This window comes from Micromonospora sp. NPDC051543 (assembly GCF_044454415.1).
Taxonomy (GTDB): domain Bacteria; phylum Actinomycetota; class Actinomycetes; order Mycobacteriales; family Micromonosporaceae; genus Micromonospora.
On sequence record NZ_JBITDT010000020.1, the window covers coordinates 1 to 46,968 of the forward strand.

51 protein-coding genes, 4 tRNA genes and 2 pseudogenes are annotated in these 46,968 nt (G+C 68.5%); 44 read left to right on the forward strand and 13 right to left on the reverse strand.

What is annotated here, in order from left to right; translation table 11 throughout:
• Window positions 1-124: 124 nt before the first annotated feature.
• Window positions 125-1,141: a glutathione S-transferase family protein gene (locus ACIA3K_RS27685; RefSeq protein WP_396804582.1), complete on the reverse strand. Its 1,017-nt coding sequence runs from the start codon at window positions 1,139-1,141 to the stop codon at window positions 125-127.
• Window positions 1,142-1,260: 119 nt separating this feature from the next.
• Here ACIA3K_RS27685 and ACIA3K_RS27690 point away from each other — a divergent pair, with 119 nt between their 5' ends.
• Window positions 1,261-1,692, forward strand: coding sequence for an ester cyclase (locus tag ACIA3K_RS27690; RefSeq protein ID WP_396804583.1), 432 nt, complete (start codon window positions 1,261-1,263; stop codon window positions 1,690-1,692).
• Here ACIA3K_RS27690 and ACIA3K_RS27695 read toward each other — a convergent pair.
• Window positions 1,673-2,248 carry a Uma2 family endonuclease gene (locus tag ACIA3K_RS27695; RefSeq protein ID WP_396804584.1) on the reverse strand — a complete coding sequence of 192 codons (576 nt, stop codon included), beginning with the start codon at window positions 2,246-2,248 and terminating at the stop codon, window positions 1,673-1,675. The genes ACIA3K_RS27690 and ACIA3K_RS27695 overlap by 20 nt on opposite strands.
• Before the next feature lie 95 nt (window positions 2,249-2,343).
• On the opposite strand from ACIA3K_RS27695, the gene ACIA3K_RS27700 reads away from it, so the two are divergent.
• The 7 genes from ACIA3K_RS27700 (at window position 2,344) to htpX (ending at window position 9,919) form a co-directional block, all read left to right on the forward strand.
• Entirely contained in the window at window positions 2,344-2,952 is a 609-nt protein-coding gene (locus ACIA3K_RS27700; protein ID WP_396804585.1) for a NuoI/complex I 23 kDa subunit family protein, read from the forward strand.
• A 25-nt stretch (window positions 2,953-2,977) separates the two neighbouring features.
• A complete protein-coding gene (locus ACIA3K_RS27705) occupies window positions 2,978-3,529 on the forward strand; it encodes an NADH-quinone oxidoreductase subunit J (RefSeq protein WP_396804586.1) in 552 nt (183 codons plus the stop codon).
• Window positions 3,526-3,870, forward strand: a complete 345-nt coding sequence (gene nuoK / locus ACIA3K_RS27710; RefSeq protein ID WP_396804587.1) for an NADH-quinone oxidoreductase subunit NuoK — start codon at window positions 3,526-3,528, stop codon at window positions 3,868-3,870. The genes ACIA3K_RS27705 and nuoK overlap by 4 nt, the downstream gene beginning before the upstream one ends.
• The gene (locus ACIA3K_RS27715) at window positions 3,867-5,801 is read left to right on the forward strand and encodes an NADH-quinone oxidoreductase subunit L (protein WP_396804588.1); all 1,935 of its coding nucleotides are present in this window, start codon (window positions 3,867-3,869) and stop codon (window positions 5,799-5,801) included. Before nuoK ends, ACIA3K_RS27715 begins: the two co-directional genes overlap by 4 nt.
• A 114-nt stretch (window positions 5,802-5,915) precedes the next feature.
• Complete coding sequence (locus tag ACIA3K_RS27720) at window positions 5,916-7,424, forward strand: NuoM family protein (RefSeq protein WP_396804589.1); 1,509 nt, start codon at window positions 5,916-5,918, stop codon at window positions 7,422-7,424.
• A gap of 34 nt (window positions 7,425-7,458) precedes the next feature.
• Complete coding sequence (locus ACIA3K_RS27725; RefSeq protein WP_396804590.1) at window positions 7,459-8,940, forward strand: NADH-quinone oxidoreductase subunit N; 1,482 nt, start codon at window positions 7,459-7,461, stop codon at window positions 8,938-8,940.
• A 103-nt stretch (window positions 8,941-9,043) separates the two neighbouring features.
• The gene (gene htpX / locus ACIA3K_RS27730; protein ID WP_396804591.1) at window positions 9,044-9,919 is read left to right on the forward strand and encodes a zinc metalloprotease HtpX; all 876 of its coding nucleotides are present in this window, start codon (window positions 9,044-9,046) and stop codon (window positions 9,917-9,919) included.
• 61 nt (window positions 9,920-9,980) lie between these two features.
• Here the strand turns inward: htpX and ACIA3K_RS27735 are convergent, their stop codons facing one another.
• The gene (locus ACIA3K_RS27735; RefSeq protein WP_396804592.1) at window positions 9,981-11,174 is read right to left on the reverse strand and encodes an MFS transporter; all 1,194 of its coding nucleotides are present in this window, start codon (window positions 11,172-11,174) and stop codon (window positions 9,981-9,983) included.
• Window positions 11,174-12,016, reverse strand: coding sequence for a DUF6065 family protein (locus tag ACIA3K_RS27740; RefSeq protein ID WP_396804593.1), 843 nt, complete (start codon window positions 12,014-12,016; stop codon window positions 11,174-11,176). The genes ACIA3K_RS27735 and ACIA3K_RS27740 overlap by 1 nt, the downstream gene beginning before the upstream one ends.
• A gap of 191 nt (window positions 12,017-12,207) precedes the next feature.
• Here ACIA3K_RS27740 and ACIA3K_RS27745 point away from each other — a divergent pair, with 191 nt between their 5' ends.
• Complete coding sequence (locus ACIA3K_RS27745; protein ID WP_396804594.1) at window positions 12,208-13,467, forward strand: MFS transporter; 1,260 nt, start codon at window positions 12,208-12,210, stop codon at window positions 13,465-13,467.
• Window positions 13,468-13,652: 185 nt separating this feature from the next.
• Complete coding sequence (locus tag ACIA3K_RS27750; protein WP_396804595.1) at window positions 13,653-14,180, forward strand: dihydrofolate reductase family protein; 528 nt, start codon at window positions 13,653-13,655, stop codon at window positions 14,178-14,180.
• A 63-nt stretch (window positions 14,181-14,243) separates the two neighbouring features.
• Here ACIA3K_RS27750 and ACIA3K_RS27755 read toward each other — a convergent pair whose 3' ends face one another.
• The 3 genes from ACIA3K_RS27755 to ACIA3K_RS27765 form a co-directional block, all read right to left on the reverse strand.
• Window positions 14,244-14,438 carry a hypothetical protein gene (locus tag ACIA3K_RS27755; RefSeq protein ID WP_396804596.1) on the reverse strand — a complete coding sequence of 65 codons (195 nt, stop codon included), beginning with the start codon at window positions 14,436-14,438 and terminating at the stop codon, window positions 14,244-14,246.
• A gap of 141 nt (window positions 14,439-14,579) precedes the next feature.
• Complete coding sequence (locus ACIA3K_RS27760; RefSeq protein WP_396804597.1) at window positions 14,580-15,299, reverse strand: VOC family protein; 720 nt, start codon at window positions 15,297-15,299, stop codon at window positions 14,580-14,582.
• Window positions 15,300-16,154: 855 nt separating this feature from the next.
• Window positions 16,155-16,649 (reverse strand): YajQ family cyclic di-GMP-binding protein, encoded by a 495-nt coding sequence (locus ACIA3K_RS27765; RefSeq protein ID WP_355053333.1) that lies wholly within the window; start codon window positions 16,647-16,649, stop codon window positions 16,155-16,157.
• 148 nt (window positions 16,650-16,797) lie between these two features.
• Here ACIA3K_RS27765 and ACIA3K_RS27770 point away from each other — a divergent pair.
• From ACIA3K_RS27770 to ACIA3K_RS27780, 3 genes are all read left to right on the forward strand, one after another.
• A tRNA-Tyr gene (locus ACIA3K_RS27770) sits at window positions 16,798-16,881 on the forward strand.
• A 705-nt stretch (window positions 16,882-17,586) separates the two neighbouring features.
• Window positions 17,587-19,983, forward strand: a complete 2,397-nt coding sequence (locus tag ACIA3K_RS27775; protein ID WP_396804598.1) for a class I SAM-dependent DNA methyltransferase — start codon at window positions 17,587-17,589, stop codon at window positions 19,981-19,983.
• Window positions 19,984-20,432: 449 nt separating this feature from the next.
• The gene (locus ACIA3K_RS27780; RefSeq protein WP_396804599.1) at window positions 20,433-21,512 is read left to right on the forward strand and encodes a hypothetical protein; all 1,080 of its coding nucleotides are present in this window, start codon (window positions 20,433-20,435) and stop codon (window positions 21,510-21,512) included.
• Window positions 21,513-21,638: 126 nt separating this feature from the next.
• Here the strand turns inward: ACIA3K_RS27780 and ACIA3K_RS27785 are convergent, their stop codons facing one another.
• Window positions 21,639-22,058, reverse strand: coding sequence for a GntR family transcriptional regulator (locus ACIA3K_RS27785; protein WP_396804600.1), 420 nt, complete (start codon window positions 22,056-22,058; stop codon window positions 21,639-21,641).
• A gap of 350 nt (window positions 22,059-22,408) precedes the next feature.
• Here ACIA3K_RS27785 and ACIA3K_RS27790 point away from each other — a divergent pair, with 350 nt between their 5' ends.
• The 5 genes from ACIA3K_RS27790 to ACIA3K_RS27810 all read left to right on the forward strand — a co-directional run bounded on the left by ACIA3K_RS27790 (window position 22,409) and on the right by ACIA3K_RS27810 (window position 25,017).
• Window positions 22,409-22,534, forward strand: a complete 126-nt coding sequence (locus tag ACIA3K_RS27790; RefSeq protein ID WP_396804601.1) for a hypothetical protein — start codon at window positions 22,409-22,411, stop codon at window positions 22,532-22,534.
• 75 nt (window positions 22,535-22,609) lie between these two features.
• Window positions 22,610-22,945, forward strand: coding sequence for a hypothetical protein (locus tag ACIA3K_RS27795; RefSeq protein ID WP_396804602.1), 336 nt, complete (start codon window positions 22,610-22,612; stop codon window positions 22,943-22,945).
• Window positions 22,946-23,036: 91 nt separating this feature from the next.
• Entirely contained in the window at window positions 23,037-23,282 is a 246-nt protein-coding gene (locus ACIA3K_RS27800) for a precorrin-4 C11-methyltransferase (protein ID WP_203149201.1), read from the forward strand.
• A gap of 149 nt (window positions 23,283-23,431) precedes the next feature.
• Window positions 23,432-24,253 (forward strand): GntR family transcriptional regulator, encoded by an 822-nt coding sequence (locus ACIA3K_RS27805; RefSeq protein ID WP_396804603.1) that lies wholly within the window; start codon window positions 23,432-23,434, stop codon window positions 24,251-24,253.
• The gene (locus ACIA3K_RS27810; RefSeq protein WP_396804604.1) at window positions 24,241-25,017 is read left to right on the forward strand and encodes a glycosyltransferase family 2 protein; all 777 of its coding nucleotides are present in this window, start codon (window positions 24,241-24,243) and stop codon (window positions 25,015-25,017) included. Before ACIA3K_RS27805 ends, ACIA3K_RS27810 begins: the two co-directional genes overlap by 13 nt.
• Here the strand turns inward: ACIA3K_RS27810 and ACIA3K_RS27815 are convergent.
• Window positions 25,007-25,450 (reverse strand): hypothetical protein, encoded by a 444-nt coding sequence (locus ACIA3K_RS27815; RefSeq protein ID WP_396804605.1) that lies wholly within the window; start codon window positions 25,448-25,450, stop codon window positions 25,007-25,009. The genes ACIA3K_RS27810 and ACIA3K_RS27815 overlap by 11 nt on opposite strands.
• Before the next feature lie 981 nt (window positions 25,451-26,431).
• On the opposite strand from ACIA3K_RS27815, the gene ACIA3K_RS27820 reads away from it, so the two are divergent.
• The 8 genes from ACIA3K_RS27820 to ACIA3K_RS27855 all read left to right on the forward strand — a co-directional run bounded on the left by ACIA3K_RS27820 (window position 26,432) and on the right by ACIA3K_RS27855 (window position 32,949).
• Window positions 26,432-26,827, forward strand: coding sequence for a transcriptional regulator (locus ACIA3K_RS27820; protein WP_396804606.1), 396 nt, complete (start codon window positions 26,432-26,434; stop codon window positions 26,825-26,827).
• 148 nt (window positions 26,828-26,975) lie between these two features.
• On the forward strand, window positions 26,976-28,598 hold the full coding sequence (locus ACIA3K_RS27825; protein ID WP_396804607.1) for an FtsK/SpoIIIE domain-containing protein: 1,623 nt from the start codon (window positions 26,976-26,978) through the stop codon (window positions 28,596-28,598).
• The gene (locus tag ACIA3K_RS27830) at window positions 28,595-28,849 is read left to right on the forward strand and encodes a hypothetical protein (protein WP_396804608.1); all 255 of its coding nucleotides are present in this window, start codon (window positions 28,595-28,597) and stop codon (window positions 28,847-28,849) included. The genes ACIA3K_RS27825 and ACIA3K_RS27830 overlap by 4 nt, the downstream gene beginning before the upstream one ends.
• Window positions 28,850-28,852: 3 nt before the next feature.
• On the forward strand, window positions 28,853-29,044 hold the full coding sequence (locus ACIA3K_RS27835; RefSeq protein ID WP_396804609.1) for a hypothetical protein: 192 nt from the start codon (window positions 28,853-28,855) through the stop codon (window positions 29,042-29,044).
• Complete coding sequence (locus ACIA3K_RS27840; protein ID WP_396804610.1) at window positions 29,041-29,583, forward strand: DUF2637 domain-containing protein; 543 nt, start codon at window positions 29,041-29,043, stop codon at window positions 29,581-29,583. The genes ACIA3K_RS27835 and ACIA3K_RS27840 overlap by 4 nt, the downstream gene beginning before the upstream one ends.
• Complete coding sequence (locus ACIA3K_RS27845; protein WP_396804611.1) at window positions 29,580-31,334, forward strand: replication initiator; 1,755 nt, start codon at window positions 29,580-29,582, stop codon at window positions 31,332-31,334. The genes ACIA3K_RS27840 and ACIA3K_RS27845 overlap by 4 nt, the downstream gene beginning before the upstream one ends.
• Window positions 31,331-31,516 (forward strand): AlpA family transcriptional regulator, encoded by a 186-nt coding sequence (locus tag ACIA3K_RS27850; RefSeq protein ID WP_018784531.1) that lies wholly within the window; start codon window positions 31,331-31,333, stop codon window positions 31,514-31,516. Before ACIA3K_RS27845 ends, ACIA3K_RS27850 begins: the two co-directional genes overlap by 4 nt.
• On the forward strand, window positions 31,513-32,949 hold the full coding sequence (locus ACIA3K_RS27855) for a tyrosine-type recombinase/integrase (protein WP_396804612.1): 1,437 nt from the start codon (window positions 31,513-31,515) through the stop codon (window positions 32,947-32,949). The genes ACIA3K_RS27850 and ACIA3K_RS27855 overlap by 4 nt, the downstream gene beginning before the upstream one ends.
• Window positions 32,950-32,960: 11 nt before the next feature.
• Here the strand turns inward: ACIA3K_RS27855 and ACIA3K_RS27860 are convergent, their stop codons facing one another.
• Entirely contained in the window at window positions 32,961-33,482 is a 522-nt protein-coding gene (locus ACIA3K_RS27860) for a hypothetical protein (protein ID WP_396804613.1), read from the reverse strand.
• 230 nt (window positions 33,483-33,712) lie between these two features.
• Between ACIA3K_RS27860 and ACIA3K_RS27865 the strand changes: the two genes are divergently transcribed.
• Together ACIA3K_RS27865 and ACIA3K_RS27870 are read left to right on the forward strand one after the other, a co-directional pair.
• Entirely contained in the window at window positions 33,713-34,054 is a 342-nt protein-coding gene (locus ACIA3K_RS27865; RefSeq protein WP_396804614.1) for a hypothetical protein, read from the forward strand.
• Window positions 34,055-34,372: 318 nt separating this feature from the next.
• On the forward strand, window positions 34,373-34,855 hold the full coding sequence (locus ACIA3K_RS27870) for a hypothetical protein (protein WP_396804615.1): 483 nt from the start codon (window positions 34,373-34,375) through the stop codon (window positions 34,853-34,855).
• Between the two features lie 9 nt (window positions 34,856-34,864).
• On the opposite strand, the pseudogene ACIA3K_RS27875 reads toward ACIA3K_RS27870, so the two are convergent.
• Window positions 34,865-35,281, reverse strand: a pseudogene (locus ACIA3K_RS27875) (integrase); the annotation flags it as partial.
• Here ACIA3K_RS27875 and ACIA3K_RS27880 point away from each other — a divergent pair.
• Window positions 35,268-35,739, forward strand: a pseudogene (locus ACIA3K_RS27880) (HAD family hydrolase); the annotation flags it as partial. The pseudogenes ACIA3K_RS27875 and ACIA3K_RS27880 overlap by 14 nt on opposite strands.
• A 16-nt stretch (window positions 35,740-35,755) precedes the next feature.
• Here the strand turns inward: ACIA3K_RS27880 and ACIA3K_RS27885 are convergent.
• Complete coding sequence (locus ACIA3K_RS27885; RefSeq protein WP_396804616.1) at window positions 35,756-36,256, reverse strand: DUF4145 domain-containing protein; 501 nt, start codon at window positions 36,254-36,256, stop codon at window positions 35,756-35,758.
• A gap of 810 nt (window positions 36,257-37,066) precedes the next feature.
• Between ACIA3K_RS27885 and ACIA3K_RS27890 the strand changes: the two genes are divergently transcribed.
• Entirely contained in the window at window positions 37,067-37,600 is a 534-nt protein-coding gene (locus ACIA3K_RS27890) for a GNAT family N-acetyltransferase (protein WP_396804617.1), read from the forward strand.
• A gap of 30 nt (window positions 37,601-37,630) precedes the next feature.
• Here ACIA3K_RS27890 and ACIA3K_RS27895 read toward each other — a convergent pair whose 3' ends face one another.
• On the reverse strand, window positions 37,631-38,155 hold the full coding sequence (locus ACIA3K_RS27895; RefSeq protein ID WP_396804618.1) for a hypothetical protein: 525 nt from the start codon (window positions 38,153-38,155) through the stop codon (window positions 37,631-37,633).
• Window positions 38,156-38,162: 7 nt separating this feature from the next.
• Here ACIA3K_RS27895 and ACIA3K_RS27900 point away from each other — a divergent pair, with 7 nt between their 5' ends.
• From ACIA3K_RS27900 to rplA, 14 genes are all read left to right on the forward strand, one after another.
• On the forward strand, window positions 38,163-38,330 hold the full coding sequence (locus ACIA3K_RS27900) for a hypothetical protein (protein ID WP_396804619.1): 168 nt from the start codon (window positions 38,163-38,165) through the stop codon (window positions 38,328-38,330).
• Complete coding sequence (locus ACIA3K_RS27905) at window positions 38,317-38,853, forward strand: S1 RNA-binding domain-containing protein (protein WP_396804620.1); 537 nt, start codon at window positions 38,317-38,319, stop codon at window positions 38,851-38,853. Before ACIA3K_RS27900 ends, ACIA3K_RS27905 begins: the two co-directional genes overlap by 14 nt.
• Window positions 38,854-39,513: 660 nt before the next feature.
• Entirely contained in the window at window positions 39,514-39,687 is a 174-nt protein-coding gene (locus ACIA3K_RS27910; RefSeq protein WP_396804621.1) for a hypothetical protein, read from the forward strand.
• A 58-nt stretch (window positions 39,688-39,745) separates the two neighbouring features.
• Window positions 39,746-42,271, forward strand: a complete 2,526-nt coding sequence (locus ACIA3K_RS27915; protein WP_396804622.1) for a putative bifunctional diguanylate cyclase/phosphodiesterase — start codon at window positions 39,746-39,748, stop codon at window positions 42,269-42,271.
• 92 nt (window positions 42,272-42,363) lie between these two features.
• A tRNA-Thr gene (locus ACIA3K_RS27920) sits at window positions 42,364-42,436 on the forward strand.
• A 24-nt stretch (window positions 42,437-42,460) separates the two neighbouring features.
• Window positions 42,461-42,533, forward strand: a tRNA-Met gene (locus tag ACIA3K_RS27925).
• Window positions 42,534-42,665: 132 nt separating this feature from the next.
• Window positions 42,666-42,833, forward strand: a complete 168-nt coding sequence (rpmG, locus tag ACIA3K_RS27930; RefSeq protein ID WP_341717669.1) for a 50S ribosomal protein L33 — start codon at window positions 42,666-42,668, stop codon at window positions 42,831-42,833.
• A gap of 125 nt (window positions 42,834-42,958) precedes the next feature.
• Complete coding sequence (locus ACIA3K_RS27935) at window positions 42,959-43,405, forward strand: MaoC family dehydratase N-terminal domain-containing protein (protein WP_396804623.1); 447 nt, start codon at window positions 42,959-42,961, stop codon at window positions 43,403-43,405.
• A gap of 1 nt (window position 43,406) precedes the next feature.
• Window positions 43,407-43,799 carry a MaoC family dehydratase gene (locus tag ACIA3K_RS27940; protein WP_396804624.1) on the forward strand — a complete coding sequence of 131 codons (393 nt, stop codon included), beginning with the start codon at window positions 43,407-43,409 and terminating at the stop codon, window positions 43,797-43,799.
• A 197-nt stretch (window positions 43,800-43,996) separates the two neighbouring features.
• A tRNA-Trp gene (locus tag ACIA3K_RS27945) sits at window positions 43,997-44,069 on the forward strand.
• A 214-nt stretch (window positions 44,070-44,283) separates the two neighbouring features.
• Window positions 44,284-44,676 carry a preprotein translocase subunit SecE gene (secE, locus tag ACIA3K_RS27950; protein ID WP_396804625.1) on the forward strand — a complete coding sequence of 131 codons (393 nt, stop codon included), beginning with the start codon at window positions 44,284-44,286 and terminating at the stop codon, window positions 44,674-44,676.
• 39 nt (window positions 44,677-44,715) lie between these two features.
• The gene (gene nusG / locus ACIA3K_RS27955) at window positions 44,716-45,438 is read left to right on the forward strand and encodes a transcription termination/antitermination protein NusG (protein WP_355053308.1); all 723 of its coding nucleotides are present in this window, start codon (window positions 44,716-44,718) and stop codon (window positions 45,436-45,438) included.
• Window positions 45,439-45,625: 187 nt separating this feature from the next.
• Entirely contained in the window at window positions 45,626-46,057 is a 432-nt protein-coding gene (gene rplK / locus ACIA3K_RS27960; protein WP_355053307.1) for a 50S ribosomal protein L11, read from the forward strand.
• Between the two features lie 78 nt (window positions 46,058-46,135).
• On the forward strand, window positions 46,136-46,852 hold the full coding sequence (gene rplA / locus ACIA3K_RS27965) for a 50S ribosomal protein L1 (RefSeq protein WP_355053306.1): 717 nt from the start codon (window positions 46,136-46,138) through the stop codon (window positions 46,850-46,852).
• The last annotated feature ends 116 nt before the right edge of the window (window positions 46,853-46,968 follow it).

The following is a 46,968-nucleotide window of genomic DNA, read 5'->3' on the forward strand; positions in this document are numbered from 1 at the left end:
ATAAGGGGCGTCTCGCTCATGTCGACGACAGAAAGTGCAAGATCGGCGGGGCGGGGCGGGGCGCGGGCGGGCGCGCGGGCGCGCGGGCGGGGCGCGGGCGGGGCGCGGGCGCGAGGGCGGGGGGTTAGTGGAGCGGGGTGTGGGTGGGGTCTACCGGTTCGGCGGGGGGTGGGGGTGGGGTGCCGTCGCCGAAGGGGCGGCCGCCCAGGGCGTCCCGGCCGTGCGGGGTGAGCCAGTTCGACAGGTCGGGGCCGAGCGGAACGATCCCCGTCGGGTTGATGTCGCGGTGCACCTCGTAGTAGTGCCGCTTGATGTGGTCGAAGTCGATGGTGTCGCCGAACCCGGGGGTCTGGAACAGATCCCGGGCGTACGCCCACAGCACCGGCATCTCGCTCAGCTTCTGCCGGTTGCACTTGAAGTGGCCGTGGTAGACGGGGTCGAAACGGGCCAGCGTGGTGAACAGCCGCACGTCGGCCTCGGTGATGGTGTCGCCGACCAGGTACCGCTGATTGGTCAGCCGCTCGGTCAACCAGTCCAGCCGGTCGAACAGCCGGTGGTACGCCTTGTCGTACGCCTCCTGGCTGCCGGCGAACCCGCACCGGTACACGCCGTTGTTGACGTCGCGGAACACCACGTCGTTGACCTCGTCGATCTGCTGGCGCAGGTGTTCGGGGTAGAGCTGCGGTGCGCCCTCGCGGTGGTACGGCGTCCACTCGGTGGACAGGTCCAGGCTCATCTGCGCGTAGTCGTTGGTCACCACCTGCCCGGTGGGTACGTCCACCATCGCCGGCACGGTGATGCCCCGCTCGTAGTCGGGGAAGCGCGCGAAGAACGCCTCCTGGAGGCGCTCGATGCCGAGCACCGGGTCGCGCCCGCCGGGGTCGAGGTCGAAGGTCCAGCTCCGGGCGTCGTGCGTGGGGCCGGCGATCGCCATCGAGATGGCGTCCTCCAGGCCGAGCAGCCGTCGCACGATGACGAGGCGGTTGGCCCACGGGCAGGCTCGGCTGACGGCCAGCCGGTACCGCCCGGGCTCCACCGGGTAGCCGTCCCGCCCGTCCGCGGTGATCCGCGTGGCGATGTACCGCTGGTCCCGGGTGAACTCGCCACCCGGCTCGACGTACTTCCCGCCTGTCTGCGCCACGTCGTCCGCCCTCCGGCTCCGGTTGCCCTCACCGCCCATCCTCGCCGAAATCCGGGTGTCCGGCTCGGCGCCGGCGAACCTCGGCTGTCTCCGGTGCTGGCCGGAGCTACCCTGCCGTCATGACGGATGTGGAGACGGCGGCCCGGCGCTTCATCGCCGACGTGTGGAACGCGCGTCGGGAGGAGTCGGCGTACGAGCTGATCGCCGAGGAGTGTCCGGGGCTGGGCGGGACGGGGCCGGATGCGACGCTGGCCTGGCACCGCGAGCGCCGGGAGGCCTTCCCGGACCTCCGCTACAAGATCGTCGACGTGGTCGCCGCGGGTGGGCGGGTGGCCGTGCACTGGCGGGCGGCGGGCACCCACGCCGGGCAGTTCGGGCCGGTGCCGCCGACCGGGCAGGTGGTCAGCTATTCGGGGGCGACGTTCCTGCGCTTCGACACCGCCGGCCGGATCATCGACGTGTGGAGCTGCAACGAGCTGCTCCAACTCCTTCAGCAGCTCGGCGTCGAGATGGTGCCGCCGGCCGGCGGGCTCAGCGGCTCCGCGGCGTGATCCGGCTGATCGGCAGGTTGATCGGGAACGGCTCGCCGGTGTCGACGAACTTCGTCCATCGGCCGGTCTCGGCGTAGACCTCGTTCACCGCGTCGATCCGGTAGGTCACGACCTCCAGGTCGCCACCCAGGGTCTCGATCCGCCAGTAGTAGGGGATGCCGGCCTGGGCGTACAGCGCCGGCTTCAACACGCGGTCGATCGAGCGGGTGCTCGGCGAGACGATCTCGATGGCGACGACCACCTCGTGCGGCTCGTACCTCGACGGCTCGCGAGCCGCCGCGGCGGCCGTGGTGATCAGTACGTCGGGGATGAAGGAGCGGGTGCGGTTGATCCGTACCTCGACCGCCTGGGTCACGTCGTAGCCGTCGGGGCAGTCCTCGTCGAGGGCGGCACCGAGACGCATCGCGATGCTCTGGTGGGTACGGGTGGGGGAGGGGGACATCAGCAGCACTCCATCGAGCAGTTCCCGGCGACGGCCATCCTCGGGCTGCGCGTCCAGATCGTCAGTCGTCCACTCGCTCTCGGGCGGGTAGTCGCTCTGCAGCGCGGCGGTCATGGCGTGTCCTTCCAGGTGCGATCGCTCTCCCCGCGACCACGGTACCGCCTCGGACCTGTGGGTGGTGGTCGCGCGCGCCGGGGCCACAGGGCAGGATGGTCCACATGACCGATTCCAGCGAGCGCGGCGATCCGGCCGGCGGCACCAGCGAGCGCGGCCTGCCCGGCGCCGGTCTGGTGAAGGGGCTGGCGGTCACCCTCAAGACGATGACCAGCCGCTCGACCACGCAGCAGTACCCGGACGTCGCCCCCGAGCTGCCGCCGCGCTCGCGTGGCGTGATCGCGCTGTCCGAGGAGAACTGCACGGTCTGCATGCTCTGCGCCCGCGAGTGCCCGGACTGGTGCATCTACATCGACTCGCACAAGGAGGAGGTGGCGGTGCCCGGCGCCGCCCGCCCCCGCCAGCGCAACGTGCTCGACAAGTTCGACATCGACTTCTCGCTCTGCATGTACTGCGGCATCTGCATCGAGGTCTGCCCCTTCGACGCGCTCTACTGGTCGCCGGAGTTCGAGTACGCCGAGTACGACATCAAGGACCTGCTGCACGACAAGGACCACCTCGGCCAGTGGATGGCGACGGTGCCGCCGCCGCCCGCGCACGACCCCAACGGCGAGCCGGCCAAGGAGGAGACCGCCGCCGCGCGCAAGGCCGCGCGGTCGATCGCACCGGCGGTACGCCCCGGCGACGAGGGCCCGACGTCGTGACCGCCCGAGCCGTGGGGACGGCCCGGTGACCGGCGCGGATCTGCTGCTGCTCGCGCTGGGTGCGGTGGCGGTCGGCGCGGGTGTGCTGGTGGTGACCACCAAGCACCTGGTCCGGGCGGGGCTCTACCTGGTGGTCTGCCTGGGTGCGCTGGCCGGTGACTATCTCGTGCTCGGCGCGGAGCTGGTCGCCTGGGTCCAGGTGCTGATCTACGTGGGCGCGGTGGTGGTGCTGCTGCTGTTCGCGGTGATGCTGACCCGGGCCCCGATCGGGGCGTCCGACGACCTGGACCGGCCCGGCTGGCCCGCCGCGCTGATCGGTGGCGGGGCCGGGCTGGGGCTGAGCGCGCTGCTGGTCGACACGTACCGGTGGAGCGCCGTCGCGCTGCCCGACGCGGGCACGGCCGAGCGGTTGGGGGAGCAGCTCTTCGCCTCCTGGGTGCTGCCGTTCGAGGTGCTCTCCGTCCTGTTGCTGTCCGCCCTGGTCGGCGCGGTGGTGCTGTCCCGGCCCGACATCGGCCGCCGTAACGAGGACGCGCCCGCGCCGGCAGAGGAACTGGCCGCCGGGGGGCGACGGTGAGGCCGGTCATCCCGTACGTCACCGCCGCGCTGCTGTTCGGCCTCGGCGTGTACGGCGTGCTGCGCCGACGCAACGCCGTGCTGGTGCTCATGTCGGTCGAGTTGATGCTCAACGCGGTGAACCTGATCCTGGTCACCGCGGACACCACGGTCCGCGCGGTCCTGCCGCACTCCGGGCAGGTGTTCGCGCTGTTCGTCATCGTGCTCGCCGCCGCCGAGATCGGGGTGGGGTTGGCGATCGTGCTCCAGCTCTACCGCCTGCGGTCCACGGTGGCGGTGGACGACGTGGCGTTGACCGAACCGGCCGGGGCCGTCGAGCGGGACGCGGAGGCGACCCGGTGACCGGGCTGCTCGGGGCGGCGCTGCCCGCCGTACCGCTGCTCGCCGGTCTGGTCGGTCTGCTGCTGCCGCCGGCCCCACGGCATCGGAGCGGCGCGGTCGGCGGTGACCGGGCCCGAACGGCGGCCGTGACGATCGGTGTGGCCGGTGCCGCCGGCGCGCTGGCGCTGGCCGTGGCCCTGTTGGTGACCGTCGACGGCCCGACGGAGACGTCGACGACCTGGGTCGACTTCGGCGGGCTGGCGGTGACCCTGGGGGTGCGCCTGGACGGCGCCGCCGCGCTGGTCGCCGTGGCGGTCGCCGCGGTGGCCCTGGCCGTGCAGGTCTACTCGATCGGCTACCTGCGGCGCGGTCCGCACGACGACGTCGACGTCGACCACCGCTATCCGCCGTACGCCGCCCAGATCAGTCTCTTCACGGGGGCGATGCTGCTGGTGGTGGTCGCCGGTGACCTGATCATGCTGCTGGTGGGGTGGGAGGTGATGGGCCTCTGCTCGTATCTGCTCATCGCCCACGACCGCCGGCTCGCGGGCGCGCCGGCCGCCGCCATGAAGGCGTTCCTGGTGACGCGGGTCGGTGACGTCGGCTTCCTGCTCGGCATCGCGTTGCTCGGGGTGTCGACGGGCAGCTTCCGGATCGCCGACGTGCTCGCGCACGACCATTCCGGGGCGACCCTGACCGCCGCCGGCCTGCTGCTGCTCGCCGGTGTGGCCGGCAAGAGCGCGCAGTTCCCGCTGCACACCTGGCTGCCGGACGCCATGGCCGGCCCGACGCCGATCTCCGCGCTGATCCACGCCGCGACGATGGTCGCCGCCGGGGTGTACGTGGTGGCCCGGCTCTATCCGCTGTTCACGGCTGCTCCGGTGACGTTGACGGTGCTCGGGGTGCTCGCCGCGATCACTCTGCTGCTCGGGGCGCTCGCCGCCACCGCGCAGGACGACATCAAGCGGGTCCTGGCCTGGTCGACGGTCTCCCAGCTGGGTTACATGACCGGCGCGCTGGCCGTCGGCTCGCCGTCGGCGGCGCTGTTCCACCTGCTCACCCATGCCGCGTTCAAGGCGCTGTTGTTCCTCGCCGCCGGTGCGGTGATCCACGCGGTGGGCACCACGCTGATGTCGGAGATGGGCGGGCTGCGCCGGAGCATGCCGGTCACGTTCTGGTGCACGGTGATCGGCCTCGGCGCGCTGGCCGGGGTGCCTCCGCTGGGCGGCTTCTGGAGCAAGGACGGCGTGCTGACGGTCGCCGAGTCGGCCGCGCTGGAGGGCACCGGCCCCGCGCCGTCGTGGGTGGGCTGGCTGGTCTGGCTGGCCGGGCTGCTCGGTGTGGCGATCACCGCCTGGTACGCCGGGCGACTGCTGCTGCGGACCTTCTTCGGCGAGCCCCGGCTGCCGCTGGTCCAGCCGCACGACCCGCCGGCGGTGCTGCGCTGGCCGGTGCTGCTGCTGGCCGTGCCGGCCGCGCTGCTGGGCCTGGCCGGGTTCGTCGGCGCGTTCGCGGACCGGCTGCGGTTCGCCACCGTGCCGGTCGCGGGCGCGGAGGACGGCCTGGTCCACGTCGGGCCGGGGCTGCTGCTGCCGCTGGCGTTGCTGCTGGTGGGCGTGGGGCTGGTGTGGGCGCGCTGGCGTCGGGACGCGGCCGCCGATCCGGCGACCGCGCTGGGTCCGCTGCGGCCGGTCTTCGCCCGCGCGTTCCGGCTCGACGACGTTCAGCACGCCCTTGTCGTACGCCCCGTCCGGGCGCTGGCCCGCCTCGCGCGTACCGGCGACGAGGTGGTGGTGGACGGGGCCGTGGAGGGCAGCGGCCGGGCCGCCACGGGTCTGGGGACCGCGCTGGCCGCGTTGCACCGGGCGGCGTTGCCCCGGGCCGCCGCCGGTGTGCTGGCCGGCGCGCTGCTGATCGGCCTGGCGGCGGCCCTGCTGGAGGCGGTCCGGTGAGCGCGAGGAGTGAGCCGGTTTTGCGAGCCCCGCAGTCGCGAACAGAGGCGGTCCGGTGAGCGCGAGGAGTGAGCCGGTTTTGCGAGCCCCGCAGTCGCGAACAGAGGCGGCCCGATGACGTTCGGACAGGTGCTGCTCGTCGCCGTGCTGGTGGTGCCGGCGCTCGGCGCGGTCGGGGTGGCGGCGACGCCCCGGGACCGGGCGGCGCGGATCGTCGGTACGGTCGCGGCGGCGCTGACCCTGCTGGCCGCCGTGGCGTTGGTGTCCGGTGGACGGGGCTGGTTCGCCTGGTCGGCGGGTACGCCGGCGGTGCGTCCCTGGCACCAGGTGGACCTGCCCTGGGCGTCCGGCCTGGATTTGCGCTTCCACCTCGGCGTCGACGGCATCTCCTGGCCGCTGGTGGTGCTGACCGCGCTGCTCACGCTGCTCTGCTGCGCGTACTCGCTGTGGCGGGTGCCCGACGGCGGCAGCGGCCGGGCGCTGGTGGCGCTGCTGCTGGTCGTCGAGGTGGGCATTCTCGGCACGTTCCTCGCGCTGGATCTGGTGCTGTTCTTCCTCTTCTTCGAGGTAGTCCTGCTGCCGATGTACGCGATCATCGCCGGCTGGGGCGGCGCCGACCGGCGTCGGGCGGCCCGCAAGTTCGTGCTGTACACCCTCGTCGGCTCGGTGCTGCTCCTGGTCGGCGTGTACGTCGTGGTCGCCGCCGCGGGCACCGCCGACATCGTGGCCCTGACCGGCGGGGCGGGGCTGTCCCGGAGCACCCAGTTGGCCGCGTTCACGCTGTTCGCGCTCGCGTTCGCGGTGAAGAGTCCACTCTGGCCGCTGCACTCGTGGCTGCCCGACGCGCACACGCAGGCCCCGACGGTGGGCAGCGTGGTGCTGGCGGGGGTGCTGCTCAAGATGGGCACGTACGGGCTGATCCGGGTCGCCGTGGGGGTGGCCCCGGAGGGCGCCCGCTGGGCCGCCCCGGTGCTCGGCGTGCTGGCGGTCGCCGCGATCCTGGTCGGCTCGCTGGTCTGCCTGGCCCAGGTCGAGGTGAAGCGGCTCATCGCGTACTCCAGCGTGGGGCACATGGGCTTCGTCCTGCTGGGCGTCGCCACGCTGACCGCCACCGGCGTCCAGGCGGCCCTGATCGGCAACGTGGCCCACGGGGTGATCACCGGCCTGCTGTTCTTCCTGGCCGGGGCTGTGAAGGACCGCACCGGCACGGGCGCTCTCGCCGAGTTGTCCGGGCTGCGGGAGACCGCGCCCCGCCTCGCCGGTCTGCTGGCGTTCGCGGCCGTCGCGTCGCTGGGCCTACCCGGGCTGGCCGGCTTCTGGGGGGAGGCGTTCGCGGTGGTCGCGGCGATTCAGGTGGGCGGCCCGCTGTGGCTGACCCTCGGGGTGCTCGCGGCGGTCGGTGGCGCGCTCACGGCCGCGTACTTCCTGCGGTTGCTGCGCCAGGTCACCCACGGCCGGCCGAGCCCCGCGGTGGGCGGCGTCGGCGCGGGGCTGGCCGGCGCGGAGTTGACCGCGTGGGCGCCGCTGGTGCTGCTCGCGTTGGCGATCGGCCTGGTTCCGGCGCTGGTCCTCGGCGTCGCCGAGGCGCCCGTCGACGCCCTCATCGAGGTGATCCACAGGTGAGCACGAGAAGCGCGCCGCGATCGGAGGCGGCCCGGTGAGCGTCGTGCAGAGCGTGGACAGCGTCGCGCTGCTCCCGGCTTACCTGGCCGCCGGCACCGCCGTACTCGTGTTGGTGGTCGACCTCGTTCTGGCGCGGCCGCGCGTCACGGTCGCGGTGGCCGCGCTCGGGGCGCTCGGCACGGCCGTCACCTCGGCGCTGGTGGGCGCGGGCGGCGAGCGGCGGACGTTCTGTGTCGGCGGGGACTGCTCGTGGGTCTTCGGTGGCCGGGCGGCCCTGGTCGGCGCGGTGGTGGCGCTGCTCACCCTGGGCGTGCTCGGGCTGTCCGCGCCGGCGCTGCGGGCCGGTCGGTCACCGGTGGGGGAGTACGCCTTCCTGCTCGCCTGTTCGATGACGGGCGGCGTGGTGCTCGGCGCGGCCGGCGACCTGATCACCCTGATCGTGGCGTTGGAGACGCTGACCCTGCCGCTGTACGTGCTGGTGGGCCTGCGCCGCGGCAGCTTGGCCAGCGCCGAGGCGGCGGTGACGTTCTTCGTGGTCAGCGTGGTCGCCACCACGTTGACGCTGCTCGGCGCGGCACTGCTGTACGCGGTGACCGGCGGGTTGCACCTCGACCGGGTGGGCGCGTTGCTGGCCGAGCGGCCGGAGTTGCGCGACCTGCCGTTGACCACCGCCGCCGTGACGCTGCTGCTGCTCGGGCTGGCCTTCAAGGTGGCGGCGGTGCCGTTCCACGCCTGGGCGCCGGCCACCTACGATGGCGCCCCGTTGCCGGTGGCCGCGTATCTGTCGACGGCGTCGAAGCTGGGCGGCCTGGTGGCGGTGCTGGCCGTCGTGCAGCGGGCGCTGCCGGCGGACCGGACGGGTCCGGTGCTCGCCCTGCTGGCGGTGCTCACGATGACGGTCGGCAATCTGGTGGCGCTGCGTCAGCGGCGTACCGTCCGGTTGCTCGCCTGGTCGTCGGTCGCGCAGGCCGGATACATCCTCGCCCCGCTGGGCGCGCTGGCGTTGGCCGCCGGCCGCACGGGCGAGGCGCGGTCGGCCGCGTACGCCGCCGCGGTGGCGTACGCCGTGTTCTTCGTGGTGCTGGAGCTGGCGGCGTTCGCCGGGGTGACCGCGCTGCGCCCGGCGGGGGCGGACGGCGGCACGCTCGACGATCTGCGCGGGGCCGCGCGCCGGCACCCGTGGCGCGGCGCCGCCCTCGGCCTGGCGCTGGTGGGTCTCGCGGGACTGCCACCGGGCCTGGCCGGGTTGTTCGCGAAGGTGACGGTGGTCCGTTCGCTGCTGGACGGGGGCGCGGCCTGGTTGGCGCTGGTGGTGGCGCTGAACGCGGTGCTCGGGCTCGCCTACTACCTGCGGGTGACGGCCGGCCTGTGGACGCCGCGGCCCGCGCCGGGCGGCGAGGGCGTGGTGGCCGTACCCCTGGTGGGTGTGGTGGCGGTGGTGCTGGCGGTGGCCACGGTGGCCGCCGTGGTGCTCGGCGTCGCCCCGCAGCTCGTGCTGGATCTCGCCGCCCGCTGAGCGGGTCTCAGTCAACTCTCAGCGTTCCGACGGATGGTTGACGGGTATCGGGTTGTTGTACCGGTCAGCGGATCGAGGCGATCCGCGCACCGAAGGAGAGATCGTGCACCACAACCGTCTGAAGACCGCCGCGCTGCTCGGCCTGCTCACCGCGCTGATCCTCGCGGTGGGCTACGGGTTCGGTGGCAGTGGCGGCCTGGTCATCGCCGTCCTCATCTCACTGGTCATCAACGGCATTTCCTACTTCTACTCGGACAAGCTCGCGCTGCGCTCGATGCGGGCGCAACCGGTCAGCGAGGCACAGTTCCCCGAGCTGTACCGGATGGTGCGCGAACTGGCGACCGAGGCCCAACAGCCGATGCCCCGCCTGTACGTCAGCCCGACCGCCCAGCCCAACGCGTTCGCGACGGGGCGTAACCCGCAGCACGCGGCGGTCTGCGTGACCCAGGGCATCACCGAGATCCTGGACTACCGGGAGCTGCGCGGCGTGATCGGACACGAGCTGTCCCACGTCTACAACCGGGACATCCTGATCTCCAGCGTCGCGGCCGGCCTGGCCGGCATCATCACGTTCCTGGCGAACATCGCCTGGTTCATCCCGCTGGGTGGCGGGGACGACGAGGACTCGCCGAACCCGGCCGTCCTGCTGCTGACCCTGATCCTCGGCCCGATCGCGGCCACCGTGATCCAGTTGGCGATCAGCCGTAGCCGCGAGTTCCAGGCGGACCAGTCGGGCGCCGAGCTGAGCCGGGATCCGCTGGCCCTGGCCAGCGCCCTGCGCAAGATCGATGCCGTGGCCCGGCGACGCCCGCTGCCGGCTCAGGGCACGCTCACCAGCAGCGCCCACCTGATGATCGCCAACCCGTTCGCCGGTGGCGCGGTGGCCGCTCTCTTCTCCACCCACCCGAAGATGGAGGACCGGGTCGCCCGCCTGGAGCGGATGGCCGCCAACTCGGGGCCGGTGCAGTTCCAGCGCTGACCCGCCGAACGCCGTACTCCGCCCGCGTCCGCTCACGGACGCGGGCGGAGTCGTTTCCCAGTCACTCCGGTGCCGGCGGCCGATTCAGACGGCTCAGCAGCACGACGGCGAGCAGGACGACGCCCGCGGTCAGGTACGACGCGGCGGGCGAGAGCACGGCGGCCACACCACCGAGCAGGAAGATGCCGATCCCCGAGGTGACGATGTTCGCCGCGACGATCGTCGCCTCGACCTGCCCCATCCGTTCGGGTGGGGCCAACCGGGCGAACGTGGCCTGCGCCCCGATCAACCAACCACCGCCCGCGCCGATCAACGCGTTGCCGACCGTCAGCGCCCACAGCGGCGCGTCGACGGCGACCAGGACACCGGTCAGCAACAGCGCGCCGGCCAGCGCCGCGGCGACGGCCACCTGACCGGCCAACCGGCCCAGCCACCGGGACCGGCCCACCACCAGCACGAAGACCGCACCGCCGAACGCCGACGCAGCCAGCACGGCGGGACGCCAGGCCCCGCCGGCCAGATCCGGGGCGAGGGTCTCCGGGAGCGCGCCGGACAGCACCGTGGCCAGGGTGAGCAGGGCGACGCCCCGCAGCACCGGATGGCGGGCGATGATGCGCACGCCCGCGGTCGCCGGTGGACGCGGCCCGCGTACCTGGTGGGGGCGCTTCGGTAGTCCGGCCAGGACGACCGCGGCGATCAGGAACGACCCGAGGTCGATCAGGAGCGCCACCCGGGAGCCGAGGGCCACCGTCAGACTGGCCCCCGCGAGCAGGCCGACCACCTGGCCCGCCTGGTTGGCGAAGGCGCTGAGGCCGAACAGCGGCAGCCGCAGCGGAGCGTCCACCGCCTCGGCGGCGACGGCCACGTTGACGCTCGCGTAGGCGGCCCGCACCGCGCCCAGCAGGCCCGCCGCCATGATCGCCGGCAGCGGCTCGGGGACCGCCGCGGGCACGGCGATCAGCGCGGCGCCGGCCACCGACAGCCAGACCAGCAGGGTACGGCGGGCCGGCACGTCCAGCCAGCCGCTGAAGACGGTGGCGACCAGCAGGGCCGGCAGGGTACGCGCGGCGTAGACCGCGGCCGGGCCGAGGACGGAGTTCGTCTGGTCGTACGCGAGCAGCAGCAGAGCGGCCAGGCCCACGAAGTCACCCAGCTCCGAGATGCCCCGGGCGATGACCAGCCGAGAAGCGACCGGATGCCGGAACAGCGCTCGGTAACCGGGCGACGGCCCGAGCTGTGCGTCGGTGTCGGACATCAGCTCGTCTGGTCCGCTTCCACTACCCCGATCGGCTGGTAGGCGGCGTTCTCCCGGACCCGGCGGGCCTGTTCCCGGCGGTAGCTGCTGCGGATCTCCGGATCCTGGCGGCGGCGGCGCAGCGCCACGAAGTCCGACCAGACGTCCTCCGGCCACGCCGGCAGCCCTTCCCCGGTGACCAGTTCGGCCTGCCGGAAGGCCTCCAGTGTCGACCGGTGCACCGGTTGCAGGCACATGAGAGGGATGTTCCGGTAGAAGCGCACCACCTGCCCCACCTCGGTGAGTCGCAGGATGGTGGGCAGCAGCGAGGTGTACCAGTCGGTCTCGACCACGCCCTCGTAGAGCTGCACGCCGCGCTGAGCGGGCCAGTTCGGCACGCCCCGGGCCATGAGGCACCAGCCCGGGGACGTACGCGCCACCACGCCGGTGACCAGCTCGATCGTGTTGGCGGCGCGCGGGTCGGCGTCGAGGAAGGGGATGCTCGCGCCGTACCTGTCGAAGATGTCCAGGTCACCGTGGAACTGCTCGGGCGCCGCCTGCAACTGGCCGGCCGCGTCCGGCAGCTTGCCGTCGTAACCACCGGCGAGCGAACGCCACTGGGCCGGCTCGTTCTCCGCCAGCAGTGTCCACTCGGTGTCCTGACCGTCCCAGCGCAGAGCGAAGTCGGTTGGCGGGTAGACGTACCAGCCGAAGCCCGAGGCGATGGCGACCGGCGGGCACTGTTGGACGGCCCGGGCGGGCAGGGAGCCGCGCAGGCTGGGCGAGGCGGCCTCACTGGGCTTGGCGTCGCCGTACAGCGAATAGATCTCGACTCGCAGAGGTGCGGTGGTAGTCCCGGACATCGGACCTCCTGCCTCATCGTGCGGTGCCGGCGTATGGACCCAATTCGATCAGCAACCTACCCCCTTTGTGACCGCTCGGTCAGTCCCGGCCTTCGCGCTGCTGTGAGCGGATCGACCATCCATGGCCTGACCTCGGGCGTTAGGGTCGACAGGGCTTCTACCCGTTACCTGTCCCAGCGGAGGTACACCTCGTGGCCGCACTGCGCCAGTACCTGGGGGTCTGGCGGATCCCCGGTGCGCCGATCCTGCTGGTCACCGGCATCATCGGCCGGCTCGGCATCGGCATGACGCCGCTGGCGCTGCTGCTGGTGGTCGAGCAGGTGACCGGGCGCTACTCCCTGGCCGCCATCGCGGGCGGCATCTACGCCGTCGCCGGCGCCGCGCTCAGCCCGGTGGCCGGCCGCATCGCCGACCGGGTCGGTCCCAGCCCGGTGCTGCTGGTCACCGCCGTGGCCCACCCGTTGGCGCTCACCGGGCTGCTGCTGGCCAGCCGCTCCGGCGACGACGCCCTCGCCGCCATCTACCTGACGGCCGGCGTCGCCGGCGCGACGTACCCGCCGCTGACCGCCGCCATCCGCGGCGCCTGGAACGAACTGACCAGCCCCGCCTCCGGCCGGTACGCCCTGCGCAACACCGCCCTCGCGGCGGAGACCTCGCTGTTCGAGATCGTGTTCGTCCTCGGCCCGCTGCTCGTGGCAGGGTTCGTACTGGTCGCCGACGCGGCGGCCGCGTTGATCGGGGCGGCGGTCGTCACCCTGGTCGGCACCTCCGCCGTCGCCCTCGGCCGGGTGATGCGCGACTGGCGGCCGCACCCGCGCGAACACCACGCCCGGGGACTCGGTCCGCTGCGGGTCGCCGGTTTCCCGGCCCTGCTGCTCTGCGTTGCCGGACTGGGCATCGCGTTCGGCGCCGCCGGTGTGACCGTTCCCGCGTACGCCGGCAAGGCCACCACCGACGACCCGGAGAGCCTCGCCGGGCTGCTGCTGGCGGTCTGGGGGGTCGGCAGCGCCATCGGCGGCTTCTGGTTCGGCGTACGCCGACCCTCGCCGAACATGACCCGCCAGTTCGCCCTGCTGCTCGCCGCGCTGGCCGGCACGTTCGTGGTGTTCGCGCTCATGCCCACGCCGCTGGCGCTGGGCGTCGCCCTGGTCGTCGGTGGGGCCACCATCGCTCCGGCGCTGACCCTGGAGAACACCCTGGTCGGCCGGATCGCCCCGGCGGGCATGCTGAACGAGGCGTACACCTGGGTGGTCACGGTGGCCGTGGCGGCGAGCGCCGCCGGCGGCGCGGTGGCCGGCCTGATCGTGGACCACGCCGGCGGGGTGCCGTGGGCCTTCGTCTTCGCGGGCGCGGCGGTGGCCGTCGGGGCCGCGGTCGCCGCGCTGCCCGCCGGGCCCATCGCCCGAGCGGAAAAGCAGGCGGTACGCGCCGACGAGCCCGTCCCGATCTGACCTCCTCCGACGGTTTCCGGCTCGGCCCCGCGCCTTGATCGACTCGGGTTCCTGCAAGTCGCGGTATCCCGTTGGCGAGGATGCCCCGATATCCGCGAACCCGAGTCGATCTCGGTGGACGTGTCCCCCGGTGACTTCTGTGGACGCCCGGCGTCCACCAGAATGGGCATCGACGAGGGGAAACCATGGCCAAGCTGCTCTACTCCGCGACCGCATCGCTCGACGGCTACATCGCAGGCCCCGGCGGTGACATGTCCTGGCTCACCGAACACCTCGGCGGCGACAACCCGACCGCCGACCGTCTGCTGGCCAACGTCGGCGCGATCCTGGCCGGTAACCGCACCTTCGGCGGTGACGACCCGAACCGTGGCACTGACAAGGAAGGCGCGTTCGGCGGCCGGTACCAGGGCCCGGTGGTCGTCCTGACCCACCAGTCGCCCACCGACCCGCTCGACGGCGTCACCTTCGCCGACGATCTGTACAGCGCCGTAGCGCAGGCCAAGGAGGCCGCAGGCGACAGGTACGTCAACGTGCTCGGCGCGGACGTCGCCAAGCAGTGCCTACGCGCCGGCCTGCTCGACGAGGTCCTGATCTTCTTCGCGCCGGTGCTGCTCGGCGACGGCGTCCGCATCCTCGACGACCCGGGCGGCGCGCGGGTGCGATTGACGCCGATTCCGGGCGAGACCGCCCACTGGTACCGCGTCGACCGCTGACGGATCGGCGCGGGTACGGGCGTTGCGGGATCGCCACCGACCTCCGGTCGGCCACGGCGAGGGCTACGGCCTCCGGTCAGTGATCGCCGCCTCGATCCGTAGGCCGATGCCGGTCAGCACGAGGAGAAACGCGACGAAGTGCGGCGCCATGCCGTCGTAGCCCGCTGACAGGGTGAGTAGCGAGGTCAGAAAGCCAACGATGAGCGACAGCGTGCCAAGTATCCGTCCGGTGTCCGCTCGCCGAGATCGAGGATCCACGATGCGACCGTAGCGGAGTCGCTGCACGTCAGCGAGGCGCCGCCCGATACCAGCCAGAACGCAGCCATGATCGCTGTGGCAGCCGGGAGTGCGGGATGCCAGAAGTCCCGGTTGAACGTATGCCGGCGTTCGTATCGTGAGTCACCGCAGTGCTGCGGCGAGTTCGGTGGCGTTGTCGAACGCGGGCGCCGCCCTTTCGGATTCCTGCTCCGTGAGCGTGACGGACCGGGCGCGGGCCAGCATCTCGGCCGCAGTCTTCGGATCGTCCAGCACCATCGCGAGTTCGGCGCGGTAGACCAGGACCTCTACCTGCTCGACCGGGTCGTCGTCGGCCTGCGGGCGGGCCAACGCGCTGTCGAGGATCCGAACCGCCTGTTCGACAATTCCCCTGGAATCGGCCTGCACGACAGCATTCGCCAGGGCCTTGGCCAGCCGCCCGGCAGGCGTGGCGGCCGGCATGGGCGCGGTGGCGGCGTCCCGAAAGACGCGGATCCAGTTGCCGCCCGGGTCGATGACGCTGAACCCGCCCAACCCGTCGGCGTTCTTCCGCGCCCTGGGCCGGGTCATCCGCGGTGTTCCGGACACCAGCACCTTGCCGTACGCGGCCCGCATGCCGGCTGCGAATGCCCGGTGTAGTCCCTCGATGTCTGCGGTGAGTACGAGACAGGAGCCATAGGACTGCTCCGGGTCAAATCCGGCGATCTCAAAGAACTGCAGGTGCAGGTCTTCCCGCTGAACTCCCACACACGCGTTGGGCTTGCGTTGCTTGTACGTGGTGCGGAAACCGAGAACTCCGTAGAAGGCTTCAATGTCGTCAATGGATGCGCACGGCAGCAGGGGGACGGTCCGCTCGTTGGTCATGCGTCCTTCCTAGGCGTTGCAGGGTGTCCGTCGCACATGGAAATAGCCGATCATCGCCTCTGGTCATCCGATTGGCTGATGACCCGGCATCCAAAGCGGCTGCGCCTTCCTGCCTGCCATCTGTCTCGCCAAGATCAGGCGCCGGGATCTGCCGTCACCAGCGTCCGGAGGTGCCGCAGATCAGTTGGCGGACGAGCGTCGCGCATCAGTCGACGAACGACGCCGCCGGCTGCCGGCGATGTGGGGTTTAGAACGTTCGTGACAGATCAGCCTCGGGACGTGGCTGACACTTGCGGCCAGACGATCCTCGGTCTCGACGACAGTTCGTCGGCGTTCGTCGTGGGTGCGGCTCTACCGCGCGGTGGGGTTGGTCATGGGTCGATGCGGTAACGCCGGCAGCGCTGAGGATTCTGAAGCTGACTGCTCTGCCCGCGGCTTGCGCGGAAGGAGCAAGAACGCCGCTCGCCAGACTTCGAGCGTGCGCGGGGGTCCGAGGCGGTCGCGCCCCGCGCACGCAACTGCGTTCCTGAGCCGTCTGCGGCAGCAGCGTCGACAGCAACCGCCCGGGACGAGGGAAGCCGCCAGCGGCCGACCTCGGACACCCCGCCCAAGGTCGCAGACGTGCACGGACCCCGCCGGACGGAGCGCCCAGAACTTACAAGCGAGGGGTCAAGCGGCGGACGACTTGCTTGAAGCGGAGCAGGCGTGGCGCATCTACGGTGTCGCGGGAGGACCGCTGCCAGGCCGACCCCTCAGGGTGGATCAGGCAGCTAGCCAGGCCGTCGGCCGTCAGACACTAGTGACGAACGACGACCACTGGCGGCGACGTCTGCCCAGGGACCCGCTGGCCGGGGCTTACCTGTAGTTCGTGAACTGGAGGGCGACGCCGAAGTCCTCACCCTTGAGCAGCGAGATGACCGCCTGGAGGTCGTCCCGCTTCTTGCCGGTGACGCGCAGCTGGTCGCCCTGGATCTGCGCCTGAACGCCCTTCGGGCCCTCGTCGCGGATCTTCTTGCTGATCGCCTTGGCCTTGTCCGTCTCGATGCCCTGGATCACCTTGCAGTCGATCTTGAAGACCTTGCCGGATGGGCGCGCCTCACCCGCGTCCAACGACTTCAACGAGATGTTCCGCTTGACCAGCTTCTCCTTGAAGACGTCAAGCGCGGCGCGGACCCGCTCCTCGGTCTCCGCCTGAAGGCCGATCGCCTCCTCGCCGGACCAGGAGATCTCCGCGCCCGTGCCGCGGAAGTCGAACCGCGTCGCGAGCTCCTTCTCCGCCTGCCGGAGGGCGTTGTCGACCTCCTGGCGGTCGACCTTGCTCACGATGTCGAAAGACGGGTTCGCTGGCATGCTTCTGCTCCTGCTGTCCGGCGGTCTGGGGCCTGCAGTCGGCCGCCGACCAGCGGCACGACCCCCTGACCGTACCCGGTTGCACCGGTCCCGGGGCGAGCCGCTATCCTTGCTTCCGCCGCCGCGTTGCGACGCGGTGGGGTGCCCTGGCGGGTTGCCCGAGCGGCCAATGGGAGCGGACTGTAAATCCGTCGCGAAAGCTACAGAGGTTCGAATCCTCTACCCGCCACCAGGTGCAGACACGGCCCCTGACCAGCAGAGATGCTGATCGGGGGCCGTTGTCGTTGATCTAGCCGAGTCTGGCTGGGTCCAGCTGTTGACGACTGGTTGTGGGCAGATGGTGGGCAGGTCGGTCTTGTCGCTGAGGGCTCTTCTGGGGCTGCGAACGCTCGTGCTCTGGGGAGTTGCCGGCCCGGCGCGAACACGCCTGGAGTGACCTGCTGAGGGCTGCCGTGGGGTTGGCTGGCTGCGGAGGTAGGCCGGGGGCAAGCCAGTCCCGATGTTGGACTGGCGCGGCAGTCGGAAGCCCTGGCCCTCGATCAGGTCGACCTGTCGGCTTCCGTGCCTCCTGGCCGTGGTGGTGCAGCGCTTGAATCAGTGGAGTCGGGGCGGCGGTCCGGCGGCAGTCGGTGGCTCTCCGCCCCGGCGCCGGAGGCGGCCGGGGCGGCTTGCCGCCGGCCGGTTCACCGCCCGCGCCGCGCGGAGCGCGGTGCCTTGATCTAGAACAGAGCAAATCGGCAGTGGAGCAGCTTGCCTCAGACGGGGCCGCGAACGCTCAGGCACTTTCCCTGAGAGCTATGCCGCTGCACCCGCTCCAAGTGGCCGTGCGCGGCGGATCGGTAGCGTTATGCCGACAAGCCGACCCAGGGCCCTTACCATGCCAGCCACTGCGGCTAGTGTAACGAGGTCAATCCTCCCCGGTAGCTTTGGAGCGGCCTTGTCTGGGTTCAGCACCGATAACCTGCGAGCGCTTGCCAGAGCGGTACGTGAGCTCGACCCGGACGGCCAGTATGTCAAGCTTGACGTCGATGTCCGCCAGGTTTTCTACTCCTCCACCATAAAGCAGCACGAGGCGATCCGTGACTACGTGGGGGACGAAGAGCCCGTGCGCGCATACTTCGTTGCATGGCTCTGTACCCGAGGAAGCTATCCACCCGAGGCAATTGAGCTAGAAAGGCGCTATAGCTTCGGGCGGGAGAGTCAACTCGAGGTTGACATTAGAATCTCCCGCCCCGGCATGCCAGACGCAGCGTATGCGCTTATCGAGATGAAGGCACCGTCTGATTTCGGAGACGAAACCGATAGTCGGATTAGCGGTCAACTCTTCGCGCCCGGCGGCCGTGAGCCCAGCGCGACAATTCTCTCCCTGGCAACTGTCGAGGTGGGGAGCGACGGTCAGCCCGCAATCAGGACGGTTACCATCGGTTACGATCCCCTGCTGACCTACGAACAATGGGAAGCAGCGGGCCGCCAGCATGTTGATGACTTTCCGATCAACTACGATGAGCCCACGCAAGAGCCGCTAAGACACGGCGGCCCACGCGCTTTGCGGGCAAGTATAGATCGTACTGAGCTTGACCGGCTCCGGAAGCAGCTGCATGATCGCCTCTGGGGTGGCTCTCGGGACGACAATCAGATCTACTCGTGGCTGGTACGGCTCTTCCTGACGAAGATTCATGACGAGAGAGTCACGAACGTAGGAGAGCCTTACAAATTCCAAGTACTCCATCAGGGAAGTCGAAAAGAGCAGGCGAAGCAAACCCTGGTGAGGGTAAATGAGCGCTACCTCGAAGCCTATCAAAGGTATATCCGTCGCGATGGGCAGCGCGTCGATCTTCTTGAGGAGTCCCTGTTCTCTCCGCAAGAGACCCAATGGGTTGTAGAACTTTTGCAAGGTATCTCGCTGACCAATGCTGGGCGGTCGAGTGGTGATTTGCTGGGTGCCTTCTTCGAAGGGATTACGAGAGAAGGCTTCAAGCAAAGCAAAGGCCTCTTCTTCACGCACTACAACATCGCCGTGTTTATGCTTGAAGTCCTGGAGGTGGGCCAGCTGGCCGAGGCGAAGTTCGCCGGCGCTGCTCATCCCAATGAGAGGCTGCCCTACATTATCGATCCATCTTGTGGTAGTGGGACCTTTCTTCTTGCGGCTATGCGTACAATTACCCAGCACATACTTCAACGCTCAGCGCTCCTCGATCGTAATGCCGACGTAAGAGAGCAGCTTTCCCTCAGATTCCCCCCTGAAGCTCCTAACACTTGGGCTAAGGACTTTATTTACGGCATCGAGAAGCGCGAGGACCTGGCGATCTCGACAAAGGTCAACATGGTCCTTCACCGAGACGGCCATACTCACGTCTTCAACGACGATGGCTTGGCGCCACTGAATTCCATCGCTTCGCGGCATGGTGAAGAGAAATTTCGATCAAATCCTGACCCGGATGGGGTTTACGACAAGCCACTTGCGGAGAGCTTCGACGTTGTGGTCACCAATCCTCCCTTCAGCATCACTCTAGATGCGAATGTCAGAGCCGATCTCTCAAGTGCTTTTAGGTTGGCCCAAGACCGGAATAGCGAGAATCTGTTCCTTGAGAGGTGGTATCAGCTTCTAAGGCCGGGAGGGCGCCTAGGTGCTGTTCTCCCCGAGAGCTTCTTTTCTACGACAGAAAACCTTGCAGCCCGGCTCTTTTTGTTCGAACGGTTCCATGTTCGCGCGGTTGTGACGTTACCATCGCACTCTTTCCAACCTTGGACGCCTACCCGTACGAGTCTCCTTTTCGCCCAGAAGAAGACCGCCAAGGAGGAAAGAGATTGGACCGAGGCCTTCACTCGCCACAGCGTCACGTTAAAAGCGGCGCAATCCTCTGCAGCAATCTCGGCGAAGTCAATCGTTAAGCCCGGGAGGCGAGCGCAGGCCCAAATAGCAAGTCATCGGCTGGCAGTGGACGCGGCGCTCACGGAGTTGGAAGTCGGCCAGTTGCTTGAGGAGCATGGCACAGTCGCCTGGGCCGCCGAAGCGCTCGCCGCAACTTCCTCCATCAATACTGATGTACTGGCTTTTCGCCGTACAGTAGCAGAAATTGGAGCGCCAGACTATACGGGTATTATTGTCGGCGAGGTAGGTTATCGGCGCACCAAGCGTGCCGAGAACGATCGGCGTAACGATTTGTTCCGCGCCGTTCTGGTGGACAGTGGCGGCAATCCAGTAGTGGACGAAGAGGGAAAGACCGTCGCGCTACGGAACCTCAACGACGCCGCAGACGGATGGGCTGTTGTAATCGGCGGCGGAGCCGAAGATGCCTTGTCTGTTCTTAGAGCGGAGAAGCTATGGCGCTAATGAAACTGCCTGTGACAGCGGAAGGCATCGCGCTGTCCGGTGGCGCCCGTCTAGATCCGAGGTTTCATTACCTTCGTCGTGCGGTTGCACCGTTAATGGACGGGCTTGTGGGTACTGTCCGGCTAGGCAGCATGGCAAGTTTTTCCAACGGCCTAAATCTCCCGCGATCGGCCTATGCAGAAGATTTAGACGATGCTGACGCCCTGTATGCGTCCGTTGCGGCTCTTTCGTCCTCGACGCTCCGCGTGTCGAATTGTGTTCCCCTGAGGACGGTTGGCGACCGTATCGCTGGAACCAGAATTTGTTATAAGACGGCGGGTCTCCAGTCGGATGAGCTGCTTATTACCCGTTCTGGCACGCCCGGCATTGCCTGGTCAGGCGCTCAGGCAGTTGGCGATGCGGCTATAATCCCGTCCGGATTCGTTATTCGTCTAAGGGTTGATCCCAAAGTGGATCCCAACTACTTGGCCGCCGTCCTGAGTCATCCAGGCTGGCGGCTGCTTACAGCCGCTCTGGCGGCAGGAAAGCGGCAGGATAACCTGAGTCAGGAGCAGCTAGTTGATGTTCACATTCCCGTTGTCGGAGGCGATGCACAGGACGGCATCGCACGCCGATACGAGGATGCGCTTCGGCGGATCGAGGAGATTTATCGGAGCGAAGAGGATTTCGCGAAGGTCTGTGATGAAGTTCTTTCTGGATGTGCAGGGCTGACGCTCTCTTCATCTGCGCGTAATCAGGTTCAGCAGGCCCGAATAGCATTGGCGGATGTTGCTGAGACCAGAGGGCTTCGCCTCGATAACCGATGGCATGGTCCTGAGAACTCGGCGGTGCGGTCGTCTCTTTCCGCAATCCCTATACGCCGACTGGGTTCGCTCCTAATGAGCGGCCCTAGCAAGGGCAGGCAACCCACCTGGACGGCTGAGGAGGATGCTGATGACGATACCCCTCGGGCGATCGCTACGGCGACAATCCAAGCCGGGACAATTAACTGGGAGAATGCCAAGCTGACAACCGAGAGGTCTGTTAGTCTTTTCCCAATCACTGATGGCGATTTGCTTGTGGCTATGGATGGGGATGGCTCCCTAGGGAAGGCTGCCGTCTACCGTGGCGATTTGCCCGCTACGGTCGACTCGCATATTTCACGATCCCGAGTGAGAGGCGGTGAAGACACTGCCGATGCGCTGAGCTGTTATTTGAACAGTACGTGGGGCAAGGTGCAGACGACGAGTCTCATGACCGGTGCAACAGGCCAGACTCAGCTGAGCGCCACCGATCTTAGAGATGTTGCGATTCCCGTGGCGGTCATCGACCGAGCAACGGTAATTGCCGCCGCCTACCGGGAAGCTTTGCGACAGTACGAGCCCATTGTCCGGCGGGCTCGGAGGGTCATCTGCGAAGCATCCGCGGATCTGACCCGGCGGCTCTTAGCCGAGGGTGTTCTACGGTCAAGCGAGAACGTGGCAAAGTTTGAGGACCCCTCGTACCTGCTCAGCACCTTCGACCTGTTGTATACGAGGGCTTGGCGATAAGGCGAGGCTCATGCGTGACTGATGGAGGTGTTGGTGCGTGTCTGAACGCTTGGCCGCTGCGGCATCGGTGCGGTTGCATCGAAAGTGGCGCATCCAGCGTTTGTAGCGGAGTCCTGGCGGCCGGTTCTATTGGTCGCTCCTGGGGGCCCGATATGCCCTGATTACCTCCTCTGTCCTGCCTCCGTCTCGTATGACGCTCTCTTGTACAATCAGGGGTGCACCGACCTCGATATTAAAGATAAAGGCTAGGTCCGAGTCGGCTGCGATCTCGCTTTCCCTTATGTGTTGGCTGGGCCGATTCGAATGGCGGCCGTGGGGGCGGGTGATCGCGTAAGTGCCCCTGCCGTGTTCGGTGGTCACTAAGCCGTCGTCCCGTAGGACAGCTATGGCCTGACGAATCGTGCCGCGTGCCGCTTCGAACTCGACGGCGAGGGTGCTCTCGGCCGGCAAGAGGGCTCCGGGTGGGATCAAGCCACTCTCGATGCGCTTTCTCAACTCTTCGGCGATGACGCGGTAACGGGGCTGTCCGTAGTGCGGGGTGGGCACCTGCTCACCGTACCTGGCACTTGTCTTACCAAGTGCCAACCAAGTGACCCGTTTTGACGTCTAGACAACTCGTTCACTTGTAGATACGTTTCCTGTTGTGCGGCTGGGGTGACGGCTCGTGTCAGGGGTGGCCTCGCGCCGGCCCTGGTCGCACCTGATGCGCGGCGTCCTGTCGGACCGGTTGCGGTAGCCGCGCGTACAAGTTGGCTCGGCGATACCCGACCCGTCCGGCGTCGGACGGTGCGCCGTGCCTTCATCCGGGCCGGTGGCCGGCTGCATTCCCCCGTGGCCGGCCACCGGTCCCCGTCTACCTGTGGAGGTGCGATGCCCGGCTCCCATCGTCGACACCATTGGCTTTCGTCCTGGTGGCCTCGGAGACGCCCATCTGCCCGGAGTACCAGCAGCAACGGTCGGTCGAGTCCTCGCGCGGCTTCTACAACCTCCTCGCCTTGGTGGTCGACGGGCGCCACCCGTAAATTGCCTGCGCTCCGGTATGCGCCCTTGATGACGCGAGGCCAGCTCTACCGAGGCAACGGCGGGCGGTGGCCGCGATGAGTCGTCCGATTAAGCCGGCCGCCGTCACGAGCCACCCGGACTGGTGCGCCCCGGATCGCTGCGGCTACCTGGTGCCGCCGGTGATGACCCATATGGCCCGTCGTCACCGCGGCCCAATGCAGCGGGCCGGCGACAGTCGGGCGGGCGGGCTCGTCGTCACGTACCTCATCAGCAGTGAGTCCCTGGGCGGTCCCATGATCGGCGTTCACGTGACGTGCCGCGCCGGGAACGCCTGGGCGGAGTTGTCCTTGCCGCAGGCAGCCCAACTGGTCGAACAACTTCGCGGATCGTTGGCACAGGCCACCGGGCAGCAGGGAGCCGGCGATGAGTGAGGGTCCTGCAACCCCAGCGGGCCCACCGCAGCCGTCGATCGCTCCGGTCGTGTGCCCGGTCTGGTGTCGAGGTTGTGGACCTAACGACCCGATGCACCGCGGGCTTCTCTCCACCATCGGACGGGAGCGGACCGGCTGGGTCACCGTCCAACTGGTCGTTGACCGGTTCGCCCGCCGGGACCTGGCCGTGAAGCTCGACGCGACCCGATACGGCGCGACGCAGACCGTACTCCTGTCGCCCGCGCAGGTGGACCGGCTCATCGACGAGCTGGTCTACGCCCAGCTGGAGATGCTGACACCGGCAGAAGGCGGCGAGCGGGCCGGAGAGACGCGGTGAACGCCAATACCCGTCGGGGCTCAGCCGTTCCTCGTACTCCTGGCCTGCGCCCTGCGCGGCCACCGCGAGCAGCGGTAGCCGTACCGCCGGTTCCCGAGCGGCCCGCCGGCGGGACCACCTGGCAGACGTTGGAACGTCTAGGGGGTACGGTGACCGGTGTGCATGGCCGGGACTGGCGCCCTCGCTACCTGCAACTCGCGGAAGAGTTGCGGGCGAAGATCATGGGCGGTGAGCTGGCTCCCGGGACGCTGATGCCGAGCGAGACCGAGTTGGCCGAGACGTCGGGCCTGTCGCGCACGAGCGTCCGCAACGCCATCCGGCAGCTCCGCGAATGGGGCCTGGTCCGCGCGGAGCAGGGGCGTGGCACCTACGTGCGGGCACCCCGCCAACGGGTACGCCGTCGCAACGCCGAGCGGTACCAGTGGGAGAAGGAACGCGTCCTGCTCGACGAGGACGAGCGGCTCAAGACCGGCGCCACCGAGCATGACACCGGCCTGACCGTCGATGATCTCAAGTTCCACTCCGAGTACTCCCGGGTGGAAGCTGATGCGGAGATGGCGGCGGCCTTGCAGGTCGAGCCGGGTACGCCACTGCTGCGCCGGGTCTACTGGACGTCTTCCAAGCACGAGAACGCGCCGCTGACCATGTCGTACTCCTATCTGCTTTACGAGCTGGTGGCTGCGAACCCGGACCTGCTCGACGAGAGCAAGGAGCCGTGGCCCGGCGGTACACAGCATCAGCTCTACACGCTCGGCATCGAGCTGGACCGCATTGACGACGAGATCCGGGCACGTCCGCCGTCGCCAGACGAGGCCGAGTTGCTGGACATCGACCCGGGCGTGTCCGTGCTCACGGTGCGGAAGACCTCCACCGACACGACCGGCCGGATCGTCGAGGTCGCCGACGTGGTGATGCCAGGCGACCGCACCGAGCTTGTCTACTCCCACACACTCCAGCGGTGGAAAACTTGACGCAGCTCGTCTCGGTCATCACCCCGGTCCACGCGCCCAGCATCGAGCACCTGGCTGGCGCCTACGAGTCGTTGGCCAAGCAGGAGATGCCTGACGGCTGGGACTGGGAATGGCTCGTCCAGGAGGACGGGCAGACCGGCGCCCTGGTCGACGTGCTGCCCGACGATCCCCGGATCAGTCTCGGCACCGGTCGTCCCGGCGGGCCTGGGGTTGCCCGTACCCTCGCGCTTGCCCGCGTCTCCGGGCAGCTCATCAAGGTCCTGGACGCCGACGACCAGTTGACCCCCGGCGCCCTCGCCCGGGACATCGCCGCGTTCGCCGCGCACCCGCAGATCGGCTGGACCACCTCGCGGGTACTCGACCTGCTGCCCGACGGGTCGACCGCCGGTTGGGACAAGGACCCGGCCGGCGGGATCGTCGACCGTGGTGCGGTTCTGTCCTTCTGGCAGGCCAATGACTACCGGGCGTCGGTGCATCCGGCGACGTTGTGCCTGCGGCGGGATCTCGTCTTCGCCCTAGGCGGCTGGATGGCGCTGCCCGCCTCCGAGGACACCGGCCTTCTACTCGCTGCCAACGCCGTCAGCGACGGCTACTTCACCCGCGAGTACGGGCTGCTCTACCGCAAGTGGCCCGGCCAGGTCACCAGCCAGGCTGCGCACCGGGAACCGGCCGAGTATCAGGCACGAATGAGGATCATCGAGGCCAGAGCCATCGCCCTGGCCTCGATGATCTCGAACGGCTTCGGCGGTAGCGCTACGGCGTAGCTTCGTGCCCCGGCATCCCGTGGGTGCGCCGCCGCTCCTTCATCTCCGCCTCGAAGATGTGCCGCCGACCGCCGGCCAACTTCTCCCGCGCGTCCCGCTCGATCTCCTGGAACGCGGCGTAGTAGCCGTCGTCGAACTCCTCCACAATCTGGAACGTCCAGCGGCCTGGTAGGACGTTGCGACCCAGGAGCTCATGTTCGACCCGGTCGGCCATCTCGTCGTGCCCGGCCTCACGGAGCAGCTTCACGACCCGGTCCAGGGTGAGATCCGCACCGCCGACGAGCTGGTGCGCAGAGTAGAGGTGCCCCCGCACTCGATGGATCGTCTCCAGCGCCTTGCTCAACTCGCCGAGAGCTTCGACAGTTCTGTCGTCGACACCGGCTGGCCGCGAGTGCTCTTGATCGACAGCTTGCCCCGCTTGCTTGTGTGCCATGGCCACCTTCATACCCGACGGGCTCGCTTCGATGCTGCCTGCGTTATTCAGGGCCTAGCGGCCAGGGTCATACATTGAATTGCAGTCAAGGTCAAGTAAGGGCGCGGTGCCGATTGCGCGAATCTCTCCAATTATTCTTCCCCGTTTGAATCTGTCTGTACTTCACTTGCCAGTAACCCGGTTATGTGTTTATGATCTCCGCGAGGTCAAACTCAACCGAACCCTGCGCGCACCGCTGGAGATTCGCTTTCAACGATCAGCGTTGAGAGCGATTAACTCATGCCCGCATAAGGAGAGGTGAAGTATGACCAACGTAAGAAAGGGTTCGAAGCCTCGGAAGGCTAGAGGCGGTGCCCCGAAGAGCCGTACGTGGCACCCGCGGCCTGAGATGGAGCGCTTGAGCTGGTACTTCAAGCTCATCGCCCCGACCTTGACGTGGTTGATCATGGATTGGCTCAGGAGTGGGCTGGCGGGCCGACCCGCCAGTTAGCGGGCCGACCCTCCGGACGGGTCTCCATCCTTTGCTCTCTGACCCGGGCGCGGATGGAGGCCCGTTTCCCGTGTTGATGCAGGATCATTGAATCTCTGACCAACACGCCTGTGGTCGAGGGTTGAACGCGTTGAACGTTCAACGCACCTCAACTTCTAAAACTCAGGTTTTGGCAGTGCTGCTACACCGTACAACCTCATCCGCGTTATTGGCTACTTCATGGGGCATCGCGGTAGCGAACCGTCGAAGTTAACGGCGGCACGGGAAGTTCGTCCGCAGTGCGGGTTGCCAGCGTCTATCCGCATCTGCCCAGCCAGTTTCGTTCGCTATCACCGCTTCGCAAGTCCTGATTGCTTGAGCGGATGGCGGTGGCTTCTGTCGTGTGGAGCACTGCCCGCGCCCGCCTCAGGGATGCCTGTTGACTTGTCTGCCAAGTGCCGTCTACCTTGGACGCAGCTTGGCAGACAAGTTAACAAGTTGGAGGTTGAGCGATGGCTCTGCGCGGCGGTACGAGGTTCGCGGTGCGGTGTGAAGACGTGTTCCCGGCGGGGTGCGCGTTGGTGCCCGAGTCCCTGGGCGAGGTCGAGGACTACGACGAGAAGACCGGTCGGCGTAGCCCGGCAAAGGACAAGGTGACCGGCCAGCGGGTGTGGCAGGTCCGGGTGATGGACCTCGACCCGGAGCTGGGGAAGCGGTCCCGGGAGACGACGGTCAAGATCTCCGCCGACTACCAGCCGGTCCCGCCGACGGGTGCCCCGTTCGAGGCGGTGGAGTTCGAGGGCATGACGGTCACGCCGTACGTGAGCAACAACAACCGGATGGCGTACTCGCTGCGGGCGACCGGGATGCGTGCCCCGGCGGGCGTGGCGACGAAGGCGGCGCAGTAGCCGCATCTGGTGGGGGCGGGGCTGTCAGGTCTTGGCGGACGGCAGCCCCGCCCTCTGTCTCTTTCCCCTGCTCTGTCGAGAGAGGTAGTGACATGTCCAAGGGTATGCCTGCCGTCCTGCGGCGGCCCACAGTGGCGGGTGCGCGGTGATGCGCCGGCCGCGTGGCGAGGTCGTGATGACCGCCGCCGGGGACCTGATGGTGATCCGGCCGCGTCGGCTGGAGCTGCCGGTCTGGCTGATCGCGCTCGGCCTGGTGCTGCGGTGGCTGTGGCGCGGCCTGTGGTGGTGCCTTCGCCACCCGGTCGCCGTCGGCCTGGTCGTGGCCGGGGTGAGCCTCTACCGCGAGTTCGGGCGGGCCGGCGTGATCGTGCCCCTGGTCCTGGCCGCCGCCGTGTCGGCGCTGTGGCGGTGGCGGCACGAGTCGTCCTGGTGGACCTGGTGCGCCGGTCCGATCCTCGGACGGTTCCGTCAGCTCTTCGTCTACCGGCGGGCCTGGCGTGAGGCCATGATCCTCTGCGGCCTGGCCAAGGTGTACGACCATCGCACGGTCCTGCCGGAGCTGCTGCGGGTCCGCTCGGATCAGGCGCTCGACGTGCTGACCATCCGCATGGTCCGCGGGCAGACGCCGGAGGAGTTCCAAAAGGCAACGGCAAACCTGGCGTACGCCTTCGGCCGGCGGCACGCCCGGGTCTACTCCGAGCGTCCCGATGACCCGCCAATCCGGTCGGGCTATTGGGCGCTGGTCCTGGGCGCGGTGGACCGGCTGCGGTTCCGGGATCGGCCGTCGGTTGTCTACCTGGTGGTGGTCCGCACGGATGCGCTGCGCACGCTGGTCGACCCATTCGACGTTCCGTCGGTGCCCGACTTCACCGCCCTGCCACTGGCGCGGCGGGAAGACCTGCGGCACTGGTGCCTGCACCTGCTCGCGACGCACGTCCTCATCGGCGGCGCCACCCGCTCGGGGAAGGGCTCGGTGCTGTGGTCGTTGGTTCGGGTCCTGGCCGGCGGGATCTCTTCCGGGCTGGTCCGGCTCTGGGTGATCGATCCCAAGGGCGGCATGGAGTTCGCGATGGGTCGGCCGCTGTTCGCCCGGTTCGCCTGCAAGTCGTTCGAGGCCATGGCCGACCTGCTCGACGAGGCCGTGACGGTGATGCGGGAGCGGCAGGCCCGGCTTGCCGGCGCGGTGCGGGTGCACACTCCGACCCTGACTGACCCCCTGGTCGTGGTCGTGATCGACGAGATGGCGGCACTGACCGCGTACCTCCAAGATGTTGACCTGCGCAAGCGCGTCGCCGGGTCGCTCGGGCTGCTGCTGTCGCAGGGTGCCGGCGTTGGTGTGCTGGTGGTAGCCGCGTTGCAGGACCCCCGCAAGGAGGTACTGCCGTTCCGGGACCTGTTCCCGACTCGAATCGCGCTCGGCCTGACCGAGGCCGCTCAGGTCGACCTCGTGTTGGGCGACGGTGCCCGCAACCGGGGCGCCCTCGCCGACCAGATGCCGCGATGGGCCAAGGGCGTCGGGTACGTCATCCTCGACGGCACTCCCGAACCGGCCCGGATCCGCTTCTCCTACATCTCTGACGACCACATCCGGGAGTTGGCCGCCGAGTACCCGGCGCCGGCCGACGCGGCGGACATCCTCGCCCAGGTTGGCCGGGAGACCGCCACCGAACCGGCCCGGCCGTCCCTGCCCCGGCAGCGTCGCGGACCCCTGCTACCGGACTCGCTGCTGACCTTCCTCGACCGGGACGCCGACGGGGGTGAGCCGCGGTGACCACCCCGACCTTCTACCGGCTGCGCGCTCCGGGCACCGACGGCTCTGCCGGTACGGCCGTGTCCGTCCGCGTCGACCCCGACCGGCCCGACCCGTACCCGGTCTATCTCGCTGTCGGCGGCGGCCGGCGCCGCATGTACCTGACCCCCGACGAGGCGTGGGCGCTGTGGCGCTGCCTCTCCGAAGCGGTGGCCTCCCTCGGCGAGCCACCCGAGCACATCCGTACCCGCGTCGCTCCGGCCCGGAGGTAACCGATGTCCCTCAAGAGCTTCTTCCTCGGCACTCACCGCCTCAAGCCGCTGCACATCGACCTCGACGGCTCCCCGGACCGACTCGCCGCCGCCTTGCATGGCCTGGCGCACATGGTCCGCCGCCGCAGTGACCTCGACGGGCAGCGCATCCGCATTACCGTGACCATTCGCATCCCGGAAGGCGAGTTCGAATGATCCGCCACCGAGCCGAGTCGGGCATCCGGGTGCTGATCCTGCTCGCCATCGGCATCATGGCCGGCGCCGCCGCCTTCACCCACGTCCACGACCTGACCGTCGCCCACGGCCAACCCGACTGGATCGGCTGGGCCAACGCCGTAGCCGTCGAGCTGATGGCGATCTACCTCGGCCTGGAGATCCGCGCCCGCCGCCGTGATGGTCGGCCCGTCGGCCTGGTCGGCGTGCTCTTGATCGCGTTCGCGCTGCTCTCCCTCGCCGCCCAGGTCGCCGAAGCCGAGCCGTCCGTCTGGGGCTGGATCGTCGCGGCCGTGCCGTCGCTGGCCTTCCTCGCACTGGTCAAGGTCGTGCTGTCCAGCGCACCCACCACCCCGCCGGCTCCCGAGCCCGACCAGCCGCAGGGCGATTGGTACGACCAGCCGCAGTCTGTCGAACCCGCGCCGCCGGCTCCGGTGATGCCGCCGGCATCAGTCGCGGTACTGCCTCCGGCCGGTGTCGTCCCGTCCAACCGGCCGCAGGTCGTTGGGATCATCCGATGACGGCTCCGACCCTGCCCGGCCTCGAACCCGCCCGGACCCCGGTTGCTCCTCGGCCGGGGTCGCGGGCGGCCCGCATGGCGCTTCCCCGCTCGATCGACGTGCTCAAGGACATCGCCATCGAGTACGGCGTCTGCGTTCGCCCGCTCGCCATGCGCCGCATCGACCTCGACACCGGCCTGACAGAGGTCATCGACCTGCCCTGCGGCGCGATCCGCGAGGACAAGTGCCCGCCGTGCGCCAAGAAGAACCGCCGGCTACGGCAAGCCCAGATCCGCGAAGGCTGGCATCGGGCCGACGAACCGCTACCCGGCCCGGAACCCGCAACCGAGGCGCAGAAGTCCCTGATCCTGTTCCGCGCACACCTGGAGTTCTCCCGCGACGAGGCCGTACGCGCCGCCCAGTGGGACCAGGTGACCGACCTCGACGAGGCAATCCGCGAGGTAGAGGAAGCCATCGCCGCTGAGGGCCTGCGCGGGCGCATCGGACCGCCGCACGCCACCGACGATGAGAACCAGGAGGACGAGCCCGGTTCACGGCGGAAGCGCTCAACCAGGCGACGCCAGGATGCTCCAGAGCTGCCCCGACGCAAGGTCGAGCGGCGCACCGTCGGCAAGACCTACACCGCCCCGGACGGCTCCACCTACCAACCGTCGATGTGGCTCACGCTCACCCTCGACTCGTACGGCCCGGTCCGCCCCGACGGCACCCCCGTCAACCCCGCCAGGTACGACTACCGCCGCGCAGCCTGGGACGCCGTGCACTTCCCCCGGCTCCTCGACCGGTTCTGGCAGAACCTCCGACGGTGCGAGGGCTGGAACGTCCAGTACGCCGGCTGCGTAGAGCCGCAACGCCGGCTCGCCCCACACGCCCACTTCGCCATCCGGGGCACCATCCCTCGGGACGTGCTCCGCACCGTGGCGGCGGCGACCTATCACCAGGTGTGGTGGCCCTCGGTCGACGTCCAGCGCTACACCCTCGACCGGCTCCCGGTCTGGGACGAGCAGGCGGCGGCATGGGTCGACCCCGGCACACGCGAGCCGTTGACCACCTGGACGGAAGCCCTCGACGCCATCGACGACGACCCGGACGCCGAGCCTGTGCACGTCGTCCGCTTCGGCGCCCAGGTCGACGCCCGCGGCGTCATGCCCGGCACCGAGGACGCCGAACGGACGATCCGGTACGTCACGAAATACATCACCAAACACACCGGCGACGTGCACAAGGCAACCACCGACCGGCAACGCAAGCACCTCGACCGGCTCTGGCAGCAACTCCAGCTCACCCCGTGCACCGACCGGTGCGCCAACTGGCTGCTCTACGGCGTCCAACCGCGCAAGGCACACGCCAAGCTCAAGCCCGGCCGCTGCAAGGGCAAGGTCCACCAGCGCGACACCCTCGGCATCGGCGGCCGGCGCATCCTCATCTCCCGCGACTGGTCCGGCAAGACCCTCGCCGACCACAAGCACGACGCGCGGGCCTGGGTGCGGGCACTGCTCGGCGTCACCACCGACGGCACCCAGCTCGTCGACGACCAGGCCGACACCACCGAACGGGTCCGGCACGCCTGGGAACTTGCCCGCCCCGACGACCCCGACGTCGGCCCGATGACACACCGGCTCATGCGGTCGATCAGCGAACGCGCCCGCTGGCGCTCCGAACTGCTCGCCGCAAAAGACCGGGCCGCGCAGGGGCCCTCAGATCTTTCGGCAACTCAGCACAGCGCACAGAACGACGGGGAGGAAACGCAGTGAACGAGGAGTTGTTGACCGTGCCGGAAGTGCTCGCCGAGCTGCGCGTACCGCGCTCGACCTGGTTCTACTGGAGGCAGACCGGCAAGGGGCCACGTGTCATCAAGCTCCCGAACGGGCAACTGCGGGTCCGCCGGTCGGCGCTCGGTCGGTGGCTCGGTGAGCTGGAGCAGGACGCGGCGTGAAGAGCTACGAGGTCCAGATCTGGGAGATCGGCAAGCGTGCCGACCGGAAGTCTCGGCCGTGGCGGGTCCGTTGGGCGGTGAGCGGCCAACGCTTCGAGGACATGTTCCGTACCAAGGCCCTGGCGCACTCGTTCCGCGCCGAGCTGGTCCAGGCGGCCAACGCGGGGGAGCCCTTCGACCCGGCCACCGGCCGACCGGTCTCCGAGGCCAGAACCAAGAACCCCACCACCTGGTACGCGCACAGCCGCGCGTACGTCGAGATGAAGTGGCCCCGGGCGGCGGCCAAGACCCGGCGCTCGATCGTCGAAGCGCTGACCTCCATCACGGTCACCCTGATCCGCCCGGCGAAGCGGGGCCGACCGACTGACGTCCTGCTCCGGGAGGCGCTGTACCTCTACGGCCTCAACCCGCGCCGCTGGTCCGACGAGATCCCGACCGAGCACGCGGCGGCCCTCGCCTGGCTGGAAACCGCGTCCCTCCCGGTCGTCGAACTGGACTCGCCCGCGATGGTCCGCCGCGTCCTCGACAGCCTCTGCGTACGCCTCGACGGCAAGCCCGCAGCTGCCTCCACCGTCCAGCGGAAGCGGGCCACCTTCTACAACGTGCTCGGGTACGCCGTCGAGCTGGACCTGATCGCCTCCAACCCGGTCGACAAGGTCCAGTGGACCGCGCCCGAGGTCGCCCAGTCCATCGACCGGCGGGTCGTGGCGAACCCCGCCCAGGTCGCCGCGCTGCTGGAGGCGGTGAAGTCTCTCGGCAAACGCGCCGACAAGGTCAGGGCGTTCTTCGGCTGCCTCTACTACGCGGGCATGCGCCCCTCGGAAGCCGCGGACCTACGGCGGGAGGACTGCGACCTTGCCTGCCGGTGTGCCGACTGCGGGGCAGACTTCGACGACCTGGCGGCGGTCAAGCCCTCCCGATCCTGCGACCACGAGAAGATCGAATATCGCTGGGGCCGCCTGGTGCTCGCCGGCACCTCGCCACGCGCCGGCTCTCACTGGACCGATGACGGCGGCTCCCACGAGCGGCGCGGCCTCAAGCACCGTGGGAGGGCCGAGACTCGGACGGTCCCGATCCCGCCCCGGCTCGTCGAGATGCTGTGCGCGCACGTCGAGAACCATGGGGTCGGCCCTGACGGTCGGTTCTTCCGGGGCCTGCATGGCGGGCCGCTCTCCGAGTCGGTCTACGACCGGTGGTGGAAGCTCGCCCGCGAGAAGGCGCTGACCGAATCGCAGGTCGCCTCGCCGCTCGTACGCAGGCCCTACGACCTTCGGCACGCGGCGGCGTCGCTCTGGCTGAATGCCGGCGTCCCGCCGACCGAGGTGGCCCGGCGCCTGGGCCACGGCGTCGCCGTCCTGCTCCGCGTCTACGCCAACTGCATCGACGGCGGAGACGACACCATGAACGACAAGATCGGCGACGCACTCGGATGAGAGCCCGCGCTTCAGTCCTTCTCAGCGGTCGTAGCGTCGCCGAGGAGGCGCCGAGCTTCACCGACGACGTCCGCGTCGATATCCCTGGTTGCGGTGCTGGTGTGGGGTTGCCAGTCGTGGATGGCGGCTACGAGGTCGTAGGCGTTGTCCAATGCGATCAGTTCGGCTGCCAGGGGAGTGCCGTCGTAGGAGATGTATCGGTAGGCCCAGGAGGTGAGATCGCGAGGCGCGATCGTCTGTGCGAGCAGTCGCCGGGCCATAAGTCGGAGGGCTTCCTCCTCGCTCTCGCGGCTTCCCTCACCGTAGTAATCCAGAGAGAGTTCGGACAGCGCGCCTTCGAGCCAACGCCGCAGCTCGTCATTTTCCTCGCCCTTCGCCAGCGAGATGCCAGCGAGGATCCCGAGAGTCGGGCTGTCGATACCCGCGGTGAGGCAGTCGCAGGCAGCTTCGATCACCTGAGCCGCGGTGCCAGAACCGACGCTCCAGAAGACAGCGGCGTCCTGGAGGCGAGCGAGAGCATCCTGATGGAGCATCGCTCCATGATCCGGCAGCACGCCCACGCTGTCGCTGGCTTATCCGCAGCTCGTCCGCCAGCCCTACGACCTGCGGCACGCGGCGGCCTCGCTCTGGCTGAATGCCGGCGTCCCACCGACCGAGGTAGCCCGGCGCCTGGGTCACGGCGTCGCCGTCCTGCTCCGCGTCTACGCCAACTGCATCGACGGGGAGACGACACCATGAACGGCAAGATCGGCGATGCGCTCGGATGATGTTGCAGTTCAATGCCACTATCGTCCCCGTGGCAAAGAGTCATGAACGTCAGCGAAGCATTATGCGCGCCCTCGTCGCAGCAGGCGCGACCTGGGCCGCAGCGTCTGCTGGTTTCGCAGACGTTCCGTCTGGTTTCCAATCGATCATGTCGGGCATCGCTGCTGTCCTCACGGCCGGCACGGTGGCCTTCGGTGCTGAAAAGTCGGCGCCGGTGGCCGACCTCAAAAAATTTCGATACTGCAAGGTGAACACGCGGTTGAGGCACTTCGCCTGGGCGCAGGTGCTAGGGCAGAACTCGGCTCTCAAAAAACCCGTGATGGTTGGGTCTGGACTGTAAGAGCAACCGTCGTGGGCGTGGGCAGATGATGGGCGGCCAGCCCTCCCGAGGTTGGACCGGGAAGAAAAGACGCAGCTCAGCACGGCCGACCGGCACAAGATCGCTGACGCCCTGTAAATCCGTCGCGAAAGCTACAGAGGTTCGAATCCTCTACCCGCCACCAGGTGCAGAAAGAGGGCTCTGACCAGCGATAACGCCGGTCAGGGCCCTCTTTCGTGAGTCTCGCTCAGTCTCGCTCTGGCCCGCTCGATCTCGCTGGCTGAGTCACATGCGTGTCACCGCCCGATCTTGCCCCTGGCCTCCCGGCAGGATGTGCGGATGGCGTGGGAGTGGTTGGCACCGGCCGGGACGGCCTTCGGTGCAGCGGTTGGAGCGTTGGCGGTCGTTGTCAGTGGGCAACTTGCTTCCCGGTCGGGGGTTCGAGCTCAAGAGATCCAGCTAGAAACGCTCAAGCATCAGACCGCAGCGGAGGATCGCCGCGCCCTTGTAGCAGCCAAGCAAGTGCTGTACAGTAAGTTCCTCGCCGAGGTCGAAGTAACGTTCGTTGCGGCCCTCGACGTTTCCTTGCTCGCCGACGCGCCCGAGAGGCAGCAAGCGGCAAAGGTATCGATGTGGGAATCTGCCCAACGGCTCTTGGCGCTTCAAGCGGAGATTGCCGTGTTGGCCGGCCCGTCGGTCTATACCTTGACGGCCAAGGTGCTAAATGCACTCGATGGCTTGGCCAAGGGTTCAACGCCCGAGGCCTTCTCAAAAGCGAAAGCCGATGTGGTTCACGCCCTTCACAAAGATCTGATTTCCTAGTTGTACCGGTCACCACGTGTTTGCGTTCAACGCGGCCTCAATGCGGCGTTTGGCCGCCTCGTCTTGGCCATGAACGCACTTCGCGTAGACCCGCATGAGGACGTGCACGCTGTGCCCGGCCCACTCGGCGACCTGGGTAGCTGGCACCCCCGCGTTGAGCCAGAGTGACACGGCGGCGTGCCGCAGGTCGTACGGTCGCCGGGCCAGCGGGGAGCGCTGTTGAGCCGGGGTGAGCACCTTTGCCCGTGCGTCGCGCCACGCCTTCCCGTAGGTGTTGTTCGGGATCGGCTGTCCGGCGGTGGGTACGTACCGCCCGCCGGGGCCCCGTCGGGTCACGAACAGCTTGCCGTTCGATCCCGGCGGGTACTCCTTGATGTGGTGGTCGAGCAGTCGCACGAGCGGCGGCGCCACGGGTACGCGGGTGGTGGAGGATGCGCTCTGCGCGGCCGAGCGCCGGGCCGTCGAGACTGCCGAGCCAACGCCGTACGGCCGTGAGGTCATCGTGGCGGCTCGGCAAGCCGGGATGCCGGTGGCGGCAGTCAGTAACAACTCGGCGGACGCGGTGACGGCCTACCTCGTAGCGCACAGGCTCGCCGAGTACGTCTCGCCGGTGGTCGGCCGGGCGTACGCCGAGCCGGACCGCATGAAGCCCAACCCGGAACCGATCCTGCAAGCCGTGCGCTTCCTCGGCGAGCCGGCGGCCCGGTGCGTGCATCGGTGACTCGCTCTCGAACATCGAGGGAGCGCGGGCCGCCGGGGTGCGTGTCATTGGCTACGCGAATCGGCTGTCCAAGGTTGAGATGTTTCGAGCGGCCGGGGCGGACGCGGTGATTACCAGCATGGGGGAGGTCGCCACCGCGTTGATGGATCAGTCGAGGGGTTGAGGGCTTGCAGCCGGCGTCACTTTGGTGGGCGGACAGGACGGGACCGAAGCATGCGGGCTGGAAACTCGTAAAGTGCCTCGATCAGGTGATGCACGAGTTGGCCCGCAAGCTCCGCCTGCTCCTGAGACAGCGGAGGCCAGTCTTCCTGATGCGTCCCGGCATCTCCGATCACCTTGATCGTGTCTATGTGCTCTCCGAGCGCAATCAGAAGCGGGTTGCCCTCATATAGCCGCTTGAGCTTGCCGGTGAGGGTCCGCTCTGACTTGATTTCCTGCCCGCCCTTGTCGTCAGCGATCACAGCTAGGGCAGACCGAAAGCGGCCCGCAGCTGCGTTCGGCGCCTGAACGGCCAAGCAGCGCAAGCCCTCCGCGTAGGCGTCGCGTGCCTTGTCAGGCAGCCCGGCGTCAGGGTCGATGCGCTCCGCTGCGTTGGGCGTTGGCCACCAAAAGATCGGCTGTTCAAGGTTGTAGCTGGTCACGCCCCGGGTAGTTGTCCGCGTCCCGCGCTCGATGACCACCGTCCCTCCGCTACAGACACCGCAACGCGCCACCAGCACCCATGTGTGGTCGTCCACGTGAGTCTTGGTGGATCTTCCGAATGCTGCTGCGATAGTGCCGCATCGCGGGCAGTTGGCTCGCGCCTGATCACTCTGAGGTGGCCCAATGAAGGAAGTCATGACCTGCCTTGCTTCTGATGTGTTCAGCGATACAGCATGGCAGAGCGGTGCGACAGTCAGCCGCACCTTTCTGGTCAGCCCTTGGCCGTCTTGGGTCACATGCGTGTCACTCCACCTATGTGGATCGGCGTTTGTGCTGGTCAGAGGCTCGGGCTTGGCGCTCTGTAAATCCGTCGCGAAAGCTACAGAGGTTCGAATCCTCTACCCGCCACCAGGTGCAGACACGGCCCCTGACCAGCAGAGATGCTGATCGGGGGCCGTTGTCGTTTCTCGGACGGAGTCCGGCTGAATCCAGCCATGTCGACAACTCGAGAGAGGCGACACCTGACCGACAAGATCAGCGATGCCGTCGGATGAGCCACCGTGCCCGTCGTGGCGCTCGGCTGGCCAGAATGTTCGAGTGATGACAGGAATGGTCGGCCTCGTGTTCGTACTGGGCTCCGCCGCGCTCTTCGCCCTGCTGTACGTGGCTGCGTCACTGTGGCGGTCGCTGAGGCGGGGGGTTGCCGCTTTGCCGCGCGCCTTGAAGTCCCTGACGGTCGAGCCACCTCGGGGAGGGGCCTTGAACGACTCCCGGGATGTGTGGCCGATGCCGAAGGATGACTGATCGGAGACGTACTCGGTCGATCACGAACCTCTGGGGATGAGCCGTTGAGCAGCGAGTATGACGAGGTGCTGGCCAGAACGGAACGTCTCGTCCTGCGGGAGGTCCGCTCAGCCGACCTGCCGGTACTCGGGCGGATGTGGCAGGACCCGGTGATGCGGCGCTACCTCGGCGGTCCGTTGTCCGATGAGGTGTCGAACGACCGTCGGATGGGTGACCACACGGGCGGGCTGATGGTGGCGAGGAGTTCCGGCGAGACCGTTGGCTGGTGCCATCTCGGCCGGTACCGAACGGGCGATACGGAATTGTCGTACGTCTTCCTGCCGGAGTGGTGGGGGCGGGGCTACGCCCGGGAGGGGTGTGCGGCGGCCGTCGGTCTTGCGTTCGTCCGATTCCCGGACGCGCCCCGCCTGGTCGCCGTCACGCAGGAGGCGAACCGTCGGTCGGTCCGCCTCCTGGAAGCACTCGGCATGGTCCTGGTCGACACCTTCGAGGAGTTCGGCGCTTGCCAGGTGATGTACGCGATCGATCGCCCGTGGGCAGCGCCGGGGCATGGGCAGATGGTGGGCACCGGGATGTGAAATCGTCAGACGGCGACGAGAACTAGCAGCTCAGCCGTAGCCGAGAAGGCGCCGAGCTTCAACGACGACGTCCGCGTCGATATCGCTGGTTGTGGTGCTGCTGTGCGGTTCCCAGTCGTGGATGCCGTCTACGACGTCGTAGGCGTTGTCCAAGGCAATCAGGTCGGCTGCCAGGGGAGTGCCGTCGTAGGAGATGTATCGGTAGGCCCAAGAGGTGAGGTCACGGGGCGGAATGGTCTGTGTGAGCAGCCGCCGGGCCATGATTCGGAGGGCTTCCTCTTCGCTCTCTCGGCTCCCCTCGGCGTAGTACGTCAGCGAGAGTTCCGACAGCGCCACTTCGAGCCAACGCCGCAGCTCGTCGTTCTCCGCGCCCTTCATCGGCGAGATACCGGCGAGGATCTGGAGAGTCGGGCTGTCTATGCCCGCAATGAGGCAGTCGCAGGCGGCCTCGATCACCTGGGCCGCGGTGCCGGAACCGACGCTCCAGAAAACAGCGGCGTCCTGGAGGCGAGCGAGGGCATCCTGACCGAGCATCGCCACATGATCCAGCAGCACGCCCCCGTTGTCGCTGGCTTATCCGCAGCTCGTACGCAGGCCCTACGACCTGCGGCGCGCGGCGGCCCTGCTCTGGATGGATGCCGCGACCGAGGTGGCCCGGCGCCTGGGCCACGGCGTCGCCAACGGCGGCGACGACACCAGGAATGACGAGATCGGCGATGCAGTCGGGTGAAGGGTTGGAGCTTGTGGGGCGGAGGGATGACGAGAGTGCGCGGCTGACACTGGAAGCGCTTGAGCGCGGCCAGGTTGCCACTGGCGTAGTCGTCGATATCAAGAACTTCGGGGTCTTCGTAGACATCGGCGGCGTGATCGGCATGATCAACTGCGCGGAGCTGACCTGGAAGTACTTCGATCACCCCAACGACGTTGTGGGCCTGGGCGAGCGGCTTGCCGTGATGGTGCTCGACGTCGACCTCGACCGCGAGCGGGTGTCGCTGTCGCTCAAGGCGTTGCAGCCCGACCCGATGGCCGATTTCGCGCGGGTGCATCTCGGAGCCGTCCTGCGCGGCGAGGTGACTCGTGTCGTGCCATTCGGTGTCTTCGTCGCCGTGGGGGATGGCATCCAAGGGCTGGTCCACGAGTCTGCCCTCGACCGCACTCCTGAAGTCGGTGACACGTTGTTGGTGGAGGTCGTCGACATCAACCTTGTCCACCGGCGGGTCCGTCTCCTGCCGAGCGGGCAGAAGCCGTCATGAAATCCTGCCGAGCGGGCAGAAGCCGTCATGAAATCCTGCCGAGCGGGCGGAAGCCGTCATGAAACGGGAAGCACCGATGTTGGGCTCTCCGCGGTGGGCGCGGCCAGATGGAGCATCTGGCGAGATCGAACGGGCAGGTGCTGGACTGTTGCATCAGCCCGGGCGTGGCCGAGTCGGGCAAATGGTCGGCTGCTTCGACGTTGCGCTTACCCACACGTCGTCCGGCGGGGTGCTCCCCACCTTTCCCGCCCGGCGACCTGCGGCACGACCGCTGTCGGCCGGAAGGAGGGCGAATCGGTCGCGCCAGCCTCCTTGTGTCTTTGCGTGAAGAAGGTATGGTGGTCGATGTCTGGGCCGCGTCGGTGCGCCTCCAGGCCATCGGATTCGTCACGGAGAGCGACCGGACGGGATTGGACAGCAACCCCCCTTCGACCCCTTGGGTGAATTGTGCTGTAGGTCGCATCAAGCGCTGGGTGAAGCGCTGATGTCGCAGGAAGGGGCCCTGATCTGGCCCGGCTTGTGGAGGCGTACTAGGCCGAAGGTCGCGACCTCGCCAACGCTCGGACGGGTACGAACATCACCGCTTTCCTGCGTACCTTGCGTGTGGCACGATCGTGGAACCTCCACCATCCCTGTGACACTTCCCCGACAGGAGCCAACATGTCTGGTCGAAGGCTGGGCCGGTCACTCGGCTCACTCCTCGTGCTCGCCGCTGTCCTCGGTGGACTGATCGGCGCCGACGCCCTCGCTAGCGGGGGCTACGTCCAGATGTCCGACGTCGTCTGGGGCGCGGGTCTGGGCGATGTCGTGTGGGGTGTGGCCGACGCGCGGTGACTAGGGGCGTCGCCCGTGAGGGCAGCCCCGACGGGCGGCGTCTTTCAGAGGGAGCGGTATGGCCGAGCGGGACCAACGGCGTAAGTCCACGGACCACGCTTGGCTCATTACTGGTCCCTTGGCCCTGTTCGCCATCCTCTCGTGCACGGCGATCAGCGTCATCTCCGATCGTCCCTACGGGGACTGGGGACTGGCGTTCCTGATCTTCCTGGCGATGGCCGGGATCAGCATCCCGGTGCTGAATTTCGTCGTCCGGCGGCAGTCCGTGGGCGTGACGCTCACGGAGATTCCCCTCGTGGTCGCGCTGTTCTTCCTGCCGCCCTTGACGGTCGTCCTGATCTACACGCTCGCGTCGTTGGTCTGGAGCGCTCGCCAGCGCTTCCCTCCCGCCAAGTTCTGGTTCAACGTCGCGCGGGCCGCGGCGGCCACGTCGCTGGCCGGCCTGCTCCTGCTGCGGCTACCCCCGCTGCGCGACGTGGGTCCCGGGACGTGGATCAGTCTCTTCCTCGCGGTCAACGCCATCACCCTGGTCAGTCTCGTCTCGGTGGTCGGCGTACACGTCCTCCTTCAGGGCTGGCAGGCTGGCCGGGAGGCGCTGCGGACGACCCCGTCGGTGTTCCTCACCACCTCGATCAACGCCTCCGTCGGTCTGCTCGTGCTGATCGCGTTGCGCGAGACCTGGTGGTCGGCGCTGCTGTTGGCGGCCCTCTTCGCCGCGCTCGCTCTGGTCTACCGGTCGTACGCCCAGTTCTTCCGGCAGCACCGCACCCTGACCGGGATGTACGACCTGGCCCGGTTGATCACCACGAGCGGTGCCGACGCGGCGCTCGCCGACGTCCTGCTCGACCGGGTCCGTGCTCTCATGCAGGCGGAGTCCGCGACGCTCTGGCTCCCCGCCCAGGGGCGGCATCCGGAGGTGCTGTTGACAGCCCGGGTCGACACGCCGGGCCTGCTCGACGTCGCCCCGACCCCGTCGATCCTCCGCGAACGTGCGCGGGACCTGGCGAAGACCCTGTCGATGGGGCGCCTGCTGGGTGACGAGGGGGCGCTGCGTCACGAGATCAGCGCCAGCGAGATCAAAGATGTGATCGTGGTGCCGCTGCGCTCCGGCCAGGCCGTGATCGGCACCCTGGAGGTGGCGAATCGGCTCAGCGACATCGGGCACTTTGCCCCCGGCGACATCCCCATCTTCGAGACGGTGGCGGCGCACGCGGCGGTGGCGCTGGAGAATTCGCGACTTGTCGACCGCCTGCGGCACGACGCGTACCACGACACCCTGACGCGGCTGCCGAACCGACGGCGCATCACCGCCGCCCTGGACGAGTCGGTCAAGATCGGCGCGCCCGACGAGGTGGTGGCGTTGCTGCTGTTCGACGTCGACGGGTTGCAGCAGGTCAACGAGTCCCTCGGCCACGCTGCCGGCGACAAGGTGCTCGTCGAGGTCGCCAACCGGCTACGGGCGAGCGCTCCGTCGTCGGCTCTGGTCGGTCGCGCGGGCGGCGACGAGTTCCTGGTGACCCTCCGGTTGGAGAGCGCCGACGCGGCACTCGAACTGGCCGAACAGCTGCGCGACCAGATCCGTGACGAGATGGTCTTCGACGCGCTCACCCTCGACGTGAACACCGCCGTGGGTGTGGCCGTACACCCGGATCATGGCAGCGATGCCGCGACCCTGCTGCTCCGGGTCGACCTGGCGGCGAACGCCGCCAAGTCGGTGCCGGGCAGCGTGCTGTTGTTCAACCCGGGCCTGGAGTCCCGGTCGTTGCGCCGGTTGGGTCTCGCCGGGGACCTGCGCCAGGCGTTGGACCAGGGCGAGCTGGAGGTCTACTTTCAGCCGAAGGTGACCCTGCGGGACCGGCGTCTGGTCGGTGTCGAGTGTCTGGCCCGCTGGGAGCATCCGACGCACGGCACCGTCGCTCCTGAGGACTTCGTGGCGGTGGCCGCGCACACCGGCCAGTTGAGTCGGCTCACCGAGGTGGTGCTCCGCGAGGGGCTGCGGCGCAGCCGGGACTGGGCCGAGGCCGACCAGCCGTTGCCCATCGCCGTGAACCTCGCCGCCCGCACGCTCACCGACCAGCACTTCCCGGACCGGGTGCAGGAGCTGCTGGCCGAGTACGGGGTGCCGGCGCAACGCCTCACCCTGGAGATCACCGAGTCGGGCGTGCTGGACGGCACCGACCGGCCCATCCCGACGCTACGTCGGCTCCGCGACCTCGGCGTCCGGTTGTCGGTGGACGACTTCGGCACCGGTGACTCCTCGCTTGCCCACCTGCGCCGGTTGCCGGTGCACGAGGTGAAGGTGGACCGCTCCTTCGTGCAGGGCATGGCCACCGACCCGGGGGACCTGGCGATCGTCAACGCGGTGGTGACGCTCTCCCAGCAGTTCGGCCTGGCCGTGGTCGCCGAGGGTGTGGAGAGCGAACTGACCCTGGAGCTTCTTCAGGACATCGGGTGCGAGATCGGTCAGGGCTTCCTGTTCAGTCGGCCGCTGCCGTACGAGCGACTGGCCGCCTGGTTCGGCGCTCAGGTGGACCCGGAGACGATCTCCGGCGGAGAGCTTCCACGCCTGCGTGTGGTGCCCTGAGCTGGGCATATAAGGCCGCCGGGGATCCGATTTCACCTGCCGACCCCTGCCGTGTATTCTACTTCTGCGCGCCCCACGGGGAGATCGCGCAGGCCCCCTTAGCTCAGTCGGCAGAGCGTCTCCATGGTAAGGAGAAGGTCTACGGTTCGATTCCGTAAGGGGGCTCGAGGGTTCAGCTGGACCCACCGCGGCGGTGTAGCTCAGATGGCAGAGCAAGCGGCTCATAATCGCTGTGTCGCCGGTTCAAGTCCGGCCACCGCTACTCTCGTCTTCCGGGCTGGTTCCCGGTGGTCGTTGAGATGGGCGCCACTGGCGCCCACTTTGCATGTCCGCGCAGTCAGCGTCTAGGCTGACGCGTCGTAGTTGTTTCCGTTAGCGAGGAAGGCACTCCGCCGTGGCGAAGGCTACCGATGTCCGGCCGAAGATCACTTTGGCGTGTGTGGAGTGCAAGGAGCGCAACTACATCACGCGCAAGAACCGCCGGAACGACCCCGACCGCATCGAGATGAAGAAGTTCTGCCCGCGCGACGGCCGGCACACGGTTCACCGCGAGACCCGCTGACCGCCGGCCGGTACGCACCGGCCGTCGTCGAAGCCTTTCCAACCGCCGATCTGACCGGTCGGGCGCGGCATCGCCGCAGCCTGCCGACCAGATCGGCGGTTGTGCTTTCCGTGTAGGTTCGCGGCATGTCCCTGGACCCTTCCTTCGTCGGCCGCACGTACCCGCCGACCGCCCCCTACCAGGTGGGCCGAGAAAAGATCCGTGAGTTCGCCACGGCCATCGGCGCCACGGACGCGGCTCACCACGACCCGGCCGCGGCGCAGGCCCTGGGCCACCCGGACGTGGTCGCCCCGCCGACCTTCCCGGTGATCGTCACCATGGCCGCGACCCGTCAGATCATCGAGGACCCGGACCTGGGCGTCGACTACAGCCGGCTGGTCCACGGCGACCAGCGGTTCGCGTACAGCCGGCCGGTGGTCGCGGGCGACGAGCTGGTCTGCGTCAACACCATCGAAGAGGTCAGCAACCGGGGCGGGCACGGCCTCCTCACCACCCGCACGGACGTGAGCACCGTCGCCGGGGAGCAGGTGGTCGCCGTCTGGGCCCGGTACGTCATCCGTGGAGAGGCCTGAGATGGAACTGCCAACCAAGACGTTCCGCGTGACCCGGGCGGACCTGATCCGCTACGCCGGCGCCTCGGGCGACTTCAACCCGATCCACTGGAGCGACCGGGTCGCCACGAAGGTGGGACTGCCCGGGGTCATCGCGCACGGCATGTTCACGATGGCGCTGGTCGGCCGGGCGGTCACCGAGTGGGCCGGCACGCCCGACGCGGTGGTCGAGTACGGCGTCCGGTTCACCCGGCCGGTGGTGGTCCCCGACGACGACCAGGGGACCGAGATCGAGGTGACCGCGCGGGTCCGCGAGGTGACCGAGGAGGGCCTCACCCGGCTCGAGGTGACCGCGACCTGCCTGGGCGACAAGGTGCTGTCGCAGGCGCGCGCGGTCATCCGCACGGAGCGCTGAACCGAGGCCGGACGCGCGCGGGGGCAAGGCGGCCCGGCACGCTGAACTAGGGCCGCGCGGCGCGCTGGATCGGCTTCGCCACGCGTGGCGGGGAGACCGGTTGGGAAAGTCGGGCGCCTACCCGTACACTGGTCCGCCGTGGGGCAAGTGACCCCTGCTCGGTCGTCTGTGACCGCGTGGGGCGAGTGTTGCCGCACAGGGGTGTAGCTCAATTGGCAGAGCAGCGGTCTCCAAAACCGCAGGCTGCAGGTTCAAGTCCTGTCACCCCTGCGCCTCAGGCCTGACCGTTCCCGTGGGTCGCGCCGCCGACAAGGCGGCGTCCGGCCCGTGGTGGTGGCGCCGGCGGGGTGGTTCCGAGGCAATCGGAGCTCCCCGGTCGGACCACCGGCCGCGGCCCGTCGCGGGACGGTTGGGTCCGGCCGGCGTGACCAGCGCCGCGTACGCCGCCCGGCGTGCGACCCGAGATTCCGCGACGGAGGGCGAAGTGGCCGACAACAAGCGGCGCGGCGAGGACGCCGGCGACGATCGTCTCGACGACGAGATCGTCGACGACGTAGCCGACGACGACGCCACCGGCGCGGACGAGCCGGTCTCCCGGGGCGGCACCGCGACGCGGTCCCGCGCTCGGGCGGAATCGGCCGACAGCCGGCCGACCACGAGGTCGGAAACCGGTCGGGTGGGCGTGTTCGGCCGCATCGCCCGGTTTTTCCGCGAGGTCGTTGCCGAACTGCGTAAGGTCATCTGGCCGACCCGCAAGGAGTTGCTGACGTACACCGCCGTGGTGGTCACGTTCGTCGCGGTGATGCTGACGATCGTGGGTCTGCTGGACTACGGCTTCGCCAAGGCCGTGTTGTTCGTCTTCGGCAACTCGGACTGACCGGCTGTCTCCAGCCGATAGTGACGGAAGTGAGCGAGCGTGCCTGAGTACGACGAGACCGCCGGAGAAGTGGACGAGCAGTCCACGGTCGCGACGGCGGCTGGTGACGAGTCGGTTGAGGCCGCCAGCGAGCCGGAGTTCCCCACCACCGAGCCTGCGCCGGACGAGGACTACGACCCGGTCGCCGAGCTGCGGCAGAAGCTGCGTTACGCGCCGGGCGACTGGTACGTGGTGCACTCGTACGCCGGTTACGAGAACAAGGTGAAGACCAACCTCGAGACCCGGATCACGAGCCTCGACATGGAGGACTTCATCTACCAGGTCGAGGTGCCGACCCGGGAAGAGGTCGAGGTCAAGAACGGTAAGCGTTCGCAGGTCCAGGCCAAGGTCTTCCCGGGCTACATCCTGGTCCGGATGGAGCTGACCGCCGAGTCCTACTCGTGTGTCCGCAACACCCCGGGTGTGACCGGCTTCGTCGGTGCGACGGACCGGGCTGACCGGCCCGCGCCGCTGTCGCTCGACGAGGTGCTGAAGTGGCTGGCGCCGGCCGTCGAGACCGAGCAGAAGAAGGCGAAGCCGGAGATCAAGGTCCTCGACTTCGAGGTCGGCGACTCCGTCACCGTCACCGACGGCGCGTTCGCCTCGCTGCCGGCCACGATCAGTGAGATCAACGCCGACCAGCAGAAGCTCAAGGTGCTGGTGTCGATCTTCGGCCGGGAGACCCCGGTGGAGCTCAACTTCAACCAGGTCGCCAAGATCTGATGGTCGTCGGCGGCGGGCCCAGCCCGCCGCCGACGTCGGCGTACGCCCTCCCGCTCGACCTCGGCGGACGAGCGGGCTGCGGCGTGCGCTACTCTTGAACGTCGCCGCTGTCGCATCGCGCTGACCGTGCGCGCCCGCCGCGGCGGCGACGGCCGCATTTTCCCAGCTCCAAGCCCCAGGAAGTGACATGCCTCCGAAGAAGAAGCTCGTCAAGACGTTCACGCTTCAGCTGCCGGCGGGCCAGGCCACGCCGGCGCCGCCGGTCGGCCCCGCGCTCGGTCAGCACGGCGTGAACATCATGGAGTTCTGCAAGTCCTACAACGCGCAGACCGAGTCCCAGCGGGGCGACATCGTCCCCGCCGAGATCAGCGTGTACGAGGACCGGTCCTTCACCTTCGTGCTGAAGACCCCGCCCGCCGCCCGGCTGCTGATCAAGGCCGCTGGTGTGCAGAAGGGCTCGGGCGTCCCGCAGGCGACCAAGGTCGGCTCGGTCAGCCGCGCCCAGCTGCGTGAGATCGCCGAGAAGAAGATGGCCGACCTCAACGCCAACGACCTGGACCAGGCCGAGAAGATCATCGCCGGCACCGCCCGGTCGATGGGCATCACCGTCAACGACTGACGTCGGCTTTCGCCGACGACCCGATCGTGGGAGGGCTCGCGCCGAGCGGCCCGCCAGAGACCACAGGAGTAATCAGCAATGCAGCGCAGCAAGAGCTACCGCAAGGCCGCCGACGTCATCGACCGGTCGAAGCTCTACACCCCCGCCGAGGCCGTGAAGCTGGCCAAGGAGACCACCAACGTCAAGTTCGACGCCACGGTCGAGGTCGCCATGCGCCTCGGCGTCGACCCCCGCAAGGCGGACCAGATGGTCCGCGGTGTGGTCAACCTGCCGCACGGCACCGGTAAGACCGCCCGCGTGATCGTCTTCGCCAGCGGCGCGAAGGCCGAGGAGGCCGCCGCGGCGGGTGCGGACGAGGTGGGCACCGACGAGCTGGTCGCCCGTATCCAGGGTGGTTGGCTCGACTTCGACGCGGCGATCGCCACGCCGGACCAGATGGCCAAGATCGGCCGGATCGCGCGGATCCTGGGCCCGCGCGGTCTCATGCCGAACCCGAAGACCGGCACGGTGACCATGGACGTCACCAAGGCGGTGCAGGACATCAAGGGCGGCAAGATCACCTTCCGGGTGGACAAGCACTCCAACCTGCACCTGATCATCGGCAAGGCCTCCTTCTCGGAGAGCCAGCTGGTGGACAACTACGCCGCGGTGCTCGACGAGGTGCTGCGGGCCAAGCCGTCCGCGGCCAAGGGCAAGTACCTCCGCAAGGTCATCCTCACCACCACGATGGGCCCGGGCGTTCCGGTCGACCCGAACCTGGTGAAGAACCTGACCGAGGACTCGGCCGACGCCTGAGCCGACTCATCGCTCCACCGGGGCGGGGGGGGCGGCCGGGGGGGCCGGCCCTGCCCCCCCCCCACGACCAGGTCGAAGCCGTGCTCGGCGAACTGCACGGCCAGCTCGTATCCGAT

Coding starts and splice junctions, on each gene's coding strand:
- ACIA3K_RS27690 (WP_396804583.1), top strand. CDS start 1,261: ATGACGGATGTGGAGACGGCGGCCCGGCGCTTCATCGCCGACGTGTGG.
- ACIA3K_RS27695 (WP_396804584.1), bottom strand. CDS start 2,248: ATGACCGCCGCGCTGCAGAGCGACTACCCGCCCGAGAGCGAGTGGACG.
- ACIA3K_RS27700 (WP_396804585.1), top strand. CDS start 2,344: ATGGTCCACATGACCGATTCCAGCGAGCGCGGCGATCCGGCCGGCGGC.
- ACIA3K_RS27720 (WP_396804589.1), top strand. CDS start 5,916: ATGACGTTCGGACAGGTGCTGCTCGTCGCCGTGCTGGTGGTGCCGGCG.
- ACIA3K_RS27735 (WP_396804592.1), bottom strand. CDS start 11,174: ATGTCCGACACCGACGCACAGCTCGGGCCGTCGCCCGGTTACCGAGCG.
- ACIA3K_RS27740 (WP_396804593.1), bottom strand. CDS start 12,016: ATGTCCGGGACTACCACCGCACCTCTGCGAGTCGAGATCTATTCGCTG.
- ACIA3K_RS27750 (WP_396804595.1), top strand. CDS start 13,653: ATGGCCAAGCTGCTCTACTCCGCGACCGCATCGCTCGACGGCTACATC.
- ACIA3K_RS27760 (WP_396804597.1), bottom strand. CDS start 15,299: ATGACCAACGAGCGGACCGTCCCCCTGCTGCCGTGCGCATCCATTGAC.
- ACIA3K_RS27765 (WP_355053333.1), bottom strand. CDS start 16,649: ATGCCAGCGAACCCGTCTTTCGACATCGTGAGCAAGGTCGACCGCCAG.
- ACIA3K_RS27795 (WP_396804602.1), top strand. CDS start 22,610: ATGAGTCGTCCGATTAAGCCGGCCGCCGTCACGAGCCACCCGGACTGG.
- ACIA3K_RS27800 (WP_203149201.1), top strand. CDS start 23,037: ATGCACCGCGGGCTTCTCTCCACCATCGGACGGGAGCGGACCGGCTGG.
- ACIA3K_RS27815 (WP_396804605.1), bottom strand. CDS start 25,450: ATGGCACACAAGCAAGCGGGGCAAGCTGTCGATCAAGAGCACTCGCGG.
- ACIA3K_RS27820 (WP_396804606.1), top strand. CDS start 26,432: ATGGCTCTGCGCGGCGGTACGAGGTTCGCGGTGCGGTGTGAAGACGTG.
- ACIA3K_RS27825 (WP_396804607.1), top strand. CDS start 26,976: ATGCGCCGGCCGCGTGGCGAGGTCGTGATGACCGCCGCCGGGGACCTG.
- ACIA3K_RS27835 (WP_396804609.1), top strand. CDS start 28,853: ATGTCCCTCAAGAGCTTCTTCCTCGGCACTCACCGCCTCAAGCCGCTG.
- ACIA3K_RS27840 (WP_396804610.1), top strand. CDS start 29,041: ATGATCCGCCACCGAGCCGAGTCGGGCATCCGGGTGCTGATCCTGCTC.
- ACIA3K_RS27845 (WP_396804611.1), top strand. CDS start 29,580: ATGACGGCTCCGACCCTGCCCGGCCTCGAACCCGCCCGGACCCCGGTT.
- ACIA3K_RS27860 (WP_396804613.1), bottom strand. CDS start 33,482: ATGCTCCATCAGGATGCTCTCGCTCGCCTCCAGGACGCCGCTGTCTTC.
- ACIA3K_RS27865 (WP_396804614.1), top strand. CDS start 33,713: ATGATGTTGCAGTTCAATGCCACTATCGTCCCCGTGGCAAAGAGTCAT.
- ACIA3K_RS27870 (WP_396804615.1), top strand. CDS start 34,373: ATGGCGTGGGAGTGGTTGGCACCGGCCGGGACGGCCTTCGGTGCAGCG.
- ACIA3K_RS27905 (WP_396804620.1), top strand. CDS start 38,317: ATGCAGTCGGGTGAAGGGTTGGAGCTTGTGGGGCGGAGGGATGACGAG.
- ACIA3K_RS27910 (WP_396804621.1), top strand. CDS start 39,514: ATGTCTGGTCGAAGGCTGGGCCGGTCACTCGGCTCACTCCTCGTGCTC.
- ACIA3K_RS27915 (WP_396804622.1), top strand. CDS start 39,746: ATGGCCGAGCGGGACCAACGGCGTAAGTCCACGGACCACGCTTGGCTC.
- ACIA3K_RS27935 (WP_396804623.1), top strand. CDS start 42,959: ATGTCCCTGGACCCTTCCTTCGTCGGCCGCACGTACCCGCCGACCGCC.
- ACIA3K_RS27940 (WP_396804624.1), top strand. CDS start 43,407: ATGGAACTGCCAACCAAGACGTTCCGCGTGACCCGGGCGGACCTGATC.
- rplK (WP_355053307.1), top strand. CDS start 45,626: ATGCCTCCGAAGAAGAAGCTCGTCAAGACGTTCACGCTTCAGCTGCCG.
- rplA (WP_355053306.1), top strand. CDS start 46,136: ATGCAGCGCAGCAAGAGCTACCGCAAGGCCGCCGACGTCATCGACCGG.